Origin of the sequence: Novosphingobium sp. PC22D (assembly GCF_002556635.1) — a bacterium.
Classification (GTDB): Bacteria; Pseudomonadota; Alphaproteobacteria; order Sphingomonadales; family Sphingomonadaceae; genus Novosphingobium.
Map to the genome: position 1 here is coordinate 113,725 of NZ_MWMO01000003.1, position 56,944 is coordinate 170,668.

Sequence of the window (56,944 nt, forward strand, 5' to 3'; positions counted from 1 at the left end):
CCCGGCCCGCAGGTCCGGCCCGACAACACCGCGATCTTCTCGATCGACCCCGATCGCGCGCAGCCCGCGCCCGGCGCCGCCGATCCCGCCCCGCGCCTCGCCGCGGCGGCGCCCGAGACGCCGTCTCAGCCCGCGCCCGCGGCCAGCGACTTCGCCACGCCGCGCCCCGCGCCGATGCAGGTCCCGCCCTCGGGCGTACCCGGCTCGCTGGTCGAACTGAACGCGCTGCGCGCTTCGCAGCCGCTGCCGACGATGCCCGCGACGCCGCGCTTTTCCGATGTCGATTATCCCGGCTGCCGCGACGATTACGCGGCGGTCGCCGATCCGATCGAGAAGGTCAACGCGATCAACCGCTGCACGGTGGCGCTCGACCAGTACTATGCCGGCCCGCTGATGCGCTTCCGCCAAGAGATGATGCGGCACCAGGATGCGATCTCACGGCTCTATACCGAGCAGGTCGGCGGCAATCCGGTGTACACGCCCGAAGACCAGCAGGGCTTCTTCCGGGCGATGCGCGCCGAACACGCAGCATCCAACCCGGAAGGGCCCAACTTCGCCGCGTATCGCGAGACCGAGCGGCGCTACGAGACCGATCGGGATTTCATGGCGGGCAAGTATTGCGAATATGCCGGGTGCGGTCCCGGCGGTCAGCCGATCGCGGGCAACTGAGAGGCGATCGCGCAAGGCGCGCGGCCCGACCAAGCCAGGCAGGTGCCGGCGCCGGTCTCGCGGGCTCAGTCCGCCGGGAGCAACCGCTCGATCCGCGCAAGGGCGCGCTGGCCGTAGGACTTGACGCGATTGTTCGCGGGATAGATACGCGGCGGCGAGGGCGTGAGCCCGAGGTGGCGCAGCCGGCGGTTCATCCGGCAGGCGTCGGCGTGGTGAAAGCTCCACTCGCTGCGCCAGGTCAGCGACAGCGAGACTGACACTTCGTCGTGGGTCTGCACCCAGTGCGGCGCGAGGATCGGAACGTAGATTCCTTCGCCGGGCGCGATGCTGATCTCGCGCGAGCGCGTGCGCCAGGCTTCGTTCCACGGCAGGTTGCGCGGCCCGCCGGCGAAATAGGCCTCGAAGAATTGCTGGCTGACGATTTCGGGATCGGCGGTGGGAAACAGCGTCATCGTCTTCGAACCGCGCGCCTGGAACAGGATGTTGTATTCGGGATCGAAATGGAGCGGCGTGACCGCGCGCGGACTGGAAATGAAGATGAACGCCTCGAACCGCAGCATCGCGCCCGTCACGGGTTCGACGACGGGAGCGATCTCGCCGAGCACGTCGGCCATCAGACGGGCATAGGCCGGGTCCTGCTCGATGGACTTGAGCAGCACCCAGGAACCGCAGGTCTCGATCCGGGCGATCGTTTCGTGCACGTCGAGGCCGGTGTAGGGCGTTTCGGCATTGCTGATGCCAAGCGGCAGATCGACCGCGGCGTTGTGTTCGAGCGAAGCGGGCCGCATGCGCCGCGCCAACCCGGCCAGCGCATCGAGTGACAGCAGCGGATGGTCCGCGATCGCGTGGCTCAGCTTCGCCGGAGCGAGCGGGTAGGCATCGCCGAGACCATCAAGCGCCGACTGCGGGAATGCATTGCCTGCCAAGGACACCTCCGTCGCTGAGCAGGCTAGGCCAACAAAGTAAACGAACGATCAAGCATGGCGACTGTTGCGGTTTTGTCGCATTAACAGATATTCAACGATATCGGGAACGGAATGTGTGACGAGCGCATTTCTGATTTTTTGGGAGTCTCGATGAGGGCGAAGTCACGCATGTGGCGTCGGCGGGACTCGCGCAAGAGCGACACCGATTCAGCCAGCGGGGACGACATGTTCGAGACGCTTACTGAAAAGCAACGGGAAGTCATGGACTTGTTGGTCGAGAACCACACCAGCAAGGAGATCGCCGCCAAGCTCGGGATCTCGGAAAGTGCGGTCAATCAGCGGATCGAGGCGGTCCGCATGCGCATGGGCGGAGTGGTTCGGTCGGAGCTGGCCAGGGCCTACCGCCAGTATCGCACCGAGGAACCGGATGGTCATGATGATATATCTAACGATATATATCCAGCTTCCACGATACCGCGACGGGAGATCCGCGTCGCGAGCCAGCGACGCGGCGATGTAACCGCCAGGTTCTTGCGGATGGTGGGGATCGCCTGCGGAATTCTTCTCCTGGGACTACTGGCATTGGGGGTGGCGCGACTGGCGAAGATCCTGTCATGATTGGTCCTGCGCCCCGTCATTCATGATCCGGGTAGCGATCCTCGCTTCGGTGTTCGCGGCGGCGCTTATTGCCGCAACCGTTTATCGGCGATGTCCGGGCGCGCTGCGCTGGCTCGCCGCGGCGATGTTGTGCAAGGCGATCGTCCGGTCGGCGGGCGCGACGGCCATGCATCCGCAAACGACATCGGACGCATTGCTGGTCGCGATCGACCTGGCCCTTTCCCTGGCGATCATCGCGATCGCGCTGCGCGACGACCGCGCAGATACGCTCCTGATCGGCGGGGCGCACATCGCCGGCCTGGCGGGAAACCTGCCTCTCCTGCTGTTCGGTTCGCTGGTGGAACCGGCGCGGATCGTCCTGTTCGACGTGCCCTCGATCATCGCGGCACTGGCGCTGACTTTCGCGGTGATCGAATGCGCGCGGCGCGATCCCTATCGCCGTCATCGGTAGATTGGATACATTACGGCGAATTTTCCTTGCTCCAGACCGGTCGAGGCGCCACACGGGCTCTCAAGTGACACGATCACGGAGAGGAAGGCCCCATGGGCAGGCAACTGCATCTCATCAGCTTCGAAATCCATTCGCCGATCAATCATACCGTTCTGAGCTGGGCGGCGCCCGGCGATGACCGGCTCGAGGCCCTGTCCGATCTGAAGAAGTGGCAGAAACTCGCCCGGACGCTCGAGCGAGGCATGTTCGATGGTCTCTTCTTTGCCGATACGCCGGGTGTTTTCGATCGCTACCGCGAAAGCCACGAGGACGCGGTGAAGTACGGCGTCTGCTGGCCGAGCCATGATCCGGTGGTGCTGCTTTCGGCGCTTGCGGCCTCGACCGAGCACCTCGGGCTCGCGGCGACGATGTCGACCACCTCGTTCAAGCCGTGGACCATCGTGCGCCAGCTTTCGACCGTGGACTACCTTTCGGGCGGCCGCGTCGGGTGGAACATCGTCACCGGCCACTTGCGCGGCGAGCATCGCGCGATCGGATACAAGGACGTGATGGAGCACGACCGGCGCTATGACGCCGCCGATGAATTCATGCAGGTGTGCTACGCCTTGTGGGATTCGATCGGGGAGGGCGCGATCCTCGCCGACCGCGCGACCGGGATCTATGCCGATCCCGACAAGGTCAGGTTCGTGGATTATCACGGCGAGTTCTTCGACTGCGAGACCGTCGGCCCGGTGCTGCCTTCGCCACAGCGGCGGCCGGTGCTGTTCCAGGCGGGCACTTCGGGCCGGGGTCTGAGATTCGGGATCGAGCACGGCGACGTCGTCTTCGCGATCCAGCCCAACCTGCCGGGCATGATGCGCTACATGGGGCAGCTCGCCGAGGCCTCGGCTCAGATGGGGGTCAAGGCGCCGGGCGTCGTCTTCGGCGTCCAGCCGATCCTGGGCGGCACCGAGGAGGAAGCGCAGCGCAACTTGCGCGATCTGATCGAACGCATGCCGCTCGAGGGTTGCCTGGCGCGGCTGTCGGGCACGATGGGGGTCAACTTCGAGGGCATCGATCTCGACAAGCCGATGCGCGAGCAGGCGACCAACGCCTCGCAAGGGCTGATGAAGGCCTTCACCTCGGTGCTCGGAGACCGGCCCTTCACCTTGCGCGAGGTCGCGCTGAAATGGGGGCTTTCGGTGGGCATGCCGCAAGTCGTCGGCACGCCCGAGCAGGTCGCCGACGAGCTTGAGCGGATCTGGCGCGAGACCGGCTGCCACGGCTTCAACATGACTCCCAACATCATGCCCAAGTCGGTCGAGGACTTCGTCGACGAGGTCGTGCCGATCCTCCAGAAGAAGGGCATCTACCGCACCGAGTACGAGGGTACGACGTTCCGCGAGAACCTTGGGCTCGACCCTTTTGACTGAGGCCGCGCGCCATGGCTGATGTGACGCGTCGGGCCCACAACATCGCGCAGCTTCGCGCGCTCGCGAAGGCGCGCCTGCCGCGCGCGATCTTCGAGTTCATCGAGCGGGGCACCGAGGACGACGACCTGATCGCGCGCAACGTCGCCGCGCTGCGCGACCTGCGGCTGCTGCCGCGCACCTTGCGCGACGTGTCGCGGCGCGATGCCGGGATCGAACTGTTCGGCCGCAAGCAGCCGCTGCCGCTGGTGATCGCGCCGACCGGCGTCTCGGACCTCCTGTGGCATCACGGCGAGCGCGCCATCGCGCGCGCGGCCGCGCGGGCGGGCATCCCCTTCACCCAGACCACCAGTTCGACCACCAGCTTCGCCGATATCGCCGGGTGTGCGACGAGCGGCCACTGGATGCAGATGTACCTGTGGGAACGGCGCGACTTGTCGTGGCGGGTCGTCGAGGCGGCGGGAGAGGCGGGCGCCGAGGTGATCGTGCTCACCGTCGACACGCCGATGTGGCCGCTGCGCGAGTTCAACAAGCGCGCCGGGATGGGCAATCCGGTGCGCGTCAACCGTGTGCTGGTGAGCGACTTCCTCAAGCGGCCGCGCTGGTGCGCGGGCGTGCTCGCGCGCTATTATCTGAGCGGCGGCCTGCCGCAGTTCGCCAACTATCCGAGCGAGGTCGGCCGCAAGCTGACCGGCACCGTCAGCCGCGTCGCGAACTCGGCCTCGGTCTCGTGGGACGACGTTGCCGAACTGCGCCGCCGCTGGCCGGGCAAGCTGGTGCTCAAGGGCATCCTCAGCCCTGAGGACGCGAGGCTGGCGCTCGATCACGGGGTCGACGGTATTGCCGTTTCGAACCACGGCGGGCGCAACTTCGATTCCTCGCCGCCCGCGATCGCCATGCTCCCGGCGATCGTCGACGCCGTGCGCGATGGGCTGACGGTGCTGTTCGACAGCGGCGTGCGGCGTGGCGCGGACGTCGCCAAGGCGATGGCGCTGGGCGCCAAGGCGGTGCTGATCGGCCGGGCCACGCTCTACGGCTGCGCGGCGGGCGGCGAGGCGGGCGCCGCGCACGCGATCGATCTGCTGCGAGGCGAGATCGACGTCGCCATGGCCATGCTCGGCGTCACCCGGCTCGACCAGCTCGACCGCAGCTACGTGATGCCGGGTGCGGCCGGGCCGTGCTCCGCGTAACGGCGCGGGCCCGACCCGAACTTACCGCTTGCGCGCCGCGTCGAGCGCTGCGATCCGCGTCTTGGTGCCCGGCTCGGCAAGCAGCGCGTCGAGCGATGCGGCGAGGCGGCGGCGCCAGTTGGGGTGGCCGCTGACGGTGCCGGGCAGGTTGGGTTGTTCGACCTCGCACAGCAGATCCTCGAGCGGGACGATGGCGAGCACGCTCGGCGTCGCGCCAATGTGGCGCAGCGCGGCCTCGCAGACCGGCGCCGGATCGTTAGCGGCCGGATGCGGCGCGGCGTTGCGCGAGAGGCTCGCCCACAGCAGAGCGCGGTCGCGGTCGCGGCACGCTTCGGCCTCGGCGCGGGTCGTGTCTTCGGGCAGGCGGCCCAGTTCCACGGCCCAGTCGAGGTCGCGCCCCGTCCACCAGCCCGCGACGGTCGCGGTGTCGTGCGTGCCGGTCATCGCGACGGCATCGCGCGAATAGTCGGCCGCGCCGATGAAGCCCTCGTCGGCGGCGCGCTCGAACCACAGCACGCGCATGCCGAGCAGGCCGTCCCGTTCGATCGCGGCGGTGAACCCGTGCGGCGCGGTGCCGAGGTCCTCGGCGATGATCAGCGCGCGGGCGCGGTGCGCTTCGAGCGCGGCAAGGCCCAGCAAGTCCTTGAAAGGATAAGTGAGATAGGCTCCCGCGCTCGAATCCTCGCCTTCCGGGACGACCCATAGCCGCGCGAGGCCGAAGGCGTGGTCGATGCGCAAGGCGCCGGTGCGCTCGAGCGCGGCGCGCAAGGTGGCGATCCACGGCGCATAGCCGCGCCGCTTGAGGCCCAGCGGCGAGAACGTGGTGAGCATCCAGTTCTGGCCGAGCGGTCCGAGCGGATCGGGCGGCGCGCCGATCGTCAGCCCGTGGAGCATGTCGCCGCGCATCGCCCAGGTATCGGCGCCGCCGGTATGCACGCCCACCGCGAGATCGGCAACGAGGCCGACCGCCATCCCGGCCTCGCCCGCGCGCATCTGGACCGCCGCGAGGCTCTCGCGCGCCAGCCACTGCGTGAACGCATGGAACGCCACTTCGTCGGCCTGGTCTCTCGCGAACTCGGCGACCGCCTTGCCCGCCGGATCGTGGTACTCGGCGGGCCAGTCCTGCCAGCCGTGCGCGCCCTCGGGGCGAAAGCGGCAGTCGAGCGCGTCGAACACCGCCTGGCGGTGCAGGCCTTCGCCGTGGCGCGCGGCCTCGGCGGCGATGCGCGCGCGTGTCTCGTCGTCGAGCGCGCGATAGGCCGCGCGCAGGTTTTCGAGGCGGCGGGGCAGGGCGTGTTCCCAGTCGATCAGTGTCGGAGGCTCGTCCGCGTCGGCCGGCAAGGGCGCGAGGCCGAGCAGCGCGGGATCGCCCATCGCGCCGTTGAGGTGGAGGCGGCTCGACGGTGAATAGGGCGAGAAGCCCTCGCCGTTGCCGGGAAACAGCGCATGGACCGGATTGATCGCGATCGCATCGGCCCCGCGCGCGGCGAGCGTATCGACCGCCGAGGCCAGCGCGCCGAAGTCTCCGAAGGCGCTCGGCGCGGGCGTGCGCAGCGCGGGGATCTGGATGGCGGTGCCCCACAGCTTGTCGCCGACGCGCTCGGGCGGAAGCAGGTCGGCGACGGCGGGGCAGGCGGGCGGCGCGACCGCCAGCGTCAGCGCGTGGCCGTTGACGGCAAGCGCATAGTAGCCCGGCTCTTCGATCGCGGGCAGCGTCCAGTCGGCGAAGGGTATCTCGCGGGCCTCGCCGTTCTCGCCGCGCAGCCGGGCGACGCCGATGCTCTCGGGCAAGCGTGTCGGCTCGCCGACGCGGGTGACGATCATCGCCGGCGGCTCACGCGCTTCGGCCCGCGCTTGCGAGAGGCTTTCTGCGATGGCCGCGTCGCTGTCCGCCGGATAGCCGAGCGCGGCGGCGATTCGCGCCAGCGAGGCGTCCGAGACAGTCTGCTCGCGGCCTTCGACGTTCCGCCAGGTGCGCGAAAGGCCGATCGCTTCGGCAAGCCTATGCAAGGGATTCATCGGTGCTCCGCTCGGACTGGAGTGGACAGGCTAGCTTCGCGGTCCGCCCGCGACAATCGGTTCCGCGACCGTCCCGGCTTCATCGCGTTGGTACGCATCGGCGAAGGGTTCCTCTATGGGGACTTGCGCCGTTCGATCGAGCGGCCGACGATGCGAGCAAAAGGCGGCCTGCCGGCCGTGAACGGGAGAGAGAAAAGAGATGGCGGAATCCAAGATCGACGTGGGCGGCATCGGCATTGCCTACGAACTGCTGGGCAAGGATGGCGATCCGGCGGTGGCGCTGACCCCCGGCGGGCGTTTCACCATGGACGTGCCCGGTCTGCGCGAGATGGCCGAGGAACTGGTCAAGGCCGGGCGCCGCGTGCTGATCTATGACCGGCCCAATTGCGGCAAGTCCGACGCCTGCCTGCTCGGCGCGAGCGAATCGGAAATGCAGGCCGAGGCGCTCTCGGGCCTGATCCGCAAGCTCGATCTCGGGCCCACGGTGATCGCGGGCGGTTCGGGCGGCAGCCGCGTGTCGATGCTGGCGGCGGCGCGCGATCCGGAGATCTGCTCGCATCTCGTGATCTGGTGGATTTCGGGCGATCCGATCGGCCTGATGCAGCTTGCCACCTACTATTGCGGCGAAGCTGGCACGCTCGCCAGCATCGGCGGCATGGAAGCGGTGATGAAGGCCACGAGCTGGGCCGAGAATTTCGAGAAGAGCGAGCAGGCGCGCGAACACATTCGCGGCTACGATCCCGACAAGTTCATCGCGGTGATGCAGCGCTGGGCGGCGGCTTACGTCCCCTCGGACATTACCCCGGTGCCGGGCATGACGCCGCGCGACTTCGCCCGGCTGACGATGCCGGTGCTGGTCTACCGCAGCGGCCGCAGCGACTTGTCGCATACGCGCGCCACCAGTGAGTGGTGCCACCGGCTGGTGCGGCATTCGAAGATGATCGACCCGCCCTGGGAGGACAACGAGTGGAACTATCGCTCGGGCCAGACCATGGCGGGCACCGATGGGCACACGCTGTTCCGCTCGTGGCCCAAGCTCGTGCCGTCGATCCTCGACTTCGTCAACGCGAGCTGAGCCGCGTGGACGGCGCTCGGATAGGTCCGGGCGCCAATCGCGCGCGCTTTCGGAATATGTCGTACGGTGCGGGGCGGGCTCGCGATAAGGTCAAGTCGCCTCGGCATCAGTGGTAATTTTACAACAAACTGTACGTATGCTTAGTCGCGCATGATTGCGGCGGTTCCCTTGCTTGACAGCATCGGCGCTTTGCCGGATTCGCGGTGAAACAGAGGACAGCCCAAGCTATCCCGGGAGAGCTTTCGCGGCGGCGGTGCCAACCGCCCGTGTAGCGCAAGAAGCGCGCACGCTGCCGCCAAAGGCGGTCTGCATCAGCAGGCCGAGGAGAGGAGGGAAGGATGAAGATCCAAGCCAATCGCGGCTGCCTGCTTGGCGTCTGCGCACTGGGTGCCGTTTCCGCGACGCCCGCTTTCGCCCAATCGTCGGCCACGGCATCGAGTTCGGACGCCATCGTCGTCACCGCGCGGCGCGTCGAGGAGAACGTGCAGGACGTGCCGATCTCGATCACGGTCTTCTCGCAGGACCAGCTCGAGGCGCGCAACATTACCAGCACGACCGACCTCGCGACCTACACGCCGGGTCTCTCGCTCAGTGGCCGCTACGGGCCCGACAAGGCGAGCTTCGTCATTCGCGGGTTCTCGCAGGAACTGAACACGCTGCCCACCGTCGGCGTCTATTTCGCCGACGTCGTCGCGCCCCGGCTGCAGTCGAACATCGGCGGCGGCAACGGCGCCGGGCCGGGCTACATGTTCGACTTGCAGAACGTGCAGATCCTCAAGGGACCGCAAGGTACGCTGTTCGGCCGCAACACCACCGGCGGCGCGATCCTGCTCGTCCCGCGCAAGCCGACCGGCTACCTCGAGGGCTATGTCGAGGGCACCTACGGCAACTACGACCAGACCCGAGTGCAGGCGGTGCTCAACGTGCCGCTGGCCGAGACCTTCAAGGTCCGCCTCGGCGTCGACCGCAATACGCGCGACGGCTATAGCAAGAACCGGACGAATATCGGCCCCGATGACTTCAACGACATCGACTATCTCGCCGCGCGCTTCTCGATGCTCGCCGAGCTGACGCCCGACCTCGAGAACTATCTCATCGCCAGCTACGTGAAGTCAGATACCAACGGAACCGTGCCGCGGCTTGCCTACTGCAACAACGGGCTGGTCCCCGGGACCGTCGGGACAACCGGGCTCGGCGCGCTGCTGCGCCCCTCGATCTGCGCCCAGATCGATGCGGAGGAAGCGGCGGGCTACGGCTATTACGACGTTTCCAACAACGTCGAGAACCCCTTCGTGAAGAGCCGGACCTGGCAGATATCGAACACGACCACCTGGATGGCTTCGGACACGCTGACGATCAAGAACATCATCAGCTATGCCGAGGCGCGCGAGCGCTATTCGTTCAGCCTCGATGGGGATAATGTCACTTTCCCGTTCGTGGTGACCTATCCGGGGCCGGGCCGCAACCAGGGCGCGCAATCGACATTCACCGAGGAATTCCAGCTCCAGGGCCGATCGGGCGACGATACCTTCCAGTGGCAGGCGGGCGGCTACATGGAGCGCAGCTCGCCGATCGGCAGCCAGGAGCAGTACGCGCAAGTGCTCGCCAACTGCTCGGACGTCTACTCGTTCACCTGCACCACGTTTTCGCCCTTCATTTCGAGCGTGTCCGTTTCGCGCAACAACTACACCTATCGCAACTACGGCATCTACGCGCAGGGCACCTACAGCTTTACCGACCAGCTCTCGCTTACGCTTGGCGCGCGCAACAACTGGGACGAGGCAAGCGTCGTCGCCGACAATATCCGCGTGGTGCCCTCGCCCGCGGGCGCCGTCGCCGCGACCTGTTCGCGCGCCGCGACCCCCTCGCCGAATCCGGGCGTGTTCTCGCTGCTCACCAGCGGCGTGTGCACCCGCGCCTTCGGCACCAAGTCGAGCGAGCCCACCTGGCTCATCAACCTCGACTACGAGCCGACGCCCGACATCCTCGTCTATGCCAAGTACGCGCGCGGCTATCGCGGCGGCGGCGTCAACGAAGCCAACCTCAACGCCGAAGTGTGGGACCCCGAGACCGTCGACGACTATGAAATCGGCGTGAAGGCGAGCTTTCGCGGGCCCGTTTCGGGCAATGTCGCGGTGGGCGGCTACTGGAACGAATTTCGCGACCAGCAGGCGACCGTCACCATTCCGCAGTGCGCGCCGACCGGGCAGCCGGGCGATCCGTGCACCAAGCCGGTCCCGACCGGAATCAACGGCATCCAGAACATCGGCAAGTCGCGGATGCGCGGCGTCGAGGTGGAGGCCAGCCTCTTCGCCGGACCGGCGCGGCTCGACCTCGGCTATTCCTACCTCGACGCCAAGGTGATCGGCGCGAGCCTGCCGGACTGCAGCCCCGCCAGCTTCGACTGCGACAACGCGAGCTTCCTCAGCTCGGGACAGCGGCTGCCGCTTTCGCCCAAGAACCGGCTGACCGTGACCGGCACTTTCACCCTGCCGGTGGACGAATCGGTCGGCGATATCTCGTTCTCGGCCACCTACACGCACACCGACAGCCAGATCACGACCTACTCGAACGCCTCGGCGTTCGCGGCGGGGGCGATTCCGTTCGACGCGGGGATCGCGCCGGCGACCGACCTGCTGAACCTCAACTTCAACTGGCGCGACGTCGGCGGCGCTCCGTTCGATCTCGCGGTCTTCGCGACCAACGTCACCAAGGAGAAGTACTACGTCGCGGCCGCGAACGGTCTCTCCTCGCTCGGCGGCGAGGCGATCATCACCGGCCAGCCGCGCTTCTATGGTCTGCGGCTCAAGTACAAGTTCGGCAACTGAGCGCCGACGCGGGGGGTGGGAACGCCTTGCTTCCTTCCCCCGCGCCGCGTCTCCGCTGCCGGCCGGGCGGTTGCCAATCCGGACGCGCGCCCGTAGACCCGGGGCGAAGGGACATTGCATGGCAGGCGCGACGCGCAGGGTCGGGGCGGAAACCTCGCAGACTCGCGAACTCATTCTCAAGTCGACCGAAAAGCTGATCCGCGAAGAAGGCTATGCCGCGCTTTCGACGCGGCGGGTCGCGGCGCGCGCCGGGCTCAAGCCCTCGCTGGTGCACTACTACTTTCCCACGACCGACGACCTGCTGCTCGAGGTGTCGCGCCGGGGCGCGGCCGAGAGCGACCGGATGATCGAGGAGGCGCTGGCCTCCGACCAGCCGATGAAGGCGCTGTGGACCTTCTTCGTCGATACGAGCCGCACCGCCAGCGCGCTCGAATTCATGGCGATGGCGAACCACCGCGAGTCGCTGCGCGAGCAGATGGCCGAGCACAGCCGCATGATGCGCCGCCGTCAGGTCGAGATCATCCGCGAGATGCTTGGCGACCGCCTGGCCGAGCACGACGGGCTCGAGCCAGAGGCCCTGAGCCTCATGCTCGCCGGGATCGGCCGCGCGATCGTGATGGAGCACAATCTCGGCGTTTCCGACGGGCACGAGGCGGCCAGGGCCTACGTCGAGCGCTGGCTCGACCGGCTGCTTCCCAAGAACGCGGACTGAGCGCCGCACAAGTCACTGGATCATAGGCCGGTTTGCCGATATTGAGGGAACAACGTTCTCGACACGATACGGGAGAAGTCCGGATGTCCCTCGCCACCAAGGTCGAACTCAAGGCCGAGACCATCAAGCCGAAGATCGGCAGCCGCGTGCTCAATGCCAAGGAAGAGCTGCTGTCGGGGGAAATCGCGGGCGAATTGCGCGATCTGCTCGAGGCGCGCGGCGTGCTCGTGTTCCCCAAGATCGACTTCACCGATGACGAGCAGGTGGCCTTCACCAAGACACTCGGCACGTTCGCGCCCGAGCGCCCCGGCGATCCGGAGGTGATCTCGAAGATCACGCTCGACGTGAAGGAAAATCCCTCCTCCGCTGAATACCTCAAGGGTTCGCTCTACTGGCACATCGACGGCACCCGCAATGGCGTGCCGATCCTGGCCTCGCTGCTCTCGTGCAAGATCCCCAGCCCCAAGGGTACGGGCAACACCGGCTTCGCCAACACCTACAGCGCCTACGACGATCTGCCCGACGAGAAGAAGGCCGAGATCGAGGATCTGCGCGTGGTCCATGGCCCCTGGGCCTCGCTGTTCTACTACGAGCCCGAGCCGAGCCTCGCCAAGCTCGAAGGCTATGCCCAGGTCGGCGAGCAGGAACTGCCGCTGGTCTGGAAGCACAAGTCGGGCCGTAAAAGCCTCGTCATCGGCTGCACCGCCGCCGAGGTGGTCGGCAAGTCGGCGCTCGAAAGCGCGAAGATCATCCACGGGCTGCGCGACTGGGCGACGGGGCCGGACTTTACTTACAGCCATGAATGGGAAGCGGGCGACCTCGTGATCTGGGACAACACCGGCACGATGCACCGCGCCGAGCCCTACGATCCGACCTGCGGGCGGATGATGCACCGCACCAAGCTCGAAGGCGAAGAGCCCTTCGCGTGAGCTGAGGGGCGCCCGGCCTTGCCGGGCGGCCGGGCTTCGCAGGCCGCGTTGAAAAAATGGCGCGCCGCCGTCCGGCGCGGCGCGCTCTACGCGGCGGCGACGTGCTCCTGCTCGCCGGGCGGCAACGTGGTCATCAGACAGATCGCGCCTTCCGATCCGTAGGCGCCGTGAAGCTGCACCATCGAAAGCACCATCTCGACCAGATCGCCCCGGTTCGAGAGGAACCTGACGATGGCCCGGTCCGGACCGTCGCCGCGCAGCACCCGTTCCTGCAGATCCCGGAACCGCGGTTTGTCGCCGGTCGCAACGAGATCGCAGAGCGGGACCGCCATCAGGCGCTCCTCGGGCAGGTCGAGCATGTCGCAGAACGGCTGGTCAACGCGGTCGATCGTGCCGCGCACCGACAGGCGCACGTAGCCGATCGCGCCATGGACCGACATGCCCGCGAGGATCGCTTCCTTGACGTCGGCGAGGCGGTGCCGGTTGACGTCCTCGGTGATGTCGCGGAACTTGATGACGAGGTTCTGGTCGAGCGGAAAGCTCTGGAAGCGCAGCCAGGCCCCGGGCTTGAACGGCGAGGGGATGTCCGCGGAACTTGGCTCCCGGCCGATGAGCGTGCGGCGCGCGTGCACTTCCATCAGGCTGCCGTTCAATCGCGGCAGCGCCTCGAACAGCGGACGGCCGAAGATCGCCGAGGCGGGAAGCTGGATCAGCGCGCGGGCGACGCGGTTGGCGAAAGTCACCACCATGTCCGCGTCGCACACGATCAGCGCTTCGTCGATCCAGTCGACGAGGCTGAAAGCCGTGTTGAGCGCTTCCGCGCCGCTGCCTTCTTCGTCAGACGACGTGGCGGCCGAATCCCGCATCGCACGATAGGATTCGACTTCGCAAAGCACGTGGGTCTCGCGGCCATGATGCGAAATACAGACGGGGGCATTGCGCGCCTCGTCCCTGTATCTGGCGAAGTGCCTCACAAAATCGGCCGCCGAGACCAACATCGCCCCCGCCCCCTCTGTTGGTCGAATATCCGTCAGCTCGTTCCACCCTGAATTAGCATAAATTGCGTATATTACACAGTGGCGGGAGAGTCGAACGCAATTTGTCTTTCATTCCCTCGCCTTGTCGAAGAAAAGATGTCGGTTGACTTTGCTTGGGAAGCGGGCGGCATTCGTGTAATTTACGTAATTTTCCGTATGAGCGGTGGGTTTTCCGTGTGAATCATCGATGCACGTCGGCGATCGCCATTCGCGAGACCAGTTGCTGACCGGGCGGGGCGTCGGGCGGCGGCCCTTGCCCAAGTCCGCGCTGGCTTGACCGCTGCCGCACCGCGGCTGTACACCTGTTCAGCGGCGGCACAGATCGACCGCGAGGAGAGCTTGAACCATGGCCACCGTTTCCGCGACCTGGGACGTGCGCGAAGCCGCACCCAAAATCGGCAGTGTCGTCCAGACCGACAAGCGCACGCTGCTCAGCGGCGAAAAGGCGAGCGAGATCCGTGACTTGATGGAAGCGCGCGGGGTCGTGGTGTTCCCGAGGATCAATCTCAGCGACGATGAGCAGATCGCCTTCACCCACACGCTCGGCACTTTCGCGCACGAGGAGGGCGAGGGCGGCCGGAACGGCAAGGACGCCGTCTATCCGATCACGATGGACGAAAGCATCAACCCGATCGCGAGCTATCTGAAGGGCGCGTTCTTCTGGCATATCGACGGGACGATGTCGGACAAGCCGATCCTCGCCTCGATCATGAGCGCTCGCGCGCTCGCCAGCGAAGGCGGCGAGACCGACTTCTGCAACACTTATGCGGCCTTCGACGAATTGCCCGAGGAAGAGAAGGCGCGGATCGAGCCGCTCAAGGTCGTCCATGCGATGTGGCGCTCGCAACTCTACTGGAAGCCCGAGCCGAGCATCGAGGAACTCGAAATGTGGATGAGCCGTGGGCGCAACCTGCTGCCGCTCGTGTGGAAGCACCGCTCGGGCCGCAAGTCGCTCGTGCTCGGCGCGACCGCGCTGCAGGTCGAGGGCATGGACATCGACGAGAGCGAGAAGCTGCTGGTCAGGCTGCGGAGCTGGGCGACGCAGCCGCGGTTCTGCTATCGCCACACCTGGTCGCTGGGCGACATGGTGATCTGGGACAACACCGGCACCATGCACCGCGCGCTGCCCTATGATCACAAGTCCGGGCGGCTGATGCACCGCACCAAGCTGGAAGGCGAGGAAGCCTTCGCCTAACTTCACTTGGCGTTCAGCCGCGTGCTGGCTATAGGCGCTCCCATGTCCGACCGTTCGCGCCCCGAGACCGCTTTCCTGATCGTCCGCCGCAGCATCGCCATATCGGTGATCGCCTTGGCCGCCGCTTGCGCCGGAGGCGGCGGCGTGAAGGATACCGCCTACGTCGCGCGCGACGTCGATACGCTCTACGCCGCCGCCAAGGCGCGGCTCGACCGGGGACAGACGAAGCAGGCCGCCGCGCTCTTCGACGAGGTGGAACGCCAGCATCCCTATTCGCCCTGGGCCCGCCGCGCGCAGCTCATGAGCGCGTTCAGCTATTACGCCGCGCGGGATTACAACAAGGCGATCCAGTCGGCCGAGCGCTTCCTTTCGATCCATCCGGGCAACAAGGATGCGCCTTACGCTTATTATCTGATCGCGATCAGCTATTACGAGCAGATCAGCGACGTCAGCCGCGACCAGAAGATCACGCTCCAGGCCAAGCAGTCGCTGACCGACGTGATACGGCGCTATCCGGCCACGCCCTACGCCAGCGACGCCAAGCTGAAGCTCGACCTGGTGAACGATCACCTCGCAGGCAAGGAAATGACGATCGGGCGCTATTACGAGCGCAGCGGCAAGTGGCTCGCGGCGACGCTGCGGTTCCGCAACGTGGTCGACAACTACGAGACGACCAGCCACACGCCCGAGGCGCTGTTCCGGCTGGTCGAGACCTATCTGTCGCTCGGCGTGCCCGAAGAAGCGCAGAAATCCGCGGCCGTGCTGGAAGCCAACTATCCCGACAGCAAGTGGTACTCGCGGGCCTATTCGCTGATGCGCAAGAACGCGCCCGATACCGTCGCGAGCTGAGGCGCGGCGCGGCCTTTTGGGCCGCTAGTCTATCGGGGCAGTTGACAATGCGCCCCGCAAGGCGCTGGGATAGCCTGCCAATGCTGTCCCAGAAGACCCGCTACACGATCCGCGCGCTGCAGGAACTCGCCGACCACTACGGCCAGGGCTCGGTGCGGCTCGACCAGATTGCCCAGGCGCAGAATATCCCGCGCAAGTTCCTGACCGTGATCCTGTCCGAACTGGTGCGCGAGGGGATCGTCGAATCGCATCGCGGCCGCACCGGCGGCTACGAGCTGGCGCTGCCGCCGGTCGACATCCGCTATGGCGACATCATCCGCATCACGCGCGGCAGCGTCGCGCTGGTGCCTTGCGCCAGCCGCAACGCGCACGAGACCTGCGAGCATTGCCTGCCCGAGGCGAACTGCCGGCTGCGCGGGCTGATGCTCATGTTGCGCGACGAGACCGCGGCGATGCTCGACCGGATCACGCTCGCCGATCCGATCATGACCGAGCCGCCCCATGAGGACGACGCGACTCCCCCCGCCTGACGGGCCCGCCCATCGCCGATTCCGGGGCGCGCCGTTCACGTCGGCGCGCAAAACTTTCGCTTGGGCGCAGCCAAGCAAAATCCATATTGTCTATCTTATGAGTAGAGATAAATTCGGCGCGGAAGGAGTATCCAGATGGGTCCACCCGACCGGGCGACATCCGCCCAGAGTACCGCCGGTTCCGACGGCCACGGGGATTCCGTGATCGCCGCAAGGAGCCATGCCGCCTTGACCGCCGTGGCCGAGGCGGTTTCCCGCCTGCGCTACGGCGCCGTTCACCTCACGATCCACGATGGCCGCGTCGTCCAGCTCGACGTGACCGAGCGCCAGCGCTTCACCTGACATCCCCGCCCAGATGCAGACCGGACCGCCGGATGCATCCAATTCCCTTACCGCAAGGATTTGGATATGCATTCGTTCGTCCGCATCTCGCTGCTTGCCGGCAGCGTCCTCACCGCGCCCGCCGCATTTGCCCAGCAGGCGCTCCCGCAATCCCGCGATGACCGCACGACCTCGGTCGGCACCGGCGACGACGATACCGGCCAGGTGATCGTCGTCACCGCGCGCCGCCGCGCCGAATCGAGCCAGGACGTGCCGCTCGCGATCTCGGTGGTCGGAGGCGACCACATCGACGCCACAGGCGCCTTCAACGTTGGCCGGCTGCAACAATTGACGCCGACGCTGCAATTCTACTCGTCCAACCCGCGCAACACCGCGGTCAACATTCGCGGCATCGGCGCGCCGTTCGGGCTGACCAACGACGGCATCGAGCAGGGCGTCGGCATCTATGTCGACGACGTCTATTATTCGCGCGTCGCCTCCTCGACGTTCGACTTTCTCGACGTCGCGCAGATCGAGGTGCTGCGTGGGCCGCAGGGCACGCTCTACGGCAAGAACACCAGCGCCGGCGCGATCGCCATCACCACCCGGCAGCCCACTGACGGCTTCGAAGGGCGCGCCGAAATCTCGATCGGCAATCTTGCCTTCAAGCAGGCCAAGGCCGCCATATCGGGACCGCTGTCCGAAACGCTCGCGGCGCGCGTGGCGATCTCCGCGACCAGCCGGCGCGGCACGATCTTCAACGTCACCACCGACAACTATGTGAACGAGCAAGATAATCTTGGCCTTCGCGGGCAGCTCGCCTGGACACCGCGCGACGACCTCAAGTTGACTTTATCTGCTGACTTCTCGCGACAGGACCCCGAATGCTGCGCAACAATCTACGTGCGCACCGGCGCCACCCAACGCGATCTGGCGCGCCAGTACGCCGCCCTGAGCGCGGCGCAGCACTACGCGGTGCCGAGCACCGATCCGTTCGCTCGTCTGACCGATCTCGATGCCGAACTCAGCGCGCGCAACAAAATGGGTGGCGTGGCGCTCAAGGCCGAGTGGGATACCGGCTGGGGCACCTTGAGTTCGATTTCCGCGTGGCGTTTCTGGGACTGGCTGCCCGCCAACGACCGAGACTATCTCGGCCTGCCGATCACGACCCTGTCGCAGAACCCCTCGCAGCAGGACCAGTACACGCAGGAACTGCGCTTCAATCATGACGGCGCGCGCGTGGGCTTCGTCGCCGGTATCTTCGCCTTTCACCAGACGGTCCGGACGAGCGGCAGCCAGGCGCAGGGCCCCGCCGCGAGCGCCTGGCTGATAAACCCAACCAATCCGCTGTCGCAGGATCCGACGGTGCTCGACGGGCTCACGGCCAGCAACGATATCCGGCTGAGTAACACCAGCGCCGCCGCCTTCGGCCAGGTGAGCTGGAAGGTCACCGACGCGCTGACCCTCCAGCCGGGCGTGCGGCTCAACTACGACCGCAAGCGGGGCAGCTACAATTCGGTGGTGGTCAACGGTGACGGCCAGCTCGTGACCTTCGCGAGCAGCGATTCGCGCATTGCCGCTCAGCGCGCGGTGCTCGCGCCGCAGGGCTTCGAGGCGCAGTTCTCCGACTGGAACGTCAGCTACGATTTCACCGCCAGCTACAACGCCGCGCCGGGCGTGCTTGGCTACGCAACGTACGCCCGCAGCTTCAAGTCGGGCGGCGTCAATCTCAACGGCTTGCCCGCCGACGCCAATGGCGTACCGCTGCTCGCTGCGGCGTCGGTCAAGCCCGAATCGGTCGATCACTTCGAGCTGGGCCTCAAGTTGGAGTTCTGGCGCAGTCGGGCGATCGTCAACCTGGCCGCGTTCCGCACCGACATCTCGGACTATCAGGCGCTGGTCAACAACGGCCAACTCGGCGTGCTGCGCGGCTACCTCGCCAATGCCGACAAGGTGCGCACGCAGGGCGTGGAGGCGGACTTTTCGATCCGTCCAAGCCGCCGCTTCAACGCCTATGCCAACAGCGCCTATACCGATGCCACGTACCGGCGCTTTGTCGACGCGCCGTGCCCGCCGGAGCTTTCGGGCGGGACGACCGTCGGCGAAGGCCAAGTGCCTGGCGCGCCGGGAACCCCGGGCGGCCTCAGTCCCGCCGCGTGCGACATTTCGGGCCAGCGCCTTCCCGGGGTCTCGAAGTGGGCCTTTTCCTATGGCGCCGAGGGCAACGTGCCCGCGGTTCTGTTCGGGCTCGACGGCGAGGCCTATCTCGGCATCGACGGCAATTACCGGTCGCGATTCTCGTCCAATCCCTCGCCGTCCGCTTACACCTGGGTCGACGGCTACGCGCTCACCAATCTGCGGGCGGGGTTCCGCGTGCCGGGCGGAATCGACCTCTACGGCTGGGTCCGCAATGCGTTCGATGTCGAGTATTTCGAACAACTTGCGGTGCCGAGCGGCAATACCGGACTGATCGTCGGCCAACCCGGAGACCCCAGGACTTGGGGTTTCACGATTAAAACGGAGTTCTGAGGCCATGAAGCCGCAATACAAGTCTCGCGCGAGGCTTGACCGAACCGGACCGGGAAACGGCCGCTGGACGGCGGAGATCGATTGGATAGCGGCGCTCCTGCTCGCCGTCTGGATCAATGCCCTCCTGCATCTTTTGGCGTTCTGACACGTTAGGGAAATGAGCTTCGCGTGCACGTCCCCCCTTGCCGTCGCGCGGAGTGAAGCCGGGTGACGCATGTTCCGCTTTTCGCTAGAACGCGAGGCGAACATGCTCACTCGGCTTTCCATTCGCAACATCGTGCTGATCGAGGCGCTCGATCTCGATTTCGTCGCCGGGCTCGGCGTGCTCACCGGCGAGACCGGCGCGGGCAAGTCGATCCTGCTCGACGCGCTCGGCCTGGTACTGGGAAACCGCGCCGACAGCGGCCTCGTGCGCGCGGGGGAAGACCGCGCCAGCGTGACCGCCATGTTCGATTTCGCGGCCTTGCCCGCGTCCGTCGCCGAATCGCTGGGTGAGGCGGAGATCGAGATCGAGCCGGGCGAGCCGCTCATCATCAAGCGCCAGCTCAAGGCCGACGGCGGCAGCAAGGCCTTCGTCAATGACCAGCCGGTCGGCGTCGCGCTGCTGCGCGAGATCGGCCCGGCGCTCGTCGAGATCCACGGCCAGCACGACGATCGCGGGCTGATCAACGCGCGCGGCCATCGCGCGCTGCTCGACCGATACGCGGGCGCGGGCGCCGACGGTGAGGGCGTAGCGGCTGCCTGGCGTGACTGGCAGGCGCGGCGAGAGGCGCTCGAGGCGGCGCGCGCACGGGTGGAGAAGGCGGCCGAGGACCAGGACCTGCTGCTGGCCTATCTGGAGGAACTCAATGCGCTCGCGCCCGAGGAGGACGAGGAAGAGGGCCTCGCCCAAGCCCGCGCGACGATGCAGAAGGGCGAGCGGCTCTCGGCCGATCTGTCGGACCTGCAGCACTTGTGGCAGGGCTCCGATTCGGCGCTGGCGCAACTGCGCGCGGCGGCGCGGCGGCTCGAGCGGATCGCGGGCGAGCATCCGCTGCTCGAAGAGGCGCTGTCCGCGCTCGATCGCGCGGTGATCGAGGCGAGCGACGCCGAGGAGCGCGTCGAGCGCGCCGCCGAGGCGATGGCTTTCGACCCCGCCGAACTCGACCGCATCGAGACTCGGCTGTTCGACTTGCGCGCGCTCGCCCGCAAGCATCGCTGCGAAGTGGCGGACTTGCCGGCCACGATGCGCCGGATGCGCGCTGAGCTCGACGCGATCGAGCACGGGAGCGAGGAGGTCGCCGGGCTCGAAGTCGCCGCTGCTGAGGCCGCGCGGCACTATCGCGCGGCAGCCGAGGCGCTCCACGCGGCGCGCGAGGCGGCGGCGCTGCGGCTCGATGCGGCGGTCGCGGCCGAACTCGCGCCGCTCAAGCTTGATGCCGCACGTTTTCGTACCGCGGTGACGGCGCTGCCCGAGGAGCGCTGGGGTGCGAGCGGGATGGATTCGGTCGAATTCCTCATCTCGACCAATCCCGGCGCCGATTTCGCTCCGCTCGCCAAGATCGCCAGCGGCGGCGAGCTGTCGCGTTTCATCCTCGCGCTCAAGGTCTCGCTGGCGGAAGAGGGCGGCGCGGCGACGGTGATCTTCGACGAGATCGACCGCGGCGTCGGTGGTGCGGTGGCGAGCGCGATCGGCGAGCGGCTGGCGCGGCTCGCCGCGCAGGGCCAGCTCCTGGCGGTAACGCACAGCCCGCAAGTCGCGGCGCGCGGCGGCCAGCACTACATGATCGCCAAGTCTTCGGAAGGTACCGTCACGCGCACCTCGGTCGCACTGCTCGACGAGGGCGCGCGCAAGGAAGAGATCGCGCGCATGCTCTCGGGCGCCGAAGTCACCGACGAGGCCCGCGCCCAGGCGAACCGGCTGCTGGAAGGCGTTTGAGGCCCGCCGTCGCCGGACCGGGGTTTGCGGTCATTGGCCGGGGCTGCGCCGGGTTTGCCGGCTAGTCGCTCAGCACGGCGTCGAGGAACGCCTCCATCTTCCCCATCGAATCCTTGCGCGCGGCGTTGTTGCCTTCGCCGGTGCCGCCGAAGTAGGTGAGGCGCGAGAGGTCGCTGCCTTGGGGCAGGGGGCTGCCGAACACCGCGTGGCCCGCATCCTCGTAGGCGGCCACCTCCACATCGGGACCGTCCTCGGCTTCGGCGCGGGCCTTGAGGCTGCGTGCCATCGGGCACGAGGGCCAAAGCGTATCGTCCTCCCCGCAGATCAGCAGCACCGGCCCGGCGATGTTCTCGACTGGGATCAGCGCGTCCGCGTGCCCGGCCGAGGCGGCTAGGCCGTTGGCGTACATCGTGACCATCGGTTCGCCCGGCGTGTAGGCGCCGTAGGGCATGAAGGCGACCGGTTCGCCGCCGAGGCTCCACGACGACTTGTAGTCGACGCCCGGCTTCATGGTGAACGAGAAACCCGCCCACATCGCGTTGCTCGGCATCGCCGCGACCACGGCCTTGATCTCGGGCCGGCGCGCGGCGGTAATCAGTGCGGCTTCGGCGCCTTTCGAGCCGCCGACGATGCCGATCCGCTCGGGATCGACCGAGGGCTGCGCCTTGAGCCAGTCGATGGCCATGTCGAACGTCTCGAGCGGCACCATCGAGAAGTCGGCGTTGTCCTGCGAGGTGCGGTAATAGCTCTGGTAGAGCACGTTGTAGCCGCGCTCGCGCAGCGCGCGGGCTTCGCGGTCACTGCCTTGGGTGAGGCCGCCTTCCGAGCCGCCGAGCATCAGGATCGCGGGATGCTCTCCCTCGCCGCTGGCGGGGTACCAGTTGCCCGGCAGCCCGTTGATCGTCACGCGCGTGCCGCTCGCATCGACATCGGCGACGGTGATCGGCGGCGCGAAGCCTTGCGCGCTCGCCGCGACGGGGACGAGCGCGGCGCACAGGGGCAGAAGGACGGGGAGCAGAGCGCGCACGGCGGACCTTTCGTATCGGGAGCGAACCTTTCGACCGCTAGCCGGGCCACGCGGCAAAGGGAAGTTGCCCGAAAGACATGCCCCCGCCTGCATGCATCGTGCGAATTGCCATTCGCCGAATCGCGCTCTCTCGCTATTCCGGCGCGATGACCAGCGAAGCCGAAGCCGCCAACGAACTGATGCGCCTCGCCAAGGCGATCAACCGCGCCAACCGGCTCTACCATGCCGAGGACGCGTCCGAGATCCCCGATGCAGAGTACGACGCGCTGGTGCGGCGCAACGCCGAGCTTGAAGCCGCATTTCCGCATCTCGTCCGCCCCGATTCACCGAGCAACGCGGTCGGCCACGAAGTCGCCGCCTCGCCGCTGTCCAAGGTGACGCACGAGGTTCGCATGATGAGCCTCGACAACGCCTTCACGCCCGAGGAAGTTGGCGAGTTCCTCGCCCGGGTGCGGCGCTTCCTGGCGCTGGGCGACGAGGAGCCGGTCGTCGTTACCGCCGAGGACAAGATCGACGGCCTCTCGTGCTCGCTGCGCTACGAGCAGGGCAGGCTGGTGCGCGCGGCGACGCGCGGCGACGGGCAGGTGGGCGAGGACGTCACCGCCAACGTCGCGCATATCGCCGATATCCCGCAGCAGCTTTCCGGCAAGGACGTGCCCGATGTCTTCGAGGTGCGCGGCGAGGTCTACATGGAAAAGGCCGCGTTCGCCGCGCTTAACGAAACGCTGATGGACGAGGCGCGGGCGGACGCCGAGGCGAGGGGCGAGGCGCTCGACGAGGCCAAGGTGCGCCAGTTCGCCAATCCGAGGAACGCGGCTGCGGGGTCGTTGCGGCAGAAGGACGCGAGCGTCACCGCGCGGCGGCCCTTGCGCTTCTGGGCGCACGGCTGGGGCGCGGCAAGCAGCGTGCCGGGCGAGAGCCAGCACGACGTCGTGCGCGTGATCGAAAGCTGGGGCCTGCCGGTCTCGCCCGATTTCCGGCTGTGCCGCTCGCTCGACGAGATGCTCGCCGCCTACGAGGCGATCCGCGAGGGCCGCGCGGGGCTCCCCTACGAAATTGACGGCGTCGTCTACAAGGTCGACCGGCTCGACTGGCAGCGGCGGCTCGGCTTCGTCGCCAAGGCGCCGCGCTGGGCGCTGGCGCACAAGTTTCCGGCCGAGCGCGCCGAGACCGTGCTCGAAAGCATCGATATACAAGTCGGGCGCACCGGCAAGCTTACGCCGGTCGGGCGCCTGAAGCCGGTGCTGGTGGGCGGCGTCACCGTCACCAACGTCACGCTGCACAACCGCGACGAGATCGCCAGGCTCGGCCTGCGGCCCGGCGACCGCGTCGTGCTCCAGCGCGCGGGCGACGTCATTCCACAGGTTGTCGACAACCTTACCCGCAACGAAAAGCGAGACCCCTACGTCTTTCCCGATCGTTGTCCGGTCTGCAAATCCGAGGCGGTCGCGGAGGAAGGCGAGGTCGACGTGCGTTGCACCGGCGGTCTCATTTGCAAGGCCCAGCAATTCGAGCGTTTGCGCCACTTCGTCAGCCGCGGCGCGCTCGATATCGAAGGACTGGGGGAGAAGTCGATCGCCGAATTTCTCGAACTCGGCTGGCTCGACAAGGGCCCGGCGGACATCTTTCGACTCCACCAGCACCGTGACGAGCTGCTAAGCCGCGAGGGCTGGAAGGACAAGTCTGTGGACAACCTGTTGGCAGCGGTGGAAAACAAGCGCGCGCCCGACGCCGCACGGCTGCTGTTCGGCCTCGGCATCCGGCATGTCGGCGCGGTCACCGCGCGCGATCTGTTGAAGGGCCTGCGCGATATTCGCCTGCTGCCCGAAAAGGCGGCGGAGATTTACCGCTACCGCGAGGAAAACCCGCAAGGCGAGGACGAGAAGCCCAGCCCCTTCGCGGCGCGGATGCTCGCCGAGATCAAGCGCATCCTGCAAGTGCGCACCGACGGGATCGGACCGGCGGTCGGCCATGCGCTGGCCGACTTCTTCCACGAGCAGCACAACCGCGACGTATGGGCCGACCTGCTTGATCCCGAAACAGGGCAGGTCGATCCGCCGCTCTACGAAGTCGAGACCAGGGACAGCGAAGTGGCGGGCATGACCGTGGTCTTCACCGGCAAGCTCGAGACGATGAGCCGCGACGAGGCCAAGGCGCAGGCCGAGCGGCTGGGCGCCAAGGCGGCGGGCTCGGTCTCGGCCAAGACCGACCTCGTGGTCGCCGGGCCGGGCGCGGGCTCGAAGCTGAAGAAGGCGGCGGACCTCGGCATCCGCGTGATCGACGAGACCGAGTGGGCGCAGATCGTGAAGGCCGCCGGATAAGGCGAAGGCCCCCCGGATCTCTCCGGAGGGTCCTGTTCGCTCTGGCGATCGGCCGTGACGCGCCTCAGAGGCCGTCGAGGCCCTTGCTGACCAGCACGTTGACCGCCACGCGGCGGTTCTGCGCCTTGCCGTCGCGCGAGCTGTTGTCGGCCACCGGGTCCGCCTCGGCCATGCCAGTGGGCGTCAGCATGCGGTAGGGCTTCCAGCCGCAGGCCTGCTGGAGATAGTTGACCACGCGGCCCGCGCGCTTTTCGCTGAGCATCTGGTTGTACTCCTGGCTTCCGGTCGAGTCGGTGTAACCGACGACCAGCAGCAGGGCATTGTCCATCCCTTCGGCCTGCGACGCGGTGGCGCACAGCGCGTCCTTGGCCTCGGTGGAGAGCGCGTACTTGCCGGTGTCGAAGTTCACGCTCGTCGTCTGCTTGATGTTGTACTGGTCGATGTCGCCCATGCGTCCGCGCAGCGCCTCGGTCGCCGCCGTCTGCTGGGCGAAGCGCTGGTCGGTGCCGTTGTGGATCATCGCGGCGGTCTTGAGATCCTTGCTCTTGAGATCGACCTTGCTCGCCACGAGGCCGCCTTCCCAGGCCAGGGTCTCGACCGAGACGGGCAGGCCGTTCATCAGCTGGGTGGCAGCCAGCGTGTCGCGGTTGAGGCCGAGAAAGCCGCCGCTCGCCTTGATCTGCGTGTCATCGGTGATCGCGACGACGGTCTGCGCGCCGTCCGGCGTGGTGACCTGCATCTTGTCGCCGCTGCGCGCGGAGATGAAGCCGTCGATCTCGGGCCCCGCGTCCATCTCGGAAGCAGGCGGTGGGGTCGCGGCATAGACGGTGGTGGAGAGGTCGGCTTCGCCGGGATATTGCGCCTGCGCGGCCACGGTGCCCGTCGCGGGCAGGGCCAGCGCGCCAAGCATCAACAGGTATCGCGAGGTGTTGGAAACGACGCTCATTACGCTACTCCTTCGTGTTGCAACGGTCGGCCGGCGTACGCGCGGTACGTCGTCGGGCGTTTCCGCAAGTGACGTGTCCGGCTGTCCAGGATGTCCCACCCCCATTCGGATTTCGCGCGGCGGATTTCGCCGCGCTTCGAACGCGCTTCATGGGTGTTCAGGTCGACCTTGCTCGTAGATGAACGCTTCCGCGCGGCGCCCGGCCCGGGACGCTCATGCGAGCGCATCGTGCGGTGAACCGATCGCGCGCGCCGCGCGGACCGAAAGGTCTTCGCCGGGATAAGACGGGTCTCGACCGTGCGAAGGATGGGCTCGTCAGAAAGGGGCTGCGATCATCGCAAGGCGGTTCGGCGGGGGAGCGATGCTCAGTTTCTCGCCTTTTCGCGCTCCTTGCGCGCCTTTTCGGCCTTCTCCTCGGCTTCCTTGCGTTCTTTCTCCGCCTTTTCCTCCGCCTCCTTGCGGTCGAGCTCGGCCTTGTACTGGGCGATGACCGTGGGCGTGGCGGGAGAGGCGGGATAGGCGCAGCGCCTCGAGGCGCCCACGCCCTTGAGGAAGCCGCGGCGCGTGAGCCCGGCCTGGATCGCGGACAGGAACTCGCGCTGATGCGCGTTGGCGCCCGAAATCTCGCGGATCAGGCCGCGGAACGGAATGAACGAGCCGACCACCCACTGGCCGACACGGCCCGCGCTGATCCGGTCGCGTTCTTCCTCGGGCAAGTCGATGTCGGGGCCGAGCAGCGTGTCGAGGTCCTCGACCGCCTTTTTTAGCTGGCTGCACTTGTTGAGACCGGCCAGCGTGTAGGGACGTTCCTGCGCGGCGACGAGCAGCGCGGGGATCGGGTCCTTGCTGATGTTGAGGTCGGTGATCGGCGTCTTGGCGACGTCCATTGCATCGGGGTCCTGGTTCGTCACGCGCTCCTCCTGGTCGCGCGCGAGGGCGGGGGTGGCGACAAGCGCCGCGGCCAGCGCCGCCATTACCAGTTCTCGACGCATCGATGCCCTCCTTTGCCGTTCTTACCGTTCGCCGTGCGAAAACGAAGTGTCTCCGCTTTAACGCGCGAGACCGGCGAAAGTGTCGCACTGGTCCTCGTCGCCGGTGGTCAGCCCGCGCTCCAGCCATTCCATACGCTGCGCGCTTGAACCGTGGGTGAAGCTCTCGGGACTGACAGCCTGCCCGGCGTTGCGCATCAGCGTGTCGTCGCCGATGCTGCTCGCCGCGCGAAGGCCTTCCTCCATGTCGCCCGGCTCGATCAGGTCGCGGTGCTTGGCTGCCCAGACGCCGGCGTAGCAGTCCGCCTGCAGCTCCATGCGGACCTGCAGCGCATTGGCGCCGCTCCGGTCGCGCGCCTGCGCGCTGCGGACTTGGTTCGCCAAGCCGGTGAGGTGCTGGACGTGGTGGCCGTATTCATGGGCGATCACGTAGTAGCGCGCGAAGTCGCCCGGCGCGCCGAGCTGGCGGGCGAGCTGGTCGTAGAAACTGGTGTCGATGTAGATGCCCTGATCGGCGGGGCAGTAGAATGGCCCCATCGCGCTCTGCGCCGCGCCGCAGCCCGAACGGGTGCCGCCGGTATAGAAGATGAGCTGCGGCTGCTCGAAGGCGATGCCCGCCTCGCGGAACAGCGGCTCCCAGGTGCGGTTGAGCGAATCGAGCGCGTTGCAGGCTTCGAGCGAATAGGCGTTCTGCTCGCAGATCTCGGTGACGCTGCGCCCGTCTGGCGCGCCTTGTTGCGCCTGCCCGCCGCTGCCGGCCTGCTGCTGGACGGATTCGAGCGTGCCGATCATCTGGCCCGGATCGATCCCGAACACGAGCGCGCCGATCAGCGCGATAACCAGCGTGCCGCAGCCGAGCTTGCCGCCGCCGCCGCCCGGAAAGCCCCCGCCGCTGCCAACCCGGATGTTCGAGGGATCGAACCTGTTCAGTTTCACGTTGAATTGTCCCCTTGGTATCCGCTTCCGGCGGAGCCGACCGTGCCTCTTTTCGCGGCGGGCCGGAAGTGAAATCGGCTTGGCGCGCAAAGGTTTCAAACGCCTGCGATGCAACCCTTCCTTGCCGGTCGCATTCGTTCGTATAGTGAGGCGACGATGAACAGGGGCACTTTCGCGATCCGGGCCGCTCTTGCCGCGCTCTGCTGCGCGGCGACGGCGCTCGTGCCCGGCGCGCGGGCCGCGCCTTCCCGTCTCGAGAGCGAAATCGAGCAGCGATTGCGTGCGCATATCGACATGCTGGCGAGCGATGCGTTCGAGGGCCGCGAGCCGGGCACCGAGGGCGAGGCAAAGACGCTGCGCTACCTCGGCCGCGAATGGTTCGATATCGGTCTCGTGTCGGGAACGAATGATCCGGGCCACGAATGGTTTGCGCCCGTCACGCTGGTTGCGCGCGAACCGGCGAGTTCGACCGCGCAGTTCCGCCGCGCTCGTCGGCCCGTCTACGTCGATCCCGAAGGCGTGCTGATGCTCACTTCGGGCAAGCGCAGCCTGGTGCGCGATGCGCCGCTGCTGTTCGTGGGCAAGGCGCAGGATGTCGATTTTACACGCGCCGAACTCGCCGGGCGCGTCGCGGTTCTGCTCGATGGCGACGTCGAGGGCGGCGCGCGACAGAACGCACTGCTGGGGCAGGGGGCCTCGGCGGTGCTGACGGTGCTCGACGGCGAGCGCACGCTGGAGGAAGTCGCGGCCCGGCGCCGCAGGTCGGGCTACGCGCTCGCCGACGACAGCCTCGGCGGCGATCTCGAGGGATTCGTCACGCGCGAGGCGATGGTAGCGCTGCTCAAGGGATCGAAGCATTCGCTCGACGGACTCGAACGGCTTGCGGCGGAGCCCGGTTTCACGCCGCTCGCGCTCGACATTACCGCCTCGCTCGAGGCGACCACGAGCGAGACCACGATCCGCACGCACAATCTGATCGGCAAGATCCCGGGCCGTCGCAGCGGTGCCGGCGCGGTCCTGTTCGTCGCCCATTGGGACCACTTCGGCAATTGCGGCGAGGAAACGGCCGAGGACCGGATCTGCAACGGCGCGATCGACAATGCCAGCGGCGTCGCCGCGCTGACCGAGATCGCGCGGCTGCTGGTGCGCGGCAAGGAGCCCGACCGCGACATCTATTTCCTCGCCACGACCGCCGAGGAACTCGGATTGCTGGGCGCGCATGCCTTCGCCGAGAACCCGCCGCTGCCGCTCGACCAGATCGTCGCCGCCTTCAACATCGATTCGGTCGCGATCGCGCCCGCCGGGACGCCCGTCGCCATCGTCGGGCGCGGCATGACCGCGCTCGATCCGCTGGTCGAGAAGGTCGCCCGGCGCGAGCACATCAAGGTGGTGCCCGGCGACGAGGCCAACGAATACGTCAAGCGGCAGGACGGCTGGGCCATGCTCAAGCACGATATCCCCACGGTCATGGTAACGACCGCCTATGGCGAGATCGCGTTGATGCGGGCCTTCTTCGATGGTGATTACCATCGGCCGAGCGACGACCTGTCGCATCCGCTCGAATTGGGCGGCGCGGTCCGGGACGTGCGGCTGGGGGTCGCGCTCGGCCGCTGGTTCGCCGATGTCGAGCGGGTTCCGGGGCCGGTTCCGCCCGAGGGAAAGGCACCGCCGTCCCCGCAAGGGAACTGACCCCCTAGCCCAACCGGTTCCGCTTGGTTACATGGGCCGCCACGATTCCCCAACCGGAGGCCTTAGTGGCGCACCTTGAGATACCGCTGGGACTGACCTTCGACGACGTCCTGCTGCGTCCCGCGCGTTCGGAGATCATTCCCACCCAGGCCGATACCCGCACGCGGCTCACGCGCGGGATCGAGCTGAACATTCCCGTGCTCTCTGCGGCGATGGACACCGTGACCGAGGCGGACATGGCGATCGTCATGGCGCAGATGGGCGGCATCGGCGTGCTCCACCGCAATCTTACCGTCGCGGAACAATGCGCCGCGGTGCGCGCGGTCAAGCGCTTCGAGAGCGGCATGGTGGTCAATCCGATAACGATCGCCCCCGACGCGACGCTGGGCGAGGCGCAGACGCTGATGGCCCAGAACCGCATCAGCGGCATCCCGGTGGTCGAACCGGCGGGCAAGCTCGTGGGCATCCTCACCAACCGCGACGTGCGCTTCGCCGACAATCCGCGCCAGCCGGTGAGCGAATTGATGACGCGCGAGAACCTTGCGACCGTGTCGGCCGGCGTGACCCAGGAAGAGGCGCGCAGGATGCTGCACCAGCGGCGCATCGAAAAGCTGCTTGTGGTGGACGAGCAATTCCGCTGCGTCGGCCTGATCACCGTCAAGGACATCGAAAAGGCCGTCACCTACCCCGATGCCACCAAGGACCAGGCCGGACGGCTGCGCGTCGCGGCGGCGACGACGGTGGGCGACAAGGGGTTCGAGCGAACCGAGGCGCTGCTCGATGCCGAGTGCGACGTGATCGTGATCGACACCGCGCACGGCCACAACAAGGACGTCGCCACGGCGGTCGACCGGGTCAAGAAGCTGTCGAATTCGGTGCAGGTCGTGGCCGGTAACGTCGCCACCGCCGAAGGCGCGCGCGCGCTGGTCGATGCCGGGGCGGACGGGATCAAGATCGGCATCGGGCCCGGCTCGATCTGCACCACGCGGATCGTCGCGGGCGTCGGCGTGCCCCAGCTTACCGCCGTGATGGAAGCCGCCGAGGAGGCGGACAGGTCGGGCGTCCCGGCGATCGCCGACGGCGGCCTGCGCACCTCGGGCGATGCTGCCAAGGCGCTGGCGGCTGGCGCTTCGACAATCATGGTCGGCTCGATGCTCGCGGGGACGGCGGAAGCGCCGGGCGAGACGTTCCTCTATCAGGGGCGCGCCTACAAGTCGTATCGCGGCATGGGTTCGGTCGGCGCGATGGGTCGGGGCTCGGCCGACCGCTACTTCCAGGGCGACATCAAGGACGCGATGAAGCTCGTGCCCGAGGGCATCGAGGGTCAGGTGGCGTTCAAGGGCCCGGCCAAGGACGTGATCCATCAGCTCGTCGGCGGCATCAAGGCGGCGATGGGCTATACCGGCTCGGCGACGATCGACGATCTGCGCAAGCAGGCGCAGTTCGTGCGCATCACCAATGCCGGGTTGCGCGAGAGCCATGTCCACGACGTGACGATCACGCGCGAGGCGCCCAACTATCCGACGCGCTGAGCCATGACTCCCGCCGCGCGGGTCCAGGCCGCGATCGAGATCGTCGACCTCGTGGTCGAAGCGGCGCGCGGCAACGGTCCGCCCGCCGACCGCATCGTCGCCGACTGGTTCCGCACGCGCCGTTTCGCCGGAAGCAAAGACCGTCGCGCGGTGCGCGAACTGGTCTACCGCGCGATCCGCGCGAGCGGCGACGTGCCGCCGCACGGGCGCGCGGCGATGCTGCGGCTCGCCGAAGATGACGAGACGCTCGCGTTTCTGTTCGACGGCTCGACCCACGGGCCGCAGCCGATCACGCCGGGCGAGCCGATCGCGGCGGGCGGCATCGCGCCGCCCTGGCTCGAGGCGCGGCTCGCCGATAGCGGCATCGAGGGCGACGAGGCGCGCGCGCTGATCGGGCGGGCGCCGCTCGACGTGCGGATCAATCCGCTACGCGCCGGGCTCGCCGATCCGCCCGAGGGCGGCAGCCCGCTCGCCTTGACGCAGGGCCTGCGCTATCCGTCCGGCACCCGGATCGAGGATAGCGAAGCCTATCGGCTGGGCGCGATCGAGGTGCAGGACGCCGGTTCGCAGCTCGCCTGCGCGATGGTCGGCGCGAGGCCGGGCGATCTGGCGATCGACTTGTGCGCCGGGGCAGGGGGCAAGACGCTCGCGCTGGCCGCTGCAGTCGGTCCGCAGGGCAAGGTCGTGGCTTGCGACACCGATCGCCAGCGCCTCTCGCGGTTGGGACCGCGCGCGGAGCGGGCGGGCGCATGGGACTGGATCGAGACCGTGTTGCTCGATCCGGGCCGCGAGGTCGAGGCGCTGGGTGCCTGGCAGGGCAAGGCCGACGCGGTGATCGTCGATGCGCCCTGTTCGGGCACGGGCACCTGGCGGCGCAACCCCGAGGCGCGCTGGCGGCTGACGGCGAAGCAGCTCGACCAGTACGCGGCGCTGCAAGCGCGCCTGCTCGACATCGCCGCGACGCTCGTGCGTCCCGGAGGCGCGCTGACCTACGTCACCTGTTCGCTGCTCGATGTCGAAGGCGCGCGGCAGGCCGACACGTTCCTCGCGCGCCATCCGCAATGGCAAGCGGCGCCGCGCGAAATCGGCGCGGGAACGGCGCGGGGCGCGGGCCTGCGCCTCTCACCCGGCCGCGACCAGACCGACGGCTTTTTCATCGCGCGTTTCGGTTTGCTGTGATAGCTTGAGCGCATCATGACCAAGACCATGCTCTCGGCCAAGGATTTCTTGATGCGTTACACCCCCCTAGCCCTTGCTCTTTCTCTCGTCGCCGCCGCCAGTTCCAGCGTTCTCCATTCCTCTCCTTCAGACCAGTTGGGCCCCCGCGCCGAGGCTCTCGTCGAAGCGAGCCAGGCGCAGATCGCCGCGGGGAACGTGAACGAGGCGATCGGCTCGCTCGAATCGGCGCTGACGCTGCAACCGGCCAATGTCGAGGTGCTGCTGGCGCTGGCTTCGGCCAACCGGCTGAACGGCATGCAGGGCAAGGCGCTGCACTACTACCGCGAGGCGCTGCAAGGCGATCCGCGCAATCTCGCCGCGATCGCGGGCGAGGGCGAGGCGCTGGCCGAGAAAGGCGCGACCGAGAAGGCGAGCCGCAACCTCGCGCGGCTCAAGGGCCTGTGCGGCGACGATTGCAGCGAGACCCGCCAGCTCTCCGCCGCGATCCAGCGCGGCCCCGCCAAGCGCATGGTTTCGGCCGAGGCAGTGACGCCCAAGCCGGTCGTCCAGGAGAACTGAGCGCCCGCGCAGCGGATGCGGATCGCCACGCGGCTGACCGGGGCTTCGCCTCAGATCAGCGCGCGGAATTCCTCGAGCACGGTGCGGTAGACGCGCTTCTTGAAAGGCACGATCAGGTCGGGCAGCAGATCGGGCTCGACCCACCGGAAATCGCAGAACTCGGGCGGATTGTGCGCCTTGAGGTTGATATCGTCGTCGGTTCCCACGAAACGGCCGAGGAACCACGCCTGGCGCTGCCCGCGATACTTGCCGCCCCACAGCTTGCCCATCAGCTCTTCGGGCAGGTCGTAGAGCAATTCCTCGCGGGTCTGCGAGATGAACTGGACGTTCGACGCGACGACGCCGGTCTCTTCCCACAGCTCGCGCAGCGCCGCATCGCGCAGATCTTCGCCCTCGTCGACGCCGCCTTGCGGCATCTGCCACCAGTCGCCTTCGCGATTGTCGATTCGCTTGCCGACAAAGGCCTTGCCCGAATGATTCACGAGCATGACCCCGACGCAAGGCCGGTACGGAAGTTGGGAAGAATCGCTCATGCCTCTGCAAAAATCCAGCGGGACTGTGAGGTCAAGGGCGATTGGGTCGATGGTGGTCCGAGCCGATTCCGGTTCATGTCCGCCAGAATGGCCGAAGCCGACGCCCTTGACTAGCCGGATTTATCGGCTTCATTCGAGCCATCGCTTTGCGCCTTGAGAGATTTTCTAGGTTGCTTCGCACCTTGATCGGAATAGGGCACGCTCCGACATAGGAAGGGCCAGGCGGCCACGAAGGATTGAGAATGGCAACGATTTCAGCCGAAAGAGACGCTGCGGCGAAGACCGGTACGGCATCGCCCGAAGCGGTGGTCGTGCGCTTCGCCGGCGATTCCGGCGACGGCATGCAACTCACCGGCGGGCAGTTCACGCTCTCCACTGCGCTGGCGGGCAACGATCTCGCCACTTTCCCCGATTTCCCCGCGGAGATCCGCGCGCCGCAAGGCACGCTGTTCGGCGTCTCGGCGTTCCAGATCAATTTCGGATCGAGTGAGATCACGACGGCGGGTGACGCGCCCGACGTGCTGGTGGCGATGAATCCGGCCGCGCTCAAGACCAACGTCCAGGCGCTCAAGCCCGGCGGTCTGGTGATCGCCGACACCGGCGAGTTCACCAAGCGTAATCTCGAAAAGGCCAAGTACGAGGCGAACCCGATCGAAGACGGCAGCCTCGCCAAGTGGGACGTACTCGCCTTCGACATCAGCGCGCTGACGCTCGAATCGGTCAAGGAATTCGGCCTCGGCAACAAGGAGGCGCTACGCTGCAAGAACATGTGGACGCTGGGTCTGGCGCTCTGGATGTTCGACCGTGACCGCACGCCGCTGATCGACTGGCTGCGCACCAAGTTCGCCAAGAACCCGATCCTCGCCGATGCCAACATCGCGGCGCTCAACGCCGGCCATGCCTATGGCGAAACCGCCGAGATCTCCGGCCCGCTCAGGAAGCTCCACGTCGATCCGGTGCCGGCCGAAGCCGGGCTCTACCGCACCATTACCGGCGCGGAAGCGGTGTCGCTGGGCCTCGTCGCGGGCGCGCAGCTCGCGGGGCTGCCGATGTTCTTCGGCGGCTATCCGATCACGCCCGCCTCGGCGATCCTGCACAATCTGGTGAAGATGAAGGAGTTCGGCGTCACCACCTTCCAGGCCGAGGACGAGATCGCCGCGATCTGCGCCGCGATCGGCGCGTCCTACGCCGGAAGCCTTGGCGTGACGTCATCGTCGGGGCCGGGTATCGCGCTCAAGGGCGAGGCGATGGGCCTCGCGGTGATGACCGAACTGCCGCTTGTGATCGTCAATTCGCAGCGCGGCGGACCTTCCACCGGCCTGCCGACCAAGACCGAGCAGTCCGATCTCTATCAGGCGGTCTACGGCCGCAACGGCGATGCCTCGCTGCCGGTCGTCGCCGCGCGCTCGCCCGCCGACGCCTTCGAATGCGCGATCGAGGCCTGCCGCATCGCAACACAGTTCATGACCCCGGTCATGCTGCTGACCGACGGCTACATCGGCAATGCCGCCGAGCCCTGGAAGGTGCCCGATCCCGCGAGCTACAAGCCGTTCCCCGTTACGTTCCTCGAGGAAGCCAACGGGCCCGACGGCAAGCCGCTTCCCTACAAGCGCGACGCGCGCGGCGTGCGGCCGTGGATCAAGCCCGGCACGCCGGGCCTGATGCACCGCATCGGCGGCATCGAGAAGGGCATCGACACCGGCAATATCGATTACGCCCCCAACGTCCACCAGACGCAGACCGATGCCCGCAAGGCCAAGGTCGATGGCGTCGCACAAGGCATTCCCGCGCAGGACGTATGCCTCGGCGACGAGACCGGCCGCCTGGCGGTGGTTGGCTGGGGTTCGACTTACGGGCCGATCAATCAGGCCGTGCGCCGCGCGCGCCGCAAGGGGATGAGCGTCAGCCACATCCACGTGCGTCACGTCTGGCCGCTGCCCGCGAACCTCGGCGATCTGCTCGCCGGTTTCGACAAGGTGCTGGTGCCCGAGATGAACACCGGCCAGTTCAAGACGGTGCTGCGCGACCAGTTCTTGGTCGATGCAGTGCCGCTCAACAAGACCAGCGGCCAGCCTTTCGCCATCGCCGAGATCGAGCATGCCATCGGCACGTTCTTCGATGGCATCCCCGGCCACGACGAGGGCGAAGTCCCCGTCAACGACACCCAGCTTCCGAGCCCCGAGGGCAAGCAGAATTAGAGTGGCAAAGAAAAAGGCAATCGGAGAGCGGGGGTCGTGGTTCGCTAGCGTTGACGACGAGCGATTGCCATGCGTTCACCGGCACTGGATGCAATGTTTTGAATATTGCGATCCGGGCTACATTGAAGGCAGTGAAAAGTGGTCCGAATTTGTTTCAGCCATTGAGCGGTGCAAGCGTGTGATCCTCACAAACGACAAACCGATCGCGGCACCTTCCGAAAAAGCCGGCGTCACGTTCGAGCGCTTGGGATATATCGCAGTCTTTGCAGTGGACGACGTAATCGTGGACGACAGCGGCCTGAAATTTCGGCTCTCCGAACGCATCTGCGATTTGATATAGTTAGGGCGTAAAAATGAACGACATGACCCCCATCGAAACCACGCTCAAGGACTGGGAAACCGACCAGGAAGTGCGCTGGTGCCCGGGCTGCGGTGACTACGCGATCCTCAAGGCGGTGCAGCGCACTCTGCCGATGATCGGCGCGGACCCCAAGAACACCGTGTTCGTTTCGGGCATCGGCTGTTCGAGCCGCTTTCCCTACTACGTCGAGAGCTATGGCTTCCACACCATCCACGGGCGCGCGCCGACCTTCGCGACCGGCATGAAGCTCGCCAATCCCGAGCTCGACGTCTGGCTGGTGACCGGCGACGGCGACGGCATGTCGATCGGCGGCAATCATACGATGCACGTGCTGCGCCGTAATCTCGATTGCCAGATCATGCTGTTCAACAACGAGATCTACGGCCTTACCAAGGGCCAGTTCTCGCCGACCAGCCGCCTCGGCACGCCGAGCCCGTCGAGCCCGCTCGGCTCGTTCGACCGTCCGGCGTCCCCGTGCGCCTTCGCGCTGGGATCGGGCGCGCGCTTCGTGGCGCGCGGCTTCGACGTTTCGAAAAAGCTTCCCGAGGTGCTCAAGGCCGCGCACGCGCACAAGGGCGCGGCCTTCATCGAGATCTTCCAGAACTGCATCGTCTACAACAAGGACGTGTTCCACGATTTCGCCGCGCCGAAGGGCGCCGAGGACCAGCAGCTCTGGTGCGTCGACGGCGAGCCGCTGCTGTTCGGATCGGAAAAGTCGGGGGGCATCAAGGGTCTTTCGCTCGATTGCGAGACGCTGGCGCTCAAGGTCGTTGATGTCGCGCTCAAGGAAGACGGAACGCCGGACTGGCAGGCGGCGGGCGTCGCGGTCCACAACGTCAGGAACCGTGGCCTCGCGCATATGCTGGTCGAGCTTCCGTTCGGCCCGTTCCCGATGGCGCTGGGCGTACTCTACGACGATCCGCGCCCGACCTTCGAGGCCGCGATCGCCGAGGAGCGCGAGAAGGCCAGCGCGGGTAAGGTCGCCGATCTCGGCAAGCTGCTCGCCAAGGGGCAGACTTGGACGGTGACCGAAAAGGACGCGGACCACGGTCTGATGGACTGAGGCCGGACCCGACCGGCGGATGGACAACGTAACGCACAGCCTTGCGGGCTGGGCGCTTGCCGAAACCGGGCTGAAGCGCCGTACCCGCAAGGGTCTGGCCGCGCTGGTGCTCGCGGCGAACATGCCCGACATCGACGTATTCACCGGCTGGGTGCCGTGGATTCCGCTCGCCACCCATCGCGGCTTCACGCATGGCCTGCTCGGCGGCGTGGTGCTGATGCCGCCGCTACTGGCCGCACTGCTCTGGCTGCTCGACCGCTGGCAGGCCTCGCGCGGCGCGTCGTTCAAGAGCGGGCTGCCGATGCACTTCGGCTGGCTCCTGGCGCTGAGTTATCTCGGCGCGCTGACGCATCCGTTGCTCGATTGGCAGAACACCTACGCGGTCCAGCTCATGTCGCCGTGGAACGCGCGCTGGTATCACAACGACGCGCTGTTCATCATCGATCCGTGGATCTGGATCGTCTGGGGCGCGGCGATCTGGCTGGCGCGACGGCGCTGGTCGCGAGGGCTGGCGAGGCCCGGCGTTCCCGCCATCGCGGGGGTTGCCGCGGCGGTGGCCTACATCGCGCTCAACGGCGCGATCTCGCAGCTTGCCCGGAAAGCGCCCGCGCAGGGGGCCGGCGCCGCCGCACCTGCGAGCGTCTACGCCTCGCCCCCGCCGCTGGCTTTCTGGCGCCGCGAGGTGGTCTGGCGGGAGCGCGGCATGATCGGCCGGGGGCGCTACGATCCGTTGGTGAACTTCGGGGCGCTCGCGCAGACCGATCCGCCCGAGCCGGACAACCTGTCCGATCCTCTCGTGCGCCGGGCGATGCATGCAAGTCCCGAGGTCGAGCGGTTCCTGCGCTGGTCGACGATGACCACCGCGCAGGTCGAGCGCGAACCGTGCCAGGCCTTCGTCACGTTCGGTGACGCGCGCTTTTCCGATCCGCGCACGCGCGGCGGCTTCACCCACGTCGCGCGCGTGCCGATCGAGAGGCCCGGCTGCCGCTAGCCGCGAGAGCCCCTGGTGGCGGAGACGCACGTCTCGTATGCGCCAATCGGCGCTACAAGCGGACTTTCGGGAGATGACGACAAGTCCGTCGTTTGATCAACGGGAACAACAAGGCTGACTGCTATTCGGTCAGGCCGAACAAACGATCGGACCACGCATAGATCACCCGGTCGCAAGCCATGTCGCGGGTCGCTATGCAGATGAAGGTTGTCTTGTCGTCGGGAAACCGCTGCGCCGCGACACTCATCCCATACCCGGACCCTCCATGCCCCCAGAGCGGATGCTTGCCTCCCTGGGTTACAAACCCGAGGCCGTACCAGCCGGTCTCGTGCGGTGCGGTCGCCATCGCGCGTGTTTCGGCGGACAGCAGCACGTTTGACCCGAGGGCGTTGAAGAAGCGCAGCATATCGGTCGCGCTTGCAACACCGCCTCCGGCCGCAGATCCACGCCAGGGGAGTACGTCGGTGGCCGCGAGGGGCTTTGGCTCGCTTTCGAAGAAGGTGGAATAGCCGACCGGAATGTCTGCGATGTGTTCCAAGTCGGGGAACGACGCGTGCGTCATCCCGGCGGGATCGAACACGTGGCGCTGGATAAAGTCCTGATAGGACTCTCCCGATACCCGTTCGATCACCGCTCCGAGCAGGATGAATCCATAGTTCGAATAGTCGAACTTGCTGCCCGGAGTAAAAGCAGGGGGTCGCTTGCCGTTCAGCTTGATAAAATCGTCGATTGTCCGGACCCACGCCCGGTTTGCCGAGTCCTCGCGTTGAAGAACGCCATCCTCGCCGGTGCCGCCGCGATGACTCAGCAATTGCCTTATGGTTACCTTTGCCATTTCCTTGTTCGGATAGTCCGGAAGATAGCGAGAGAGGGGAGCGTCCAGCGCAACCTTGCCCTTTTCGATGAGCTGGAAGACGCCCACCGCCGTGAACATCTTGCCGGCCGACGCCAGGAACATCGGCGTATCGGCAGTGATCGGCCGCGCATCGTCCCGACTGAAAGTCCCGACGGAATAGGTCCACGGAGTCTCGCCGTCCCGGGCGACGATGATCGCGCCGGCGAAGGCATCCGATGCCGCCAGCCGCTCTGCCATGTCGCGCGTGGCGGCAAGCACGCGCGCTTCCGACATCGCAAAGGGCTGAAGGTTGAATTCCTCGAGCGTCTGTCCGTCACTCGCGACCGAAAACGACACACGGAAGAGGGTCGGGAAGCAACGCTGGACCAGGAGAGCGCGAAAGGATCTGTCGCTCTCGTCCTCGATCCTCGCAAGGTCGAACCCGCAGGTTTCCACGCGCAGATTACGGGCAGTCAATGCATTCGCATCGCCAAGGTGTTCGCCATAGAACTTCTGGATCGCGGCCTTGTCGCCGGAGTTGAACGCGGCCAGCCATTTTTCGAAGTGCCTTGTCGCAGGCTCCGCGTGAGCGACGCTCACCGGCAAACCGAATGCCCAAAGCAGGGCAATGAAGGATCGAGCTGTCTTGGCCATCGTATTCCTTTCCGCGATCGCCTCCACGATGGCGGGTGACGATGCCGTAGGCGACCACAAATACCTTGTGGCCAAGAGTTTTGGGCGGCGTGGGTGAGGTCCGCTCTGGCCGCCAGACTTTGTGTGTCGCGGAACCACGCAATCGCGACGCTCGAGGCTCGCAAAGCGCTCGCCGGAAGCGGACACCTGGCCGAACTCATGCCAAAGGGCGGAGGTGCTTGTCGACTGTCCGCTCGCCGCGACTCCGCTGCCGTCCGTGCCATGGAAACGGCTTGCCACAAGCAAGACGGCCGCGCGGGGCCTACATCGGCGCATCGCTAGTGCAGCGTGGTCCTCTCGGCCGCCGCGACCGTGGCGCGCGCGGGGCGATATAGCAGGGGGCTGGCGAGGAAGGCCCAGCCCGCGCCGCCCAGCCAGCCCGCGATCACATCGCTCGGCCAGTGGACGCCCAGCCAGACGCGGCTCCAGGCGATCGTCATGCTCGTCACCACGGCGGTTGCGACGATCGTGTAGCGCACCGATTCGCGCGCGCTCATCGCCGCGAAGGCGAGCGCGATGGCGATGTAGACCGCTGCCGCGTTGAAGCTGTGTCCGCTGGGGAAGCTCGCGCCGCCCGCTTCGGTGAGGTGGGGCACGATCTCGGGCCGGTCCCGCCCGACCAGCGCCTTGAGCCCGGAATTGACGAACCATCCCGCCATCACCGTCAGCACCATGAGCGCCGCTTCGCGCCGCAGCCTCATGAACAGTAGCGCGACCGCAGCCATGATCGCGAAAAAGTGGCGCAGCAGCACGCCGCCCAGCGCGGTGACGTCGCGCACCGCCTCGAGCAGCCAGGTCGGTCCCTCGGGCCTCAGGTCCGCGTCGCGCCAGAACAGCAGGCCCGCCTTGTCGATCGTCGTGGTGTGGCCCGTGGTGACCGCCCAGACCATCGCAGCGAAGCCCGCCCAGCACAGGGCCGAAGCGATCAGGGCCTTGCCCGGATCGATGCGATAGCCCCTTTGGGGCAGGGTTACCTGTTCGGCCGCTACGGTCATAAGGGCAAGGAACGGGCAGAAGCAGGAGGCGTTCCCGTAGCATGTCCGCACCCACGATCGTCTGGTTCCGGCGCGACCTGCGCCTGGCCGACCAGCCCGCACTCCATGCCGCCGCGGGCCAGGGCCCCGTCATCCCCGTTTACGTCCTCGATGACGAGCGGCCCCGCAACCGGCGGATGGGCGGGGCTTCGCGCTGGTATCTGCACGGCAGTCTCGAGGCGCTGGCGGCCGGGTTCGGTCGCCACCGCTCGCGCCTGATCCTGCGGCGCGGCGACGCGGTGCGCGAATTGGCCTGCATCGCCGAAGAGACCGGTGCGGCGGGCGTGCATGCGATCCGCCACTACGAGCCGTGGTGGCGCGAGGCGGAGGAAGAACTCGGCAAGGCGGTCAATCTGACCCTTCACGATGGCAACTACCTCATGCCGCCCGGCGGCGTGACGACTGGCGCGGGCGATCCCTACAAGATCTACACGCCCTTCGCGAGAGCGCTGATGCCGCACTTGCCCGCGCGAGAAGTGCTCGGCGAGCCCTCGCTGACGCTGCCCGATGCCTGGCCCGGCTCGGACACGCTTGCGGAGTGGGACCTGCTCCCGACGCGGCCCGACTGGGCAGGCGGCATGCGCGATTTCTGGACGCCGGGCGAGGCCGCGGCGCACGAGACGCTCGAAGGCTTCAAGGACCGTGTCGCCGACTACGAGGACGACCGCAACCGTCCCTCGATCGACGGCTCGTCGCGCCTATCGCCGCATCTGCACTTTGGCGAGATCTCGCCGGCGCAGGTGTGGGACGCGCTCGCGCATCACGGCGGCAAGGGCGCGCAGACCTTTCGCGGCGAAGTGATCTGGCGCGACTACACGCAGAACGTCATCTGCCAGTTCCCGAAGTATCCCGAAGCCAGCTACCGCGACACCTTCGCGTCCTTCCCCTGGCGCGATCCCGCGCGCACCAAAGGCGCGGCCGCGGATCTGGAAGCGTGGCAGGCCGGGCGCACCGGTTACCCGATCGTCGATGCGGGGATGCGCCAGCTCTGGGCGACGGGGTGGATGCACAACCGCGTGCGGATGATCGCGGCGAGCTTTCTCATCAAACACCTGCTGATCGACTGGCGCCACGGCGAGCGTTGGTTCTGGGACACGCTGGTCGATGCCGACTACGCCAACAACGCGGTGAACTGGCAATGGGTCTCGGGCAGCGGAGTCGATTCGAACATGTTTCCGCGGATCATGGCGCCGCTCACCCAGTCCGAAAAGTTCGGCGCGGCAGACTACATCCGCGAATGGGTGCCCGAACTCGCGGACCTGCCCGACGATGAGATCCACGATCCCGCCGACGGCAAGCGCAACGGCTACCCGGTGAAGCGAATTGGCCACAGGGAAGCGAGAGAACGCGCGCTCGAAGCCTACCGGACGGCGAAAGGCTGATCCGGCGATTGCCTCGGGCGGGCATTCAGCCCATATATTAGGCATGAATGCGCAGCTTCCCGGAAGAGGCGACAAGCTCGTCGCCGGTGGACGCGGCCTCGGGTTCGGACCGGGATGGCTTGCCCGTTTGTGGACCGGCGGTGTGCATCGCCTGCTCGACCGGATCGATCGCGGCCTCGTGCGCGGCTCGATCGAGGCCACGCTCCCCGACGGAACCACGCGGCTGCTCGGCGGACGCGCGCCCGGCTTCGACGCCGTCGTCGAACTCAAGAGCTACCGCGCCCTGGTGCGGCTGGCGACGGGCGGGTCGGTGGGCTGGTTCCAGGCCTGGGAAGCGGAGGAATGGACCAGTCCCGATCCGGTCCGTCTCTTCGCGCTGTTTATGGACTGCGCGACGACGCTCGGCGGCGCGGCGCGGGCGAGCGGGCCCTGGCGGCTGGCTTCGCGGATGATCCATCGCCTGCATCGCAACACCCGATCGGGCTCGCTGCGCAACGTCCATGCACACTACGATCTCGGCAACGATTTCTACGAGCAGTGGCTCGGCGAGACGATGATCTACTCGAGCGCCATGTTTCGTCCGCAAGGACCGGGGCCGAGCGCGACCAGCCAGTTCTACGAGCCGCTCGATCTCGCGCAGTCGGTCAAGGTCGAGGCGATCATCGAACGGATGAGGCTCGCGCCCGGCGACCGCGTGCTCGAGATCGGCTGCGGCTGGGGCACGCTCGCCGCCTTCGTATCCGAGGCGCGCGACGTCCACGTCGATGCGATCAGCCTCTCGGACGAGCAGCTCGACTATGCCCGCAAGCGCTGGACGATCGACCGGGGCGGGCTGGTGTTCCGCAAGCAGGACTACCGCGACGTTTCGGGCCAATACGACGCCATCGCCAGCGTCGAGATGGTCGAGGCGGTGGGTCGCGAGTACTGGGGCGCGTTCCTCGACTGCATCGCGCGCAACCTCAAGCCGGGCGGTCGCGCGGCGCTTCAGTTCATCTCGATCCGCGACGACCTGTTCGCCAGCTACGCGAGCGGCGCCGATTTCATCCAGAGCTACGTCTTTCCCGGCGGGATGCTGCTGCACGAGCCCGAATTCCGCCGCCTGGCGGAAGCGCGGGGCCTTTCATGGCAGGACCGCCACGGGTTCGCGAAGGACTACGCCCGCACGCTCGCCCAGTGGCGCATCAACTTCGACGAGGCGGTGGAGGAGGGACGCCTGCCCGCCGGTTTCGACGAGCGCTTCGTGCGGCTCTGGCGCTATTACCTGATGTATTGCCAGGGCGGCTTCGCGGGGGGCGGCATCGACGTCGCGCAAGTCACGCTGGTGAAAGAGGGGTGACGGGCGGCTCGGGTGCGAATCCCGTCAGACGGAAGCGAGGCCGGCCATGCCTGCTCCCGGATTTTCAGCCCGTATAGGTTCCGTCGCCGCGCCAGCGGGCGAGAAGGTTGTCGTGGATGATCGGGCTGAGCAGTGACTCGAACGCGCAGCCGACCAGCCCGTTGTCCCACCAGACCACGGTCGCCTGAAGCGATTCCATGCCCGGCAGCGTCAGCCAGACCAGCGTGCCCTTGTGCAGGCGGTTGATCGCGGTCGCCGAGAAACCCGAAAGCGACAGGTCGCGCACGACTGTCTGATATCCTTTGGAGCCCGATGGGCGCAACGAGGCCGGTATCGTTAGTCTCGTGCGGGGCGCGCTGCGGTCTTCCTGCGCTGCCGTAAGATACGGATCGCGGTTTTCGTTCGTGGTCATCATCGCAGGGGCCTTGGCTATCTCTGTCTGAAACCTTCGAAATCTTGAAGCGACGCGGCATCGAGTCGCTTCTTCGCAGATTGGAAGGATGTCAGCGGGGAGTTAACGCCGGCTTACCGCGAAGGGTTAACAGCCTCACGGTGTCCGCTTGCGAATGCCTCGCCCAGCAAGGCCAGCAACCGTTCGGCGACCGCCTCGGGCGGCTTGAGCGAATCAGGGTCCTCGCCCGGATAGGCGCGCGCGCGCATCGCCGTGCGCGTCGCGCCGGGATTGACGATCGCGACACGCACGTTCGAGACCTTTTCGGTCTCCTGCGCGTAGCAGGCAAGCAGGACGTCGAAAGCGGCCTTGGTCGCGCCGTAAGCGCCCCAGAAGGCGCGCGGGTTCGCGCCGACGCCGCTGGTGATGCCGATCACGCGCGCGTTCGCGCTGGCGCGCAGCAGCTTGTCGAAATTGGCGATCAGCGATTGCGTTGCCAGCACATTGGTGGTGAGCGCGCGGTTGAACGCCTTCTGGTCGATGTCCGCGACCGAAGTCAGTTCGGGCAGGACCGCGGCGTTGATGACGAGGACGTCGAGCTTTTCCCAGCGCTGCGCGACGGCGGTGGCAAGGCGGGCAATGCCGTCGGGCTCGGTCAGGTCGACTGGTGCGATCGTCGCCGAGCCGCCCGCTTCGAAGATCGTCTGTTCGACCCGCTCCAGCGCCTTGGCGTCGCGCGCGGTGAGCACGACGTGCGCGCCCGCGCCGGCCAGCGCGATCGCGGTCGCCGCGCCAATGCCGCGGCTCGCGCCGGTCACCAGCGCGATCTGGCCCACAAGGTCGGTCATTCAGGCGACCTTGTGGACGGGAAGCGTCAGCAGGTCGTGCGATTCGCGATCGGCATTGTCGGTGAGGCTCGTCGGATAGTCGCTGGTGAAGCAGGCGTCGCAGAACTGCGGACACTTCCCGTTGCGTCCGGCCTCGCCAACCGCGCGGTAGAGCCCGTCGATCGAGACGAAAGCGAGGCTGTCGGCCTTGATGAACTCGGCCATGGCCTTGGTGTCCATCGTCGCGGCGAGCAGCTTCGAGCGTTCGGGCGTGTCGACGCCGTAGAAGCACGAGTTGGTGGTCGGCGGGCTGGCGACGCGGAAATGGACTTCGGCCGCGCCGGCATCGCGCATCATCTCGACGATCTTCTTGGAGGTCGTGCCGCGCACGATCGAATCGTCGATCAGCACGATCCGCTTGCCCTCGACCATGGCGCGGTTGGCGTTGTGCTTGCGCTTGACGTCCGCGTGGCGCGCGCCCTCCGAGGGCTGGATGAAGGTTCGCCCGACATAGTGCGAGCGGATGATGCCCAGTTCGAAGGGCACGCCCGATTCGTGCGCATAGCCGATCGCGGCGGGCATGCCGCTGTCGGGCACGGGGATCACCACGTCCGCCTCGGTGTGGCATTCCTTGGCGAGCTCGACGCCGATCTGCTTGCGCACCGCGTAGACCGAGCGGCCGTCCATCACCGAATCGGGACGGCTGAAATAGACGTGCTCGAAAATGCACGGACGCGCGCTGACGTTGCCGAACGGGCGGTGGCTCGAGACGGTGCCGTTGTGGTCGACCTGGACCATTTCGCCCGGATCGATAGAGCGGATGAACTCGGCGCCGATCACGTCGAACGCGACGCTTTCGCTGGCGAAGACCACCGCGTCGCCCAGCCGGCCCATCACCAGCGGGCGGATGCCGAGCGGGTCGCGGCAGGCGATGATGCCGTTCTCGGTCATGCAGATCAGCGAGTAGGCGCCCTCGACCATGCGCAGCGCGTCGACGAAACGGTCGAGCAGGGTGGGATAGCGGCTCGTCGCGACGAGGTGGATGATCACCTCGGTGTCCGAGGTCGACTGGAAGATCGCGCCCTGGCGGACCAGCTCGCGCTTGAGCGTCATCGCGTTCGAGATGTTGCCGTTGTGCGCGATCGAGAAGCCGCCCGAGGCGAGGTCGGCGAACAGCGGCTGGACATTGCGCAGTCCCGCGCCGCCGGTGGTCGAATAGCGCACGTGGCCCGAGGCCATGGCGCCGGGCTGGACATTGGCGAGCTCGGGCCCGCTGAACACGCTGGCGACGTGGCCAAGGCCGCGCTGGGCGTAGAATTCCTTGCCGTCGAACGTCACGATGCCGCAGGCCTCCTGCCCGCGGTGCTGAAGCGCATGAAGCCCCAGCGCAGTGACGTTGACCGCGCTTTCGGCGCCGATGACGCCGAAAATACCGCATTCCTCGCGCAGCTTGTCGCCGTCGAGATCAAGAAAAGGATGAGTGAGATTCATCGAAATCGTCCGGACCCGGGAGCGCTTCTTACGACGGCGCATGTGGCCCGAGAGGTGCCGGAAAGCAAGGGCCCGGATGGGAAAGCGGTCCGAATTGCCGAAGTTTGTTGCCGTTTTGTGATGCTGCCTGGGCCAGCCGGGCGCCCGTCGCGGAATGTGGAGGCCGCCTCGCTTGCCAGTTGGCTTCGCGGGCCCTAACGCCGACCCGACCACAATTCACGGGCCTTTCGCTTGATCCTTTCTCCCTTCGAATGGACCATCGCCAAGCGCTACATGCTTCCGGGCAAGGGCGAGGCGTTCATCGCGCTGGTCGCGGGCATCAGCCTCGTCGCGGTGATGCTCGGCGTCGCCGCGCTCGTCATCGTCATGAGCGTGATGAACGGTTTCCGCGCCGAGCTGTTCGACAAGATCACCGGGTTGAACGGCCATGCCATCATCCAGGCCTACGGCGGCCGGCTCGACGACTGGCGCGACGTGCTCAAGGACGTGCAGCGCACGCCCCATGTCACCCACGCCTCGCCGCTGATCGAGCAGCCGCTGCTGGCGAGCTTCAACGGCCGCGTCGAGGCGATCCTGGTGCGGGGCAACACCAAGCAGGACATCGACGAGCTCAAATCCAAGGTGCTCGCGGGCGACATGGACCGGCTCTCGCCGGGCACCGACAACGTCGCGATCGGCTCGCAGCTCGCGCAGAACCTCGGCGCGCGGGTCGGCGATACGATCACGGTGATCAACCCGGCCGGCCGCGCGACGCCGTTCGGCACGGTGCCGCGACAGATCGCCTATACCGTCGCCGCGATCTTCGAGATCGGCGTCTACGACTACGATCAGGCCTTCGTGGTCATGCCGATGCAGGACGCGCAGACTCTGCTGCTTTCGGGCGACACCATCGGCATGATCGAGGTGACCACCGACGACCCCGACCGGGTCGACACGATCCTCGCCCCGCTCACCCAGAAGCTGGCGGGTAAGGCGATCGTGAGCGACTGGAAGAAGATCAACGCCTCGCTGTTCGAGGCGCTGGCGGTCGAGCGCGTGGCGATGTTCGTGGTGCTCTCGATCATCGTGCTGGTCGCGGTGTTCAACATCCTGTCCTCGTTGATCATGCTGGTGCGCGCCAAGACGCGCGACATCGCGATCCTGCGCACGATGGGGGCGACGCGGCGTTCGCTGCTAAAGATCTTCGTGACAACCGGCTTCCTGATCGGCGCGCTGGGCACCGTGGCGGGCGTGGCGCTTGGCTTCGTGTTCCTCTATTTCCGCCAGCCGATCGTGCGCGGGGTGGAACTGCTGACCGGACAGAACCTGTGGGACCCTTCGATCCGCTTCCTCACCGAGCTGCCAAGCCGGCCCGATCCGGTCGAGATCGTGACGATCTGCGTGCTCGCGCTCGTCCTCAGCTTCGTGGCGACGCTCTACCCGGCCTTCAAGGCGGCGAGCACCGATCCGGTACAGGTGCTGCGCTATGAGTAATCCGATCGTGCGCATCACCGGCCTGACGCGCAGCTTCGCGCAGGGCGGCGTTACCATCGACGTGCTGCGCGGCGTCGATCTGGTCATCGAGCCGGGCGAGATCGTCGCGCTGCTCGGGCCCTCGGGCTCGGGCAAGTCGACCATGCTTCAGGCGATCGGCCTGCTCGAGGGCGGTTTCGGCGGCAAAATCGAGATCGCGGGGACTGACGCTTCGCGGCTGGGCAAGGACCAGCGCGCGGCGATGCGGCGCGATCACATCGGCTTCGTCTACCAGTTTCATCACCTGCTGCCCGATTTCAACGCGATTGAAAACGTCGTGCTGCCACAGCTCGTCGCCGGGACGAGGCGCGAGGAGGCCGAGGCGCGCGCGCGCGAACTGCTCGGCGCGCTCGGCCTCGGCCAGCGGCTCGAACACCGGCCCAGCCAGCTTTCGGGCGGCGAGCAGCAGCGCGTGGCGGTGGCGCGCGCGCTCGCCAACAAGCCGCAGCTCGTGCTCGCCGACGAGCCCACCGGCAACCTCGACGAAGCGACCGCCGACCGGGTGTTCGGGCAGTTTCTCGAACTGGTGCGCGGGGAGGGCAGCGCCGCGCTGGTCGCGACACACAACGAACGGCTCGGCGCGCTGATGGATCGGGTCGCGCGGCTGCACGACGGCGTGCTCGACCAGGCAAACGGGCGCGATTAGGACTGGCCAGACGGTCATTCGATCCCCATCTCGGGGGTCAGGTCAAGAGGCGAAAAAGGAGCGGGACATGAGCAGCAATCCGACCACCTATCACGGCGAACCGGGCGATTCCGTGTTCGACTGGAACGATTCGGCCGAATTGCAGCGGCGCGGGGATTCGGGCGTGTTGCGCCAGTTCTCGACCGTGCGCCGGGGCACCGTGGCCGAACTCATCGAGTTCGTGATGGACCTGCCCGAGGACGAGCAGGCGAACTACGCGATCCAGAAGAGCGGCGATGCCCGCTTCGAGGTCGGCGCGATCCGCGCGATGGCGCGGCGCTCGGACTTTCCCAAGGCCTGAGACGGGCCGCGCGGTGACGAGCATCGCCGATTTCAAGGTCGCGCGTCCCGACGGGACCACGCTCGACCTGGGCGAAAAGGCGGGCAAGGTCCTGCTGATCGTCAACACCGCGAGCAAATGCGGGTTCACGCCGCAGTACGAGGGGCTCGAGGCGCTCTGGCGCAAGTACCGCGATCGCGGCTTCGAGGTGCTGGCCTTCCCGTGCAACCAGTTCGGCAAGCAGGAGCCCGGCTCGGCGGACGAGATCGCCGAGTTCTGCGACGCCAACTTCGGCGTCAGCTTCCCGCTTCTCGCCAAGATCGAGGTTAACGGCGACAAGGCCGATCCGCTCTACGACTGGCTCAAGGCCGAGGCGCCGGGACTGATGGGAACCAAGGCGATCAAGTGGAACTTCACCAAGTTCCTGATCGGCCGCGACGGCAGCGTCGTGCGCCGCTATGCGCCCACCGACAAGCCCGCCGCCATCGAAAAGGATATCGAGGCGCTGCTCTAGCGCTTGCAGGGCACGCGGACGCGCCGATGCGGGCAAGCCGGCGGTTGCCGCTTGCCCGCAAGGGCGCGACCCTGTTCGCTTCGATTCAGGCGGGCTGCTCGAAGCTCTTGGTGAGCATGACGAGCGCGGGATCGAGGGCGAGCGGCTCGGCGACGAAGCCGCATTCCTGCTCGAGCGCGATCGCCGCCGTGTTGGCGCGGTCCTCGATCGAGATCACGCGGCGCACGCCCCGGCGGTGCGCTTCGTCGGCGAGCTTTTCGAGCATCGCCCAGCCCACGCCCTTGCCGCGGAAGTCGGCGCGCACCGAGACCGCGACTTCGGCGGTCTCGAATTTTTCATCGCACACGAGCTGTCCGGTCGCGACCAGCTTGCCTTCGCCGGTCTCGAACGCGAGGAAGCTCTCCGAGCGCAAGTGGTCGACATGGACCAGCGGCTCGACCTGGGCATGGCCGAGGTGGTCGGCCGCCTCCAGGAAGCGGAAGCGCCGGTCGTCTTCGCTAACCTGCTTGAAGAAACGGATGAGCTGCAATTCGTCGAAGTCCGTGGCGGGCCTGATCTGCAGTTCGATGCCGGACCGGGTTGCGAGCTGTACGGGAGCACTGACGGTTGCCATGACGCATCTCCTTTGTTGGAACGAGCGTCTCACCAATGCTGGACGCTTTCCTTGATCGAGGACAAGGATCGCCGTCTTTTTCGTTGCAGGCCGCGCGGGTCCGCCGCGTCTAGCTGACCACGCCGATCTTGCGCATGACGCGCCAGCCCAGCGATTTGCCCCGATTGCTCACGGGCCAGCGCCCGGGCGCGGCGGGGCGGATGCCCAGCCGCCGCAACATGCCGTTGAGCGCGCGCGCGTCGGATTCGGCAAAGCTCCATTCCGAACGCCAGGTGATCGAAAGCGAGATCGAGGGAGTCGGGCCGCTGCGCACGAAGTGCGGCGCCATCACCGGCACGAAGACCGCTTCGCCGGGACCGATCGCGAAGTCCCTGCCGCCCGCCAGCAGTTCCTCGCGCCACGGCAGTTCGCGCGCGCCGCCCTTGTGGTAGACCTCATGCATCTCGTCGGCGGCGTAGGCCGGATCGCCCGCGGGAAACTGCGTCATCGTCTTCGAGCCGCGGATCTGGAGCAGGATGTTGTGCTCGGGATCGAAGTGATAGGGCGTGACCCCGCCCGGCGACGTGACGAAGATGAAGCCCTGCGTCTTGAGCATGCGCCCGGTCCGCGCTTCGATGACCGGCCGCAGTTCGTCGAGCAGGTCCGCAAGCAACCGGGCATATTCGGAATTCTGCTCGATGTTCTTGAGCACCGCCCAGCTTCCGCTCTCGCCGATCGTGCGGATCGTCTCGCCGATCGGGATGCCTGTCGGCGCCGGCTTGCCCTCGATGCCGATGGGCTGGTCGGAGGCGTTGTATTCGATCGAGGCCTCGGGCAATGTCTCGGCGAACCGGGCAAGGGCTTCGAGTTCGAGCAGCGGGTGGTCGAGCAGCCCGTGCGCGAGCTTGTGCGGCACTTCGGGATAGGCCTCGGCGAAGGCGCTGCGGGACTCCTGGGAAAAAACGCTCATTATTTCCCTTTCTGACGGGGGCGCGCGGTTTCACGGCGCGCCAGATGATGGAAGGCGGTGCGGCGCAGCGCTCCGCCGATGGCGACCGAGACGCGGCCGATCTCGCGGCGTTCGCGCCAGAAGTGGTCGATCATCGGGTGATCCTCCGCCGCGCAACTGTCACTCCAGGCGATGTCCGGGTTTTCGAGCACCGCGAGGTTCTCGCGCTGGAGCAGGACGCCCGGCGAGAAGCGCGCGAAGCTCTCGTCGAACGCGGTCTTGAACGAGAAGGCGCCCGGCGGCGTCAGGAAGGTGGCGAGCATGGCGATCGGGCGGCCAGCGCTGCGGATCGTCAGCCGTTCGAGCCGGTCGCCGCGCGCCGCGCCGGACAGGCTGTCGCGAAACAGGCTCTCGGTCTCGCGGGCGCAGGACAACGCCGAGCCGGCCTTGCCCTTCCAGCCCGCCGCCTCGAGCGCGAGGAACGCGTCGAGCCACGCGCCAAGCCCGGCCTCGCCGCGCTCGCGCTCGACCGTGAGTTCGCCTTCCTCGGCAAGCCGCTTGGTCTGGCGCCGCAGTTCCTTGCGCTTCTTGCCCGAAAGCGAGCTCTCCAGATAGGCCTCGGGCGACAGGTCGGAGGTGAGCATCGCGCGCGCCTCGCGGTGGACCACCGCCAGTTCGCGCCCCTCGCGCGCCGCCGTCCCGGCGAGCGCGCCATAGAGGGGTCCGTCGAGAGGCAGCGCGCGCAGATGGAGGAACAGGGCTGTGCCCGCATGCGCGTCGGCCCAGGGCAGGACGGCCTGCCAGAAGGCCTCCTCGCTGCCTCTGGCGACGAGCGGCGCCCCGCAGAACGCGTTGGCATGGACCCAGCTCGCGATGTTGGGGATCGGCCAGCGGTAATAGCGCGGCATGCGCACGATCGGCAGGAGACCGGCCAGCCGCTCGCCCTGCTCGAAGCGAAGCACCGAAACCGGGAGGTCGCGCGCAAGGTGTTCGAGCGATGGCAGCAGGTACCAGCTTTCGAAGAACGGGTTGGGCTCGCTGGCGTCGCGGGCGAGGGCATCCCACGCCGCGACTTCGGCGCCAAGGCTTCGCCAGTCGACGCGATCCAGACGCACGCCCTCGACACGGCGGCGCGCATGCGGCGGCGCCACTGGCGATCCGGCAGTCCGGTCGGGTAAGCTGGCCAATGCGTTAACCTTCGCATTTCAGGCGTCTGGTGCCTGGCGGCCGCTTCTAGCGACTCGAATTCAAGGAAATCCTAACGCGGCCGTGATCGGGCGGCTCCATTGCGAAAAGGGCCCCCGCCGGCGGTCCGGCGGAGGCCCTCGACTGTCGCGGGTACGACTGATCAGCCCGCCGCGAGCGCCGCCAGCAGCAGCAGCGCGACGATGTTGGTGATCTTGATCATCGGGTTCACCGCGGGGCCTGCGGTATCCTTGTAGGGATCGCCGACGGTATCGCCGGTCACGGCGGCCTTGTGCGCTTCCGAGCCCTTGCCGCCGTGGTTGCCGTCCTCGATATACTTCTTGGCGTTGTCCCAGGCGCCGCCGCCTGCCGTCATCGACAGCGCGACGAAAAGCCCGCCGACGATCACGCCGAGCAGCAGCGCGCCGAGCGCGGCGAAGCCGTTCGCGGTTCCCCCGACCAGCGAAATCACGAAATAGACCACGATCGGCGCGAGCACCGGCAGCAGCGAGGGCACGATCATTTCCTTGATCGCAGCCTTGGTCACGAGATCGACCGTCTTGGCGTAGTTGGGCTTGCTGGTGCCGGCCATGATGCCGGGGTCGGCGGCGAACTGGTCGCGCACGTCCTTGACGACGTCGCCAGCGGCGCGGCCCACCGCGGTCATGCCCATCGCGCCGAACAGATAGGGCAGCAGCGCGCCGAGCAGCAGCCCGACGATCACGTAGGGGTTCTCGAGGCTGAAATCGACCGCGATGTCCGGGAAGAACTCGCGCAAGTCGGTGGTGTAGGCGGCGAAGAGCACCAGCGCGGCGAGCCCCGCCGAGCCGATCGCGTAGCCCTTGGTGACCGCCTTGGTGGTGTTGCCCACCGCGTCGAGCAGGTCGGTCTTCTCGCGCACGCTGTCGTCGAGGCCCGCCATCTCGGCGATGCCGCCGGCGTTGTCGGTGACCGGGCCATAGGCGTCGAGCGCGACGACCATGCCCGCCAGCGCCAGCATCGCCGTCGCCGCGTAGGCGATGCCGATCAGCCCCGCGAGCTGGTAGGCGATGACGATGCCCGCGACGATCACGAGCGTGGGCAGCGCGGTCGATTCGAGGCTGATCGCGAGGCCCTGGATCACGTTGGTGCCGTGGCCTGTCTCCGACGCCTTGGCGATCGAGCGGACCGGGCGGAAGCCCGTGCCGGTATAGTACTCGGTGATCCAGATGATCAGCCCGGTGATGACGAGGCCGAGCAGCGCGCACCAGAACAGGTCCATGCCGGTAAAGCCGCCGAGCGCGGCGCCCAGTTGCGTGCCCATGTCGCCCAGCGCGTAGCTGATCGCCCACCAGATCGCGGGAACGGCGAGTATGGCGGAGACGAGGAAGCCCTTGTACATCGCGCCCATCACGTTCGTGCCGCCGCCGAGGCGCACGAAATAGGTGCCGATGATCGAAGTGACGATGCACACACCGCCGATCAGCAGCGGCAGCGCCATGAGGTTGGGAAGCAGGTCGCCCGCGCCCTTCAGCAGCAGCGCGGTGAGCACCATGGTCGCGCCCACGGTGACGACGTAGGTCTCGAACAGGTCGGCGGCCATGCCGGCGCAGTCGCCGACGTTGTCGCCCACGTTGTCGGCGATGACCGCCGGGTTGCGCGGGTCGTCCTCGGGAATGCCCGCCTCGACCTTGCCGACGAGGTCGGCGCCGACGTCGGCCGCCTTGGTGAAGATGCCGCCGCCCAATCGCGCGAAGATCGAAATCAGCGAGGCGCCGAAGGCGAGGGCGGTGAGGGCCTCGACCACAGTGCGGTCGGTGCCGCCCACGCCGTAGCCGGCGGGGCCGGTGAGGTACCAGTAGAACACCGCGATCGCGAGCAGCGCGAGGCCCGCCACCAGCATGCCGGTGATCGCGCCCGCGCGGAAGGCGAGCGTGAGCCCGGCTTGCAGGCCCGTCTGCGCGGCGGCGGCGGTGCGCACGTTCGAGCGCACCGAGATGTTCATACCGATGAACCCGGCGACTCCCGAGAGGATCGCGCCGATGACGAAGCCGGTCGCCGAGATCGCGCCGAGCGTCACCGCGATGATCACCGCGACGACGACGCCGACCACGCCGATGGTGGTGTATTGCCGCTTGAGATAGGCCTGCGCGCCTTCCTGGATGGCGCCCGCGATTTGCTGCATCGTCTCGTTTCCGGCGGGAGATCCCAGCACTTGCCTGCTGGTGACGAATCCGTAAACGACGGCCGCCAGACCGAGAATTATTGCGATCGTGATCAGATTCACGTTTCGCCCCCTCCTGTTCTTATTTCGATTGCGGCGGCCTTTTTTGACCGCTCGACTCAACTGGCTATCGACTAGCTATAGGGCTGGCAAGTCCAATCGCGGGCGCGTCTCTTGCTTGAAAGCGCCTAGTGTTCGTAGCCGAGCCCGGCCTCGCCCGCGTCCACTCCGTCGAGCAGCAGCCGCGCGGGGCCGGGCGGAAGTGCCGCGCCGATGCGGACCGCCGCGATGGGCGGTTCGTGGCCCGGAGGCAGTGCGAAGAGCAGCGCATAGTCATCGCCCCAGCGCAGTGCCTCGTCGCGGCGTGCTTCGGGCGCGGCGATCGGCACGCGGGCGGCATCGATCGCGATCGTCACGCCGCTGGCGTGCGCCATGCGCCGCGCGTCGATCAGCAGCCCGTCGGAGACATCCATCATCGCGGAGACGTGCGGCGCGAGCGCGCGCCCCTCGGCGACGAGCGCTTCCGGCCGGCGATAGGCGCGGCTGTCGGCGCCGGTGCCGTCGCGCAGCGCCTCGAAGCCGATCATCGCGGCGCCGACGGCGCCGGTGATCCACAGCGCGTCGCCCACGCGCATGCCGGCACGCGAGGGGACGGGGCGGTGGGTGGCGCGCCCGATCGCGGTGAGGCCGAGCACTTGCGGCCCGCCGCCGCCCACGGTGTCGCCGCCGAGCAGCGGCGCGCCAAAGTGGTCGATCGCCTCTTCGAGACCTTCGAGGAAGCGCGTGTCGTCGCGGCCCAGCTTGTAGCCGAGCAGCACGCCCACCGGTTCGGCGCCCTTGGCCGCAAGGTCCGAGATGTTGGTCGCGACGAGCTTCCAGGCGACGTCCGCGGGGTCCTGCCCGGCGAGATAGTGCGTCCCCTCGACCATCGCGTCGTGGGTGAGGACAAGTGCCTCGCCGCCGAACTCGAGCACCGCGGCGTCGTCGGCCAGCCCGCGCGCGGCGGGATCGCGGGTGAGGCGGCGCAGGGTTTCGATGAAGGCGGATTCGGTCGACATCGCGTCGGACATGCCGGTCCGGCGCGGGCCTGTCCAGCGGCCGGACGGCGCTATCGGACGGCCTTGCCCACCGCGTCGAGCACGCCGTTGACGAACTTTGCCTCGCGCTCGTCGAAGAACGCGTGGGCAACGTCGAGATACTCGCTGATCGCGGCGCCGGTCGGCACGTCGGGCCGGGCGAGCAGCTCGTAGGCTCCGGCACGCAGGATCTGGAGCATGGTGCGGTCGAGCCGCTCGATCGACCAGCCCTGTGCCAGCTTCGACGTCAGGAGCGCGTCGATCTCGTCGCGCCGGGCGATCACGCCCTTCACCACGTCGTCGAAGAAGGCGACCTCGGCCTTGGCGTACTGGTCCTCGTCGATCTCGGCACCGAGCCTGTGGCGGTGGAATTCGTCGAGCAGCGACGCGACCGGAGTGTTCTCCATGGCGTGCTGGTAGAGCGCCTGGACCGCGGCGAGCCGCGCGGCGGCGCGGGCCTTGCTGCGTGCCTTCATGGTTCTAACCTCACTGAAATGCTGCGGGCGTGGGCGGGCAGTCCCTCGGCCCCCGCCAGCGCGACGGCGGCGGGGCCGATCTCGCGCAACGACGCCTCGTCGAGCTGAATGAAACTGGTGCGCTTCATGAAGTCGAGCACCGAAAGTCCCGACGAGAAGCGCGCGCGCCGCCCGGTCGGCAGCACGTGGTTGGGCCCGGCGACATAGTCGCCCACGGCCTCTGGCGTGTGGCGGCCGAGGAACACGCTGCCCGCGTGGCGGATGCGCGCGAACAGCGCCTCGGGATCGTCGGTCGCGATCTCGACGTGCTCGGCGGCGATCGCGTTGGCGAGGGCAGGGGCCTCGTCGAGGCTCGCCACCTCGATGATCACGCCATGCGCCTTCCAGCTCGCCTCGGCGACCCTCTGGGTCGAGAGCATCGCGGCCTCGACGCCGATGCGGTCGGCGACGCTGTCGGCGAAGACCGGATCGTCGGTGATGAGGATCGACTGCGAGGTGGGATCGTGCTCGGCCTGGCTGAGCAGGTCGGCGGCGATCCAGTCACAGTTGTTCCGGCCGTCGGCGATGACGAGGATCTCGCTGGGACCGGCCACCATGTCGATGCCGACCACGCCGTAAAGCTGGCGCTTGGCCTCGGCGACCCAGGCATTGCCCGGGCCGGTGATGACGTCGACCGGCGTGATCCGCCCGGTGCCGTAAGCGAGCGCGGCGATGGCATGGGCGCCGCCGATGCGCCAGATCTCGTCGATCCCGGCGATATGCGCGGCCGCGAGCACGAGCGGGTTCACCGCTCCGGCGGGCGTCGGCGTGACCACCACCAGCCGCTCCACCCCGGCGACCTTGGCGGGGATCGCGTTCATCAGCAGCGAGGAGGGATAGGCCGCGCGTCCGCCCGGCACGTAGAGCCCTGCGGCGTCGACCGGCGTCCACTTCGCGCCGAGCCGCACCCCAGCTTCGTCGGTATCGTCGCGGTCCGCGGGCTTTTGCGCCTCGTGATAGGCGCGGATGCGCGCGGCGGCGAGTTCGAGCGCGTCGCGAAGCGTGCTGTCGAGCGCGTCATAAGCGGCGCGGCAGGCGCTCTGCTCGATCCGCCAGGCGTTGTCGCCCGAAAGATCATGGCCGTCGAAGCGCCGCGTCAACTCGGCGAGCGCCTCGTCGCCGCGCGCGCGCACGTCGGCGATGATCCGCGCGACGTCGTTGGCGACTTCGATGTCGCTTTCTCGCCGGCCCTGGACGAGGCGGCGGAAGGCCTTCTCGAAGCCGGGATCGCTGGACGAGAGCCGCAGCATCAGGCCGCGACCTCTTTTTCGGCGACCAGTGCGCGGAAGCGTTCGACCAGCGCGCCGACGCGCTCGTCGGTCTTGAGCGCGGCGCGATTGACGATCAGCCGCGCGGAGATGTCGAGAATGCGCGCGGTCTCGACGAGGCCGTTTTCCTTGAGCGTGCGTCCGGTCGAGACGAGATCGACGATGCGCGTCGAAAGGCCGAGCATGGGGGCCAGTTCCATAGCGCCGTTGAGCTTCACCACTTCGGCCTGGATGCCAAGGCCCTCGAAGTGGCGGCGCGTGAGATTGGGATACTTGCTCGCGATCCTCAGGTGGCTCGGCAGCGTTTCGCCCGCCTCGCCGACGGGCTGGGCGACCGACAGGCGGCAGTGGCCGATGTCGAGATCGACCGGCGCGTAGAGATCGGAATAGGCGAATTCCTCGACCACGTCCGATCCGACGATGCCGACTTGCGCCGCGCCGTGCGCGACGAACGTCGCGACGTCGAAGGCGCGCACGCGGATCAGCCGCATGTCCGAGCCTTCGCAGGCGAACGAGAGCGCGCGCGACTTCTTGTCGTGGAACTCCGCGTCCGGTACGACGCCGGCGCGCGCCATCAGCGGCAACGCCTCGTCGAGAATGCGCCCCTTGGGCACGGCGAAGGTCAGCGGATTGGGCATGGTCGCGGCC

The 56,944-nt window shown here is 67.4% G+C and carries 52 protein-coding genes (1 of these 52 cut by a window edge); 31 read left to right on the forward strand and 21 right to left on the reverse strand.

What is annotated here, in order from left to right; genetic code table 11:
* Positions 1–669 carry the final stretch of a caspase family protein gene (locus tag B2G71_RS07175; protein ID WP_168176295.1) on the forward strand. The gene continues 1,047 nt to the left of window position 1, outside the view, so 669 of the gene's 1,716 nt are visible here — the last part of the coding sequence; its start codon lies beyond the left edge, outside the window; it ends in the stop codon at positions 667–669.
* A gap of 65 nt (positions 670–734) precedes the next feature.
* Here B2G71_RS07175 and B2G71_RS07180 read toward each other — a convergent pair whose 3' ends face one another.
* Positions 735–1,595, reverse strand: coding sequence for a cupin-like domain-containing protein (locus B2G71_RS07180; RefSeq protein WP_098105066.1), 861 nt, complete (start codon positions 1,593–1,595; stop codon positions 735–737).
* Between the two features lie 225 nt (positions 1,596–1,820).
* Between B2G71_RS07180 and B2G71_RS07185 the strand changes: the two genes are divergently transcribed.
* From B2G71_RS07185 to B2G71_RS07200, 4 genes are all read left to right on the forward strand, one after another.
* Positions 1,821–2,213 (forward strand): helix-turn-helix transcriptional regulator, encoded by a 393-nt coding sequence (locus B2G71_RS07185; RefSeq protein WP_098105282.1) that lies wholly within the window; start codon positions 1,821–1,823, stop codon positions 2,211–2,213.
* A gap of 22 nt (positions 2,214–2,235) precedes the next feature.
* The gene (locus B2G71_RS07190) at positions 2,236–2,664 is read left to right on the forward strand and encodes a hypothetical protein (protein WP_098105067.1); all 429 of its coding nucleotides are present in this window, start codon (positions 2,236–2,238) and stop codon (positions 2,662–2,664) included.
* Between the two features lie 92 nt (positions 2,665–2,756).
* Entirely contained in the window at positions 2,757–4,076 is a 1,320-nt protein-coding gene (locus B2G71_RS07195; protein WP_098105068.1) for an NtaA/DmoA family FMN-dependent monooxygenase, read from the forward strand.
* Between the two features lie 11 nt (positions 4,077–4,087).
* Entirely contained in the window at positions 4,088–5,263 is a 1,176-nt protein-coding gene (locus B2G71_RS07200) for an alpha-hydroxy acid oxidase (RefSeq protein ID WP_098105069.1), read from the forward strand.
* A 21-nt stretch (positions 5,264–5,284) separates the two neighbouring features.
* Here the strand turns inward: B2G71_RS07200 and malQ are convergent, their stop codons facing one another.
* The gene (malQ, locus tag B2G71_RS07205) at positions 5,285–7,282 is read right to left on the reverse strand and encodes a 4-alpha-glucanotransferase (RefSeq protein ID WP_098105070.1); all 1,998 of its coding nucleotides are present in this window, start codon (positions 7,280–7,282) and stop codon (positions 5,285–5,287) included.
* 199 nt (positions 7,283–7,481) lie between these two features.
* On the opposite strand from malQ, the gene B2G71_RS07210 reads away from it, so the two are divergent.
* The 4 genes from B2G71_RS07210 (at position 7,482) to B2G71_RS07225 (ending at position 12,826) form a co-directional block, all read left to right on the forward strand.
* Complete coding sequence (locus B2G71_RS07210; protein WP_098105071.1) at positions 7,482–8,357, forward strand: alpha/beta hydrolase; 876 nt, start codon at positions 7,482–7,484, stop codon at positions 8,355–8,357.
* 338 nt (positions 8,358–8,695) lie between these two features.
* Positions 8,696–11,185: a TonB-dependent receptor gene (locus B2G71_RS07215; RefSeq protein ID WP_098105072.1), complete on the forward strand. Its 2,490-nt coding sequence runs from the start codon at positions 8,696–8,698 to the stop codon at positions 11,183–11,185.
* Between the two features lie 118 nt (positions 11,186–11,303).
* Positions 11,304–11,897, forward strand: coding sequence for a TetR/AcrR family transcriptional regulator (locus tag B2G71_RS07220; protein ID WP_098105073.1), 594 nt, complete (start codon positions 11,304–11,306; stop codon positions 11,895–11,897).
* Between the two features lie 83 nt (positions 11,898–11,980).
* Positions 11,981–12,826, forward strand: a complete 846-nt coding sequence (locus tag B2G71_RS07225) for a TauD/TfdA family dioxygenase (RefSeq protein ID WP_098105074.1) — start codon at positions 11,981–11,983, stop codon at positions 12,824–12,826.
* A gap of 86 nt (positions 12,827–12,912) precedes the next feature.
* Here the strand turns inward: B2G71_RS07225 and B2G71_RS07230 are convergent, their stop codons facing one another.
* The gene (locus B2G71_RS07230) at positions 12,913–13,722 is read right to left on the reverse strand and encodes a PAS domain-containing protein (RefSeq protein WP_240530040.1); all 810 of its coding nucleotides are present in this window, start codon (positions 13,720–13,722) and stop codon (positions 12,913–12,915) included.
* A 487-nt stretch (positions 13,723–14,209) separates the two neighbouring features.
* On the opposite strand from B2G71_RS07230, the gene B2G71_RS07235 reads away from it, so the two are divergent.
* The 7 genes from B2G71_RS07235 (at position 14,210) to recN (ending at position 21,205) form a co-directional block, all read left to right on the forward strand.
* Positions 14,210–15,058, forward strand: a complete 849-nt coding sequence (locus B2G71_RS07235; RefSeq protein WP_098105076.1) for a TauD/TfdA family dioxygenase — start codon at positions 14,210–14,212, stop codon at positions 15,056–15,058.
* Between the two features lie 42 nt (positions 15,059–15,100).
* A complete protein-coding gene (locus B2G71_RS07240) occupies positions 15,101–15,907 on the forward strand; it encodes an outer membrane protein assembly factor BamD (RefSeq protein WP_098105077.1) in 807 nt (268 codons plus the stop codon).
* An 80-nt stretch (positions 15,908–15,987) separates the two neighbouring features.
* Positions 15,988–16,437: an Rrf2 family transcriptional regulator gene (locus B2G71_RS07245; RefSeq protein ID WP_098105078.1), complete on the forward strand. Its 450-nt coding sequence runs from the start codon at positions 15,988–15,990 to the stop codon at positions 16,435–16,437.
* 135 nt (positions 16,438–16,572) lie between these two features.
* Positions 16,573–16,779: a YezD family protein gene (locus tag B2G71_RS07250; protein ID WP_098105079.1), complete on the forward strand. Its 207-nt coding sequence runs from the start codon at positions 16,573–16,575 to the stop codon at positions 16,777–16,779.
* Positions 16,780–16,845: 66 nt separating this feature from the next.
* Positions 16,846–19,287 (forward strand): TonB-dependent receptor, encoded by a 2,442-nt coding sequence (locus B2G71_RS07255; protein WP_098105080.1) that lies wholly within the window; start codon positions 16,846–16,848, stop codon positions 19,285–19,287.
* Positions 19,288–19,291: 4 nt separating this feature from the next.
* The gene (locus tag B2G71_RS24045) at positions 19,292–19,432 is read left to right on the forward strand and encodes a hypothetical protein (protein ID WP_168176296.1); all 141 of its coding nucleotides are present in this window, start codon (positions 19,292–19,294) and stop codon (positions 19,430–19,432) included.
* A 102-nt stretch (positions 19,433–19,534) separates the two neighbouring features.
* Complete coding sequence (gene recN, locus B2G71_RS07260) at positions 19,535–21,205, forward strand: DNA repair protein RecN (protein ID WP_098105283.1); 1,671 nt, start codon at positions 19,535–19,537, stop codon at positions 21,203–21,205.
* Between the two features lie 61 nt (positions 21,206–21,266).
* On the opposite strand, the gene B2G71_RS07265 is transcribed toward recN, so the two are convergent.
* Positions 21,267–22,232 carry an acyl-CoA thioester hydrolase/BAAT C-terminal domain-containing protein gene (locus tag B2G71_RS07265; protein WP_168176297.1) on the reverse strand — a complete coding sequence of 322 codons (966 nt, stop codon included), beginning with the start codon at positions 22,230–22,232 and terminating at the stop codon, positions 21,267–21,269.
* A gap of 146 nt (positions 22,233–22,378) precedes the next feature.
* Here B2G71_RS07265 and ligA point away from each other — a divergent pair, with 146 nt between their 5' ends.
* Positions 22,379–24,553 (forward strand): NAD-dependent DNA ligase LigA, encoded by a 2,175-nt coding sequence (gene ligA / locus B2G71_RS07270; RefSeq protein ID WP_098105082.1) that lies wholly within the window; start codon positions 22,379–22,381, stop codon positions 24,551–24,553.
* Between the two features lie 64 nt (positions 24,554–24,617).
* Here the strand turns inward: ligA and B2G71_RS07275 are convergent, their stop codons facing one another.
* From B2G71_RS07275 to B2G71_RS07285, 3 genes are all read right to left on the reverse strand, one after another.
* Positions 24,618–25,499 carry an OmpA family protein gene (locus tag B2G71_RS07275; protein WP_098105083.1) on the reverse strand — a complete coding sequence of 294 codons (882 nt, stop codon included), beginning with the start codon at positions 25,497–25,499 and terminating at the stop codon, positions 24,618–24,620.
* 365 nt (positions 25,500–25,864) lie between these two features.
* Positions 25,865–26,491 (reverse strand): hypothetical protein, encoded by a 627-nt coding sequence (locus tag B2G71_RS07280; protein WP_206049343.1) that lies wholly within the window; start codon positions 26,489–26,491, stop codon positions 25,865–25,867.
* Between the two features lie 57 nt (positions 26,492–26,548).
* Entirely contained in the window at positions 26,549–27,424 is an 876-nt protein-coding gene (locus tag B2G71_RS07285) for a neutral zinc metallopeptidase (RefSeq protein WP_098105084.1), read from the reverse strand.
* Positions 27,425–27,580: 156 nt separating this feature from the next.
* Here B2G71_RS07285 and B2G71_RS07290 point away from each other — a divergent pair, with 156 nt between their 5' ends.
* The 4 genes from B2G71_RS07290 (at position 27,581) to B2G71_RS07305 (ending at position 32,382) form a co-directional block, all read left to right on the forward strand.
* Complete coding sequence (locus B2G71_RS07290) at positions 27,581–29,113, forward strand: M28 family peptidase (RefSeq protein ID WP_098105085.1); 1,533 nt, start codon at positions 27,581–27,583, stop codon at positions 29,111–29,113.
* Between the two features lie 65 nt (positions 29,114–29,178).
* Positions 29,179–30,645 carry an IMP dehydrogenase gene (guaB, locus tag B2G71_RS07295; protein ID WP_098105086.1) on the forward strand — a complete coding sequence of 489 codons (1,467 nt, stop codon included), beginning with the start codon at positions 29,179–29,181 and terminating at the stop codon, positions 30,643–30,645.
* 3 nt (positions 30,646–30,648) lie between these two features.
* Entirely contained in the window at positions 30,649–31,824 is a 1,176-nt protein-coding gene (locus B2G71_RS07300; protein WP_098105087.1) for an RsmB/NOP family class I SAM-dependent RNA methyltransferase, read from the forward strand.
* A gap of 15 nt (positions 31,825–31,839) precedes the next feature.
* Positions 31,840–32,382 carry a hypothetical protein gene (locus B2G71_RS07305; protein ID WP_098105088.1) on the forward strand — a complete coding sequence of 181 codons (543 nt, stop codon included), beginning with the start codon at positions 31,840–31,842 and terminating at the stop codon, positions 32,380–32,382.
* A 50-nt stretch (positions 32,383–32,432) separates the two neighbouring features.
* Here the strand turns inward: B2G71_RS07305 and B2G71_RS07310 are convergent, their stop codons facing one another.
* Entirely contained in the window at positions 32,433–32,915 is a 483-nt protein-coding gene (locus tag B2G71_RS07310; protein WP_098105089.1) for an RNA pyrophosphohydrolase, read from the reverse strand.
* A gap of 242 nt (positions 32,916–33,157) precedes the next feature.
* On the opposite strand from B2G71_RS07310, the gene B2G71_RS07315 reads away from it, so the two are divergent.
* Genes B2G71_RS07315 through B2G71_RS07325 form a run of 4 tightly spaced genes read left to right on the forward strand, consistent with a single transcriptional unit; the run spans position 33,158 to position 37,528 of the window.
* Entirely contained in the window at positions 33,158–35,113 is a 1,956-nt protein-coding gene (locus tag B2G71_RS07315; protein ID WP_098105090.1) for a 2-oxoacid:acceptor oxidoreductase subunit alpha, read from the forward strand.
* Between the two features lies 1 nt (position 35,114).
* On the forward strand, positions 35,115–35,453 hold the full coding sequence (locus B2G71_RS23715; protein WP_141521518.1) for a hypothetical protein: 339 nt from the start codon (positions 35,115–35,117) through the stop codon (positions 35,451–35,453).
* Positions 35,454–35,466: 13 nt separating this feature from the next.
* Positions 35,467–36,537: a 2-oxoacid:ferredoxin oxidoreductase subunit beta gene (locus B2G71_RS07320; protein ID WP_098105091.1), complete on the forward strand. Its 1,071-nt coding sequence runs from the start codon at positions 35,467–35,469 to the stop codon at positions 36,535–36,537.
* Between the two features lie 19 nt (positions 36,538–36,556).
* Complete coding sequence (locus tag B2G71_RS07325; protein ID WP_098105092.1) at positions 36,557–37,528, forward strand: metal-dependent hydrolase; 972 nt, start codon at positions 36,557–36,559, stop codon at positions 37,526–37,528.
* 121 nt (positions 37,529–37,649) lie between these two features.
* Here B2G71_RS07325 and B2G71_RS07330 read toward each other — a convergent pair whose 3' ends face one another.
* Positions 37,650–39,017, reverse strand: a complete 1,368-nt coding sequence (locus tag B2G71_RS07330) for a serine hydrolase domain-containing protein (RefSeq protein ID WP_168176298.1) — start codon at positions 39,015–39,017, stop codon at positions 37,650–37,652.
* Between the two features lie 317 nt (positions 39,018–39,334).
* On the reverse strand, positions 39,335–40,051 hold the full coding sequence (locus tag B2G71_RS07335) for a phosphatase PAP2 family protein (RefSeq protein ID WP_098105094.1): 717 nt from the start codon (positions 40,049–40,051) through the stop codon (positions 39,335–39,337).
* 41 nt (positions 40,052–40,092) lie between these two features.
* Here B2G71_RS07335 and B2G71_RS07340 point away from each other — a divergent pair, with 41 nt between their 5' ends.
* Both B2G71_RS07340 and B2G71_RS07345 read left to right on the forward strand, forming a co-directional pair.
* Positions 40,093–41,472 (forward strand): deoxyribodipyrimidine photo-lyase, encoded by a 1,380-nt coding sequence (locus B2G71_RS07340; RefSeq protein ID WP_098105095.1) that lies wholly within the window; start codon positions 40,093–40,095, stop codon positions 41,470–41,472.
* Between the two features lie 43 nt (positions 41,473–41,515).
* A complete protein-coding gene (locus tag B2G71_RS07345) occupies positions 41,516–42,808 on the forward strand; it encodes a cyclopropane-fatty-acyl-phospholipid synthase family protein (RefSeq protein ID WP_098105096.1) in 1,293 nt (430 codons plus the stop codon).
* Positions 42,809–42,872: 64 nt separating this feature from the next.
* On the opposite strand, the gene B2G71_RS07350 is transcribed toward B2G71_RS07345, so the two are convergent.
* From B2G71_RS07350 to purF, 3 genes are all read right to left on the reverse strand, one after another.
* Complete coding sequence (locus B2G71_RS07350; protein WP_098105097.1) at positions 42,873–43,223, reverse strand: PilZ domain-containing protein; 351 nt, start codon at positions 43,221–43,223, stop codon at positions 42,873–42,875.
* A 110-nt stretch (positions 43,224–43,333) separates the two neighbouring features.
* Positions 43,334–44,047: an SDR family NAD(P)-dependent oxidoreductase gene (locus tag B2G71_RS07355; RefSeq protein WP_098105098.1), complete on the reverse strand. Its 714-nt coding sequence runs from the start codon at positions 44,045–44,047 to the stop codon at positions 43,334–43,336.
* On the reverse strand, positions 44,048–45,517 hold the full coding sequence (gene purF, locus B2G71_RS07360; RefSeq protein ID WP_098105099.1) for an amidophosphoribosyltransferase: 1,470 nt from the start codon (positions 45,515–45,517) through the stop codon (positions 44,048–44,050). It lies immediately after the preceding gene.
* A 231-nt stretch (positions 45,518–45,748) separates the two neighbouring features.
* On the opposite strand from purF, the gene B2G71_RS07365 reads away from it, so the two are divergent.
* The 4 genes from B2G71_RS07365 to B2G71_RS07380 all read left to right on the forward strand — a co-directional run bounded on the left by B2G71_RS07365 (position 45,749) and on the right by B2G71_RS07380 (position 48,508).
* Entirely contained in the window at positions 45,749–46,990 is a 1,242-nt protein-coding gene (locus B2G71_RS07365) for a lipoprotein-releasing ABC transporter permease subunit (protein ID WP_098105100.1), read from the forward strand.
* Positions 46,983–47,675: an ABC transporter ATP-binding protein gene (locus B2G71_RS07370; RefSeq protein WP_098105101.1), complete on the forward strand. Its 693-nt coding sequence runs from the start codon at positions 46,983–46,985 to the stop codon at positions 47,673–47,675. Before B2G71_RS07365 ends, B2G71_RS07370 begins: the two co-directional genes overlap by 8 nt.
* A gap of 67 nt (positions 47,676–47,742) precedes the next feature.
* Positions 47,743–48,015: a hypothetical protein gene (locus tag B2G71_RS07375; protein WP_098105102.1), complete on the forward strand. Its 273-nt coding sequence runs from the start codon at positions 47,743–47,745 to the stop codon at positions 48,013–48,015.
* Between the two features lie 13 nt (positions 48,016–48,028).
* The gene (locus B2G71_RS07380; RefSeq protein WP_276306911.1) at positions 48,029–48,508 is read left to right on the forward strand and encodes a glutathione peroxidase; all 480 of its coding nucleotides are present in this window, start codon (positions 48,029–48,031) and stop codon (positions 48,506–48,508) included.
* 85 nt (positions 48,509–48,593) lie between these two features.
* Here the strand turns inward: B2G71_RS07380 and B2G71_RS07385 are convergent, their stop codons facing one another.
* The 8 genes from B2G71_RS07385 to hisG all read right to left on the reverse strand — a co-directional run bounded on the left by B2G71_RS07385 (position 48,594) and on the right by hisG (position 56,934).
* Entirely contained in the window at positions 48,594–49,121 is a 528-nt protein-coding gene (locus tag B2G71_RS07385) for a GNAT family N-acetyltransferase (protein WP_098105104.1), read from the reverse strand.
* A 109-nt stretch (positions 49,122–49,230) separates the two neighbouring features.
* Positions 49,231–50,070, reverse strand: a complete 840-nt coding sequence (locus B2G71_RS07390; RefSeq protein ID WP_098105105.1) for a transcriptional regulator — start codon at positions 50,068–50,070, stop codon at positions 49,231–49,233.
* Positions 50,070–51,200 (reverse strand): GNAT family N-acetyltransferase, encoded by a 1,131-nt coding sequence (locus B2G71_RS07395; protein ID WP_240530041.1) that lies wholly within the window; start codon positions 51,198–51,200, stop codon positions 50,070–50,072. Before B2G71_RS07395 ends, B2G71_RS07390 begins: the two co-directional genes overlap by 1 nt.
* A 197-nt stretch (positions 51,201–51,397) precedes the next feature.
* Positions 51,398–53,500 (reverse strand): sodium-translocating pyrophosphatase, encoded by a 2,103-nt coding sequence (locus tag B2G71_RS07400; protein ID WP_098105107.1) that lies wholly within the window; start codon positions 53,498–53,500, stop codon positions 51,398–51,400.
* Between the two features lie 125 nt (positions 53,501–53,625).
* On the reverse strand, positions 53,626–54,507 hold the full coding sequence (gene thiL / locus B2G71_RS07405) for a thiamine-phosphate kinase (RefSeq protein WP_240530042.1): 882 nt from the start codon (positions 54,505–54,507) through the stop codon (positions 53,626–53,628).
* Between the two features lie 38 nt (positions 54,508–54,545).
* Positions 54,546–54,989 carry a transcription antitermination factor NusB gene (gene nusB / locus B2G71_RS07410; protein ID WP_098105108.1) on the reverse strand — a complete coding sequence of 148 codons (444 nt, stop codon included), beginning with the start codon at positions 54,987–54,989 and terminating at the stop codon, positions 54,546–54,548.
* Complete coding sequence (gene hisD / locus B2G71_RS07415) at positions 54,986–56,278, reverse strand: histidinol dehydrogenase (RefSeq protein WP_098105109.1); 1,293 nt, start codon at positions 56,276–56,278, stop codon at positions 54,986–54,988. Before hisD ends, nusB begins: the two co-directional genes overlap by 4 nt.
* Positions 56,278–56,934, reverse strand: coding sequence for an ATP phosphoribosyltransferase (gene hisG, locus B2G71_RS07420; protein WP_098105285.1), 657 nt, complete (start codon positions 56,932–56,934; stop codon positions 56,278–56,280). The genes hisD and hisG overlap by 1 nt, the downstream gene beginning before the upstream one ends.
* Positions 56,935–56,944: the final 10 nt, after the last annotated feature.

Bases quoted from the DNA above. Each gene is read 5' to 3' on its own strand.
- B2G71_RS07185 (WP_098105282.1), top strand. From the start codon at position 1,821: ATGTTCGAGACGCTTACTGAAAAGCAACGGGAAGTCATGGACTTGTTG.
- B2G71_RS07190 (WP_098105067.1), top strand. From the start codon at position 2,236: ATGATCCGGGTAGCGATCCTCGCTTCGGTGTTCGCGGCGGCGCTTATT.
- B2G71_RS07195 (WP_098105068.1), top strand. From the start codon at position 2,757: ATGGGCAGGCAACTGCATCTCATCAGCTTCGAAATCCATTCGCCGATC.
- B2G71_RS07200 (WP_098105069.1), top strand. From the start codon at position 4,088: ATGGCTGATGTGACGCGTCGGGCCCACAACATCGCGCAGCTTCGCGCG.
- malQ (WP_098105070.1), bottom strand. From the start codon at position 7,282: ATGAATCCCTTGCATAGGCTTGCCGAAGCGATCGGCCTTTCGCGCACC.
- B2G71_RS07210 (WP_098105071.1), top strand. From the start codon at position 7,482: ATGGCGGAATCCAAGATCGACGTGGGCGGCATCGGCATTGCCTACGAA.
- B2G71_RS07215 (WP_098105072.1), top strand. From the start codon at position 8,696: ATGAAGATCCAAGCCAATCGCGGCTGCCTGCTTGGCGTCTGCGCACTG.
- B2G71_RS07220 (WP_098105073.1), top strand. From the start codon at position 11,304: ATGGCAGGCGCGACGCGCAGGGTCGGGGCGGAAACCTCGCAGACTCGC.
- B2G71_RS07225 (WP_098105074.1), top strand. From the start codon at position 11,981: ATGTCCCTCGCCACCAAGGTCGAACTCAAGGCCGAGACCATCAAGCCG.
- B2G71_RS07235 (WP_098105076.1), top strand. From the start codon at position 14,210: ATGGCCACCGTTTCCGCGACCTGGGACGTGCGCGAAGCCGCACCCAAA.
- B2G71_RS07240 (WP_098105077.1), top strand. From the start codon at position 15,101: ATGTCCGACCGTTCGCGCCCCGAGACCGCTTTCCTGATCGTCCGCCGC.
- B2G71_RS07245 (WP_098105078.1), top strand. From the start codon at position 15,988: ATGCTGTCCCAGAAGACCCGCTACACGATCCGCGCGCTGCAGGAACTC.
- B2G71_RS07250 (WP_098105079.1), top strand. From the start codon at position 16,573: ATGGGTCCACCCGACCGGGCGACATCCGCCCAGAGTACCGCCGGTTCC.
- B2G71_RS07255 (WP_098105080.1), top strand. From the start codon at position 16,846: ATGCATTCGTTCGTCCGCATCTCGCTGCTTGCCGGCAGCGTCCTCACC.
- B2G71_RS24045 (WP_168176296.1), top strand. From the start codon at position 19,292: ATGAAGCCGCAATACAAGTCTCGCGCGAGGCTTGACCGAACCGGACCG.
- recN (WP_098105283.1), top strand. From the start codon at position 19,535: ATGCTCACTCGGCTTTCCATTCGCAACATCGTGCTGATCGAGGCGCTC.
- ligA (WP_098105082.1), top strand. From the start codon at position 22,379: ATGACCAGCGAAGCCGAAGCCGCCAACGAACTGATGCGCCTCGCCAAG.
- B2G71_RS07275 (WP_098105083.1), bottom strand. From the start codon at position 25,499: ATGAGCGTCGTTTCCAACACCTCGCGATACCTGTTGATGCTTGGCGCG.
- B2G71_RS07280 (WP_206049343.1), bottom strand. From the start codon at position 26,491: ATGCGTCGAGAACTGGTAATGGCGGCGCTGGCCGCGGCGCTTGTCGCC.
- B2G71_RS07290 (WP_098105085.1), top strand. From the start codon at position 27,581: ATGAACAGGGGCACTTTCGCGATCCGGGCCGCTCTTGCCGCGCTCTGC.
- B2G71_RS07300 (WP_098105087.1), top strand. From the start codon at position 30,649: ATGACTCCCGCCGCGCGGGTCCAGGCCGCGATCGAGATCGTCGACCTC.
- B2G71_RS07305 (WP_098105088.1), top strand. From the start codon at position 31,840: ATGACCAAGACCATGCTCTCGGCCAAGGATTTCTTGATGCGTTACACC.
- B2G71_RS07310 (WP_098105089.1), bottom strand. From the start codon at position 32,915: ATGAGCGATTCTTCCCAACTTCCGTACCGGCCTTGCGTCGGGGTCATG.
- B2G71_RS07315 (WP_098105090.1), top strand. From the start codon at position 33,158: ATGGCAACGATTTCAGCCGAAAGAGACGCTGCGGCGAAGACCGGTACG.
- B2G71_RS07320 (WP_098105091.1), top strand. From the start codon at position 35,467: ATGAACGACATGACCCCCATCGAAACCACGCTCAAGGACTGGGAAACC.
- B2G71_RS07325 (WP_098105092.1), top strand. From the start codon at position 36,557: ATGGACAACGTAACGCACAGCCTTGCGGGCTGGGCGCTTGCCGAAACC.
- B2G71_RS07330 (WP_168176298.1), bottom strand. From the start codon at position 39,017: ATGGCCAAGACAGCTCGATCCTTCATTGCCCTGCTTTGGGCATTCGGT.
- B2G71_RS07335 (WP_098105094.1), bottom strand. From the start codon at position 40,051: ATGACCGTAGCGGCCGAACAGGTAACCCTGCCCCAAAGGGGCTATCGC.
- B2G71_RS07340 (WP_098105095.1), top strand. From the start codon at position 40,093: ATGTCCGCACCCACGATCGTCTGGTTCCGGCGCGACCTGCGCCTGGCC.
- B2G71_RS07345 (WP_098105096.1), top strand. From the start codon at position 41,516: ATGAATGCGCAGCTTCCCGGAAGAGGCGACAAGCTCGTCGCCGGTGGA.
- B2G71_RS07350 (WP_098105097.1), bottom strand. From the start codon at position 43,223: ATGATGACCACGAACGAAAACCGCGATCCGTATCTTACGGCAGCGCAG.
- B2G71_RS07355 (WP_098105098.1), bottom strand. From the start codon at position 44,047: ATGACCGACCTTGTGGGCCAGATCGCGCTGGTGACCGGCGCGAGCCGC.
- purF (WP_098105099.1), bottom strand. From the start codon at position 45,517: ATGAATCTCACTCATCCTTTTCTTGATCTCGACGGCGACAAGCTGCGC.
- B2G71_RS07370 (WP_098105101.1), top strand. From the start codon at position 46,983: ATGAGTAATCCGATCGTGCGCATCACCGGCCTGACGCGCAGCTTCGCG.
- B2G71_RS07375 (WP_098105102.1), top strand. From the start codon at position 47,743: ATGAGCAGCAATCCGACCACCTATCACGGCGAACCGGGCGATTCCGTG.
- B2G71_RS07385 (WP_098105104.1), bottom strand. From the start codon at position 49,121: ATGGCAACCGTCAGTGCTCCCGTACAGCTCGCAACCCGGTCCGGCATC.
- B2G71_RS07390 (WP_098105105.1), bottom strand. From the start codon at position 50,070: ATGAGCGTTTTTTCCCAGGAGTCCCGCAGCGCCTTCGCCGAGGCCTAT.
- thiL (WP_240530042.1), bottom strand. From the start codon at position 54,507: ATGTCCGACGCGATGTCGACCGAATCCGCCTTCATCGAAACCCTGCGC.
- nusB (WP_098105108.1), bottom strand. From the start codon at position 54,989: ATGAAGGCACGCAGCAAGGCCCGCGCCGCCGCGCGGCTCGCCGCGGTC.
- hisD (WP_098105109.1), bottom strand. From the start codon at position 56,278: ATGCTGCGGCTCTCGTCCAGCGATCCCGGCTTCGAGAAGGCCTTCCGC.
- hisG (WP_098105285.1), bottom strand. From the start codon at position 56,934: ATGCCCAATCCGCTGACCTTCGCCGTGCCCAAGGGGCGCATTCTCGAC.